Genomic DNA, 45,051 nt, shown 5'->3' with positions numbered 1-45,051 from the left:
ACGTCAGGGTTCATCCCGAGGCCGGGACGGAAGTGAGTACCAGGACTCGCGAAACTTGCGCGGGTCGGAGGAGACCTTGACGGCCCCTCCACTCGCTGACCTTGCCGACCACGATCAGCCTCGCCGGTGACGGTCTTTGTGTTTGTCACTTCCAGCGCGACGTGGACCGCAGTCGTCGGACCCAGCAGGAACTTGCGCAGCACGACGGAGCTGGCGCCGCCCAGGGTGTTCCGGTGGCCCGGGAGCATGACGGAGAAGTCAGCTTGAGCAGGACGGACTTGCCGCCGCCCGTCTCCAGGAAAGCACGCCGGCCGGGGCGGGGCCGGCGCTGCGGACCCTCCGGCTCCTCGCCGAACAGGCCGATCTGCTGCGGCCTGGGCTCGGCCCACCGGCCACCGACGCCGCGCAGGTCGAGCACCGTGGTCGGCGTAGCGGGCGCACGGCCGGTCCGATCGAGTACAGGCGGACCCGGTTGAGGCGTACATGTGCGGCGGTTCTCAGATGACGGGTGGATCAGTGGATCAGAGCTGTGGAACGGCAGGCCGGCGTGCCGCGACCAGTTCCTCGCTGTGGTCGGCGGGGAGCAGGGTGGCGGTGCCGTCGGTGACCGCGACCACGCCGAGGTCGAGCAGCTCGCCCATCGCGGCGCCGCCCGCCAGGTCGCGGACCTGGAGCTGGTTAGCGGGCCGTGGTGCGGTAGGTGCCCGCCGGCGTCCGTCGGGAGGTCTTCTGCAGGAAACCGGAGTCGACCAGGAAGAGCACCGCATTGGAGACGATGCCGATGGTCGAGCCGGAGAGGCGGCGGGCGTCCTTGGTGGCCCGGTCGCGGAGCGCCGGGCCCAGACCCGCCAGGCGGCTTCCAGGCCGGGGGCGTCGGAGGTCGGGTCGGTGTTGTCCCCGGCCGCCTCGGCACGCTCCTCCAGCCGGCGGCAGGCCTGCCGACGAAGGCGTCCACGCCGTTGACCTGATCCGGCCCAGGTACGCGTCGTCGCGCCAGGTCTCCGGCGGGGGAAGGCCATCGCGGCGGTCGCCCAGGTGGGCCAGGCCGTGCAGGAAGCGGTCGGTGGCCTCCCCGGCAGCGCGGCGGGAGTAGTCGCCCATCCGGACCGCGAAGAGCGAGTCCTCGGCGGCGGCCACCGCCATGCCGGCCCGGGGCGAGACCTCCAGCACGACCAGGCCGAGGCCGGCCGCGACGGCGTCCGCGAGGCGGGCGAAGCCCGGGTCCTCACGGTGACGGCGGATCAGCTCGGCGTACTCCGCGTCGCGAGCGGGCAGCAGCTTGGCTGGAGGCCGAAGGAGACCAGGCGGGGCGGCGTCGGCGACGTCGGCCGGCGTGAGGCTCGCCGCGGGCGCCGGCGCCGCGGGCTCGTCCTCGGTCTCCCAGGACTGGTCGGTCATTGGTACTCCTTGCAGGGGCGGATCGCGGCGGCGCCGGGGAGAGTGGTCACCCCAGGGGCGCGGGGAACTGCGCGCGGGGGAACGGCACGGGTCCGTACGCCGCCGATGGTGGGGGCGTTGCCGTTCGGCGGGCGGGGACGGGTCACTGCAGAGGCGGCAACTGACTGTGCGTCGTCCACTGCGGCTCTGATGCCTGCCGCTGCGCGCAGTTCCTCGCGCCCCTGGGGGAACCACCATGCGGGGGTGGATCGCGGCGGCGCCGGGGAAGGTGGTCACACCAGGGGCGCGAGGAACTGCGCGCGGGGGAACGGCACGGGTCCGTACGCCGCCGATGGTGGGGCGTTGCCGTTCGGTGGGCGGGGACAGGTCAGGGCAGAGGCGGCAACTGACTGTGCGTCGTCCACTGCGGCTCTGATGCCTGCCGCTGCGCGCAGTTCCTCGCGCCCCTGGGGTGGCCACTCTCGTCATTGGCGGTCCGCTGCCATGCCGGCGGCGTCGAGGAGGGCGCTGCCGACGATGAGGTCGGCACCGCCGAACTCGGGGTCGTCGAGGGCGGGTGCCGTCGTCGACCGCGAAGAGGAGGCGTTCCTCGCCCTGGCGGTAGGCCGTGCCGACCGGCGGGCTGGCCGCGTGGACGGCGAGCAGGGCGACCAGGTAGGGCAGGTCGGGGTCCTTGAGGCGGGCCTCGGCGAGCAGGCCGGAGAGGCGGCGGGGAGCGTCGGCCGGCAGGTCGAGCAGCTCCAGTGCGGCCTCCAGCTGCTCGTCGGAGAACCGGCTGTCGTCGGGGGTGGCCACCAAGTCCGGGTCGGGCAGCTCCGCGCCGAGGTGCTCGCGCTCGACCGGCGGGGTGAGCAGCAGGTCCACCAGATCGGTCATCCGCACCGAGACGGGCGTGCGCAGGCCGGTGCCGCGGGCGAAGAACGCGTCGGTGGGCCGGGTGGCCTGACTGACCGGCAGCTCCAGCAGCGGGGCGAGCAGCTGCCCGTACAGGTCGATGCCGCTCCGGGCGGAGGGCGCGGCGAAGGCCTGCCGGTCCTGCTCGGCTCGGAACAGCGGGCCGGCCTCCAGCAGACGGGTCTGGAGCTGGGTGTGGCGGCGGATGCAGTCCTTGACGATGTCGACCAGTTCGGCGGCGCGCCGCTTGTGCTCCGGGTCCTCGGCCTCGTCGCGGGCCTTGCGGATGTTGGTGAGGATGGCGTTCTCGTGCCGGTAGCGGTCGGCGATGTGGCCGAGCGCCTCGTCGATCAGGTCCGGGACGGCCTGCATCCAGTCGACCGCGCGGACGTTGCGCCGGGTGGCGTCGAGAGCGCGGCGCAGGGTCTCGGCGTACTGGACGGTGCGGTAGCGGGCCTGCTCGGCGGCGAGCTGGGCGTCGGCCAGGCGGCCGCGGTTGATCAGGACCTCGAGCTTGACCTCGGCAGCGATCTGGGCCGAGGTGACGTCGGTGTCGAGGGCGCCGACCAGGACGTTGACCGCCTCGTCGGTGGTGCGCAGGTAGACCCCGCCGTCCGGGCCGGGGACCTCCTCGATGAGCTTGAAGTCGTAGTCGCGGCGGACGTAGCTGCCGTCGGAGCCGAAGGTGCCGTAGACGGCGCGGAAGCCGCGGTCGACGCTGCCGACGTTGATCAGCGACTCCAGCACCCAGCGGGCCACCCGCTCGTGCTCGGCGGTGGCGCGGGCCGGGTTCTGCGCGGCGACCCGGGGCAGCATGCGGGCCAGCACTATGTCGCGGTCGGCCCCGGTGTCGAAGTCCATGTTGAGCGTGACGAGGTCGATCGCGGCGAGGCCGACCTCGGACATCGCGTAGGAGCCGTACTCGCCCGCCAGGTTGACCTTGCGGTTCTCCAGGTCGTGGAGCGGGGCGGTGCAGGCCAGCGCCTTGAGCCGACGGGCCAGCCCCTCGTCGGCGGCCGGGCCCGGGGCGGGGCGGGCGGCACCGGGGGCGGGCGGCCGGAGCACGGGCTCGGTGGGCTGAACTGCGGTGGTCACGGTGGACAAGGTTAGAGGCTGATGCCGACAAGGTCCGAAACGTCCCTCCCGGGAGGGCCGGGAGCGACCCCCGAAAGTGAGTTGAACATGTTCAGTTATTAGGTCTAGAGTCACTGCTGCGCAGGTCGGGACGGGTTCCCGATCCGCTCTACCCGCTTGGGGGGTTGGCACCATGACCGAGGACCAGTACGCCGCCGAGGCCAGCACTCTCCGGCACGTCCGCCGGTGGATCTGGATCTTCATCGTCTGTCTCGCGGTGAGCGGCCTGACGGCCTTTCCGCTGGAGACCGAGACCCGCTGGCTGGTCTCGCTGGTCGAACGGGCACCGCTGGTGGACCACTTCCCGGGGGTGCTCGAATGGGCCGAGCGGGTCCGCGACGGGGTGGCCGACGCCAACGTCCGGTACCCGTTCCTGGCGTACGGCACCGACTGGCTGGCCTTCGCCCACCTGGTGATCGCCGTCGCGTTCTGGGGGCCGCTCAAGGACCCGGTGCGCAACGTCTGGGTGATCCGCTGGGCGCTCATCGCCTGCGCGGCGATCATCCCGCTGGCGCTGATCTGCGGGCCGCTGCGCGGGATCCCGCTGGCATGGCGATTCATCGACATGTCGTTCGGGGTGTTCGGTGCGGTGCCGCTGCTGGTGGTGCTGCGGGGCATCCGGCGGCTCGAGTGGGCCGAGGCGCTGCGGCGGCGGCCGGCGGCGGTGGCGACCGCGGCCTGACGAGGTCTCACCCGTCCGGCCGACGGCCCTGGGGAGTACGGAGAGGAAACGTTCCTCCATGTGAGGGAGCGCGCACCCGGCGGGTGCGCGCTCCGGCATCGGGTCAGGTGCGTACGCGCCCCTGCGCAGGCCCTACGATCACCCCCAGGAAGCGGGCGGGAGACGGGTGTTGGCATGAGGGTGTTGGCGTGAGCGAAGCGGTGATCGATCTCAATGCGGACCTCGGCGAGGGGTTCGGACGCTGGACCCTGACCGACGACGAGGCCCTGCTCTCCGTGGTGACCAGCGCCAACGTGGCCTGCGGCTTCCACGCCGGCGACCCGTCCACCATGCGCCGGGTCTGCGCGCTCGCCGCCGAACGCGGCGTCCGGATCGGCGCCCAGGTCTCCTACCGCGACCTGGCCGGCTTCGGCCGCCGCGCGATGGAGGTGCCCTCCGAGGAGCTGGCCGACGAGATCGCGTACCAGATCGGCGCCCTCCAGGTCTTCGCCCGCGCGGCCGGCTCCCGGGTCAGCTACGTCAAGCCGCACGGCGCCCTCTACAACCGGGTGGTCGGCGACTCCGAACAGGCCGAGGCGGTGGTGGCCGGAGTGCTGCGGGCCGGGGCGGTCTGCGACGGCCCGCTGCCGGTGCTCGGCCTCCCCGGCTCCCGGCTGCTCGCCGTCGCCGAGGGCGTCGGCCTCCCGGTCGTCACCGAGGCCTTCGCCGACCGGGGCTACACCTGGGCCGGCACCCTCGTCCCCCGGCGCGACCCCGAGGCCGTGCTGCACGACCCGGAGGCGGTCATCGCCCGGGCCGTCGGCATCGCGAAGGACGGTCTGGTCACCGCGGTCGGAGGCGAGCCGGTGGCGGTGGAGGCGCGTTCGCTGTGCGTGCACGGGGACACCCCGGGGGCCGCGCAGCTGGCCTGGCGGGTACGGGGCGCACTGGCCTCGGCGGGGGTGCGGGTGGAGGCCTTCGTCTGATGGGGGCCGACGGGGGGTTGACGTTCCGACAGGTCGGGGACGACGGGGGGTTGACGTTCCGACAGGTCGGGGACGACGGGGGGTTGACGTTCCGACAGGTCGGGGACGACGGGGGGTTGACGTTCCGGCAGGTCGGGGCGGAGGCGCTGTTGGTCGAGGCGCCGGACGGGGCGTCGGTCGAGGCGCTGTACGCGGAGCTGCTGGCCCGGCGCGGGTCCCTGCCGGAGGTGGCGGAGATCGTGCCGGCGGCGCGGACGGTGCTGCTGGACGGGGTGTCGGACGTGGCGGCGCTGCGGCGGGAGCTGGCGGGGTGGCGGCTGACGGAGCGCCGGGCGGCCGAGGGGCCGCTGGTGTCGGTGCGGGTGGTCTACGACGGGGCGGACCTGGAGGAGGTGGCCGGGCTGTGGGGGGTGTCGGTGGCGGAGGCCGTGCGGGTGCACTCGTCGGTGGAGTACCGGGTGGCCTTCTGCGGCTTCGCGCCGGGTTTCGCGTACCTGACGGGGCTTCCGGAGCGGTACCACGTGCCGCGGCGGGCCACTCCGCGGAGCTCCGTCCCGGCGGGGTCGGTGGCGCTGGCGGGGCCGTACACGGGGGTCTATCCGCGGTCCTCGCCCGGGGGGTGGCAGTTGATCGGGCGGACGGCGGCGGTGCTGTGGGACGCGTCCCGGGAGCCGGCGGCGTTGCTGGCGCCGGGGACGCGGGTGCGGTTCGTGCCGGAGGCGGGCTCGTGACGCCCTGCGAACGTGGCTACGCCTCTGGGGGCGCGGGGAACTGCGCGAACCGGAAGGCGGCCCACCGGCAACTGAACCACCGTCAGCCAGGTGCACGTGCTGCCGTACCCCCGCGCGCCGTTCCTCGCGCCCCTGGCGCCGCGTCGTGACGGGGCTGGTGGTGGTGCGGCCCGGGCCGTTGACGACGGTTCAGGACCTGGGGCGGCGGGGGGGTGGCGCACCTGGGGGTGCCCCGGGGCGGGGCGTTGGACGAACCGGCGTTGCGGGCGGCGAACCGCTTGGTGGGGAACCCCGAGGGGGCGGCCGGACTGGAGACCACGCTCGGCGGGGTCGCGCTGCGGGCCGTCGGGCGGGTGGTGGTCGCCGTGACCGGGGCTCCGGCGGCGGTCCGGGTCGGCGGACGGGCGGCGGCCTGGGGTGCGGCGGTGACGGTGCCGGACGGGGCTGTGGTCGAGATCGGGCCGGCCACGTACGGCGTGCGGAGCTACCTCGCGGTGGCGGGCGGGGTGGCGGTGGAGCCCGTCCTGGGCAGCCGTTCGGCGGACCTGCTCTCCGGGCTCGGCCCGGCCCCGCTGACGGGCGGTCAGCTGCTCCCGGTGGGTGCGCCCGTCGCTCCGCCGCCGGGTGACGGGCTCGCGGTCCTGCCCGCGCCCCCGGCCGAGTTGGTGCTCCGCCTGCTGCCGGGGCCGCGCGCCGACTGGTTCGCCCCGTCGGCGTTCACGCTGCTGGCCCGCGCCCGGTACGAGGTCGCCGCCGCGTCCAACCGGATCGCCCTGCGCACCGAAGGCCCTCCCCTCCCCCGCCTGCGGACCGACGAACTCCCCAGCGAGGGCATGGTCCTGGGCGCCGTCCAGGTCCCGCCCGACGGCCGCCCCGTGGTCTTCCTCGCCGACCACCCCACCACCGGCGGCTACCCGGTCATCGGCGTCGTCCCGACCGGCGACCTCCCCTCCGCCGCCCAGGCCCGCCCGGGCACCCCGCTCCGCTTCGTGCTCTGACGCCGGGCCGGAATCCGCTGGCCCCGGAAGCCCCCCTGCGGAATGCTGCCCAGCATGATCGACCGTGAGTACGCCAGGCACCTGGCCCAGGAGGATCTGGACCTCAAGTTCGAGGGCCGATTCGTGGTGTCCGGCGTGGAGGAGCACGAGCTCGTCTGGATCGTCCACTACCAGACACCGGAGTACCTCCGCACCCGAGACCCGATGCAGCGCCTCGGGGGAAACGGCCCCTACCTGGTCGACCGGCTCGACGGCGGCCTCCACGCCATCGGCAGTTCGGTCGGCGACTGGGAGGACGACTACCGCCGGCGCATCCGGCGGATGCCGGTCCGGACGGCGGTCGACGACCTGGAGGACGCGGTCCGTGAGGCCGTGACCGAGCAGGGCCGGGTCGTCGCCATGCGCCTGCTGCGGCGGAACGTACCGGCCCTCACCCATGCCGAAGCCGCCGAGTACGTGACCGCACTCCGGTCCGGCTCCGCACCGGCGCACCTCGCCGCCATCGCCACCGAGACCCTCGCACCGATCGTGCCCGAGGTGGTGACGCTCCGCCGGAGGCAGAGCTCCTGTGCCTCCGATCCTGGTGAACCGAGGCCGCACCCTGAAACTCCTGCTCACTGAAGACCGGTCAATGTCGATCTACGCCACCTGGCTGCTGTTCGCCGTAGACGGCGACGCACCACCACCGCTCGCCTACCGGGGCTCGCACCTCAACCCAGCCGACCACCATCCGCGCGACGGCCGACTGGAGCTCGCCGCGATCCCGGACCACTGCCATCCCCTCGTCCGCGATCCGGCCCTGAGCGCTGGGGCTTCGGAACAGCCGGCACCCCTTCCGGTGGACTTCGTGCGCCTGTCGCTCACCCGGCCCGCCGCGACCAACGAGGAGCACCCTGCCTCTGAGACGACGACCGTGATCCTCGACCGGTCGCAGGTGGAACTGCTGCACCGAACCCTCGGGGAGTGGCTGGAGGCCGACATGCGCTGAGCCTGGAGCCCTTCGACCTGGGCACCCTCCGTTCCGCAGCGATACCGAATCACCGGCAAGATCGTTTGGCACGGGACGCCAGCGTCCCATGTCAGATGATCCTGACCGCTCGTTAGACGATCTTGACGGTTGGCGGTTTCTGCCACTCGATCTTGGTCGACGGCGGGGACGGACCGCCTTGTCGGGGCAAGGGCATACGTTGCCGCCGAAGATGGAGCCGCCGAGAAGAGGATCAAGATGGCGCTGACATTGGATGAAGCCTTGGCGCAGCTCGGCCACCGACTCTCACCCAAGCGGCGTTCTGCCGCATCGCGCCTGCGTCGGCTTGCCGACCCGGCCGCAGGGCCGTCGTTGATGGAGGCCCTCCAGCGGGAGGTTCGTGATGCCCGTACTTGGGAGACGCAGTACCAGGTCGTCATGGCCCTCGGGATGTGCGGCCACCGGCCTGCCCTCGGCCTGCTCCGCGATCTGGCCCAGCGCCCCTTCAAGGCCAACATGGTGTACGTCGCGCTTGGCGACGCCATCGTCCGGCTGAGCGCCGCCGAAGACGCAGCCGATTCACTGCGCTGGTGCCTGGATGGCGGCACTCCGATGCTCGCCGACGGCGCCCTGCGCGCCGTCGCCATGCAGCAGCTCCCCTTGGACTCGGCCACGATCGACCACGTCCTCGACCTCCTCGACCCCCTGGGCCCTCACGACGGCCTCCGATTCTGGGCTGCGGCAGCCGCAGCAGGATGGACGGGCCCTCGCGTCCGAGCGTTCCTCCAGGAGTGCGCGGCCGGCCCCCGGGCCGACGTAGCCAACGCGGCTACCTCATCCCTGCAAGGCAAGTACCAGACCTACTCCATCCTGTAGCACCCGCCCCGAAGTCCACCGATCAAGATCGTGTGGTTCTCCTGGCCGGGGTACGCTGCGCCTGACCCGGGCGGGTCATATGGAGGGGGAAAGCATGGCGGAGATCGTCGTACCCGGGCCGGAGCCCGACTGGCAGCCGGCCACCGTCCCGCCCTACCGAAAGGGCGGGAACCCGGCCATGCAGTTGAGCCTCTGGGGGGCCGCCGCGAGCGGATTCCGGATGATCGCCGGCCTGAAGCCCTCGCTGGACGCCCTGGCCGCGCGGCTGCGCCTGACGGTGGAGCGGAGCTGGGAGGATCTCGGCGAGGTGGACGCCGCGATGTTCAGGGTCGGCCGACGGCACTTCGCGCTCAGCCTCATGACCCACGGGCAGACGGAGACGTGGGTGTGGCTGCACCGCTCCCACACCGGAGACGACGACGGAGCACTGCGGGTGCTGCTGGAGACGCTCGGCCTGGACGACGACGCGGTGGTCTTCACCGGCGGCCCGGACACCGGCTTCGACTACCGCAGCCCCTACCGGCCCGCCAACCCGGTCTGATCTGGCCCGGCCGGTTCATTGCCCTGCCGCGCCACCCGTCGCCGGTCCGGAAGGACGGCGGGGCAGGCCACGAGAGCACCCGGGCCCAAGGCGCCCTGCTGCTGATGACCGGCCTGTTCTCAGGTGTCCTCGGGTGCCCGTCGGCGGCCGCGATCGGCCACCGCATGCTCCCCGGCGTTCCGGTCTGGCCCGGCACCGGACCCTGATCCACTGGGTCCACCGGCCATGCGGCATGGCAACCGGTTCGAACCCTGCCGTCGGAGCTGCGGGTCCTGCGGCACCAAGTAGACCCAGGCCCCGGGGCCGGCCTCCTGACCGAGGTAGCCGGGTGCGCCGAGTACCTCCGAGCCAAGAAAGGCCAGTGCCTCAGCGCCATGGCGCGGATCGGCGAAGCCAGCCAGGTCCACACCCTCCGGTACCAGCTCCGCTACGCCGTGCCCGCAGTGCCGACACCCCCGTCGGTACTGCGCGTCACCGTTCCACGGAAGTGATGCTGTTGGTGATCTTCGACAACTGCCCGTACCTCGGGTCCTGCCTGCGGACCGGTCGACTCCCGCTGCAACCTGAGGCGGCTGGTCTGCCATGATCCTCCGGACCGATGGAGGTAGGACATGGCCCTGGACGACCGAACCGACCCGGTTCAGATCATCGCCAAGGTGGGCAGCTTCAACAATCGAGGGCGCGCTGTCGAGGTATGGATGTACCTTGCGACCAAGGCCGGCTGGCAGGTGAGCCTGGCCGCAGTTACACCGGAGAAGTCCCAGGACGGGGACTGCGGCATCGTCGACGTAGAGGGCCTGCGCTACCGGATACGCCTCACTCCGCGCATTCGCACACAGCTCGCCGAGACCGAGGGCGGCACGCTCACCTGGCGCACGGTGTTCGCGCACGCGGCCTGGGCAGAGCCGGTCCTGGAGCCGGACAACTACCTCCCCTACCTTGGCCGCGGCTGACCCGGTCCGCAGCCACCAGAACCGTCACGGCCCCTCACCGCCCCACGAAGAGGGTGCTATTGGCATCAGCCGGGCAACACCCGGACCAGCCCCGCAATCCGCTTCACACGCCTCTGCCGCCAGACGATCGACCGGACCCAAACTGACAGCTACTGAAGATTGCCAACAGCATCCGGAAGTTTAGCCAGAACCACTTCACGTGAACGAAGCCATCCAGGTGTCCGAGGAGGGCGGCAACGCCGACAATGGCGCATGCTGACCGACCACTGGCCGCTGCTCGGCCTGCGCCTGCGCACACCCCGCCTCGAACTCCGACTGCCCACCGACGACGAGCTGGCCGCCTTGGCCGATTTGGCGGCGGCCGGTGTCCACGCGCCGGACCGGATGCCCTTCCTGGTGCCGTGGACCGACCTGCCGCCCGCGGAGCGGGCCCGTTCGGTGGTGCAGCACCACTGGCTGCGCCGGGGGAACTGGTCCCCGCAGGACTGGGCCCTGAACCTGGCCGTCCTCGAGGACGGCCGGGTCCTCGGCCAACAGACCGTCGCCGCCCGGGAGTTCGCCGTGCTGCGGCAGGTCGGCACCGGTTCCTGGCTGGGGACGGCCCACCAGGGCCGGGGCATCGGCACCGAGATGCGGGCCGCCGTCCTGCACCTGGCGTTCGCCGGGCTGGGGGCGGCCGAGGCGACGTCGGGGGCGTTCGAGGACAACGGCCCCTCGTACGCGGTGTCGCTCAAGCACGGGTACGAACCCGACGGGGTCGACCGGCATGTCGTGAGGGGAGTGCCAGTGACCACCAGGCGGCTGCGGCTGGGCCGGGCCCGCTGGGAGGAGCACCGGAGCGTCCGGGTCACGGTGGAGGGGCTCGCTCCCTGCCTGCCGTTGTTCGGTCTCCCGGACTCCTGACGGACGGTCTCGGACGCGCGGGCCGGGACGCGCGGCGCTCGGCTACGGGCAGATCCAGCAGTACAGACCTTGGCCGCGGGCGACCGCCCGGGTCGCGAGGGCGGCCAGGTCCGTCAGGAAGTCCAGCAGCCAGGGACGTTCGGACGGCCCGAGCGAGGCGTCAGAGCGGGACCAGACCTCGGCCGCCTCGGCGAGTGACTCCGGGGTGGCGGCGGCGAGTGCGTCCCGGAAGGCGGGCGAGAGCCCCACCGTGACCACTTCGCCGTCCTCGATCATGCCGACCAGCCGGCCCCGCGCGCGGTCCGCGGTGACGGCTGCGGCCGGGCCGCCGCGGAGGCGGGCCTCGGCGGGGAGCAGGCAGACGACCGGGTCCAGGTGCTTGACCTCGACCCCGTCGTAGCCCGCGCCGAGCGGACCGTCGTCGTCGCGGTCGATCGCGCCGAGCGCGTGTGCGTCGTCATCGGCGGCGTAGTAGCCGAACAGAACTCCCATGTGGCCGATCATCGTGCCCGGCACTGACAGGGCGCGGCCTCTCTGGGCTTCCCATCCTAGCGGGACGGGTGCCGGAGAACGGGTATTCGAAAGGGGGTGGGCGTGGCGCGCGCGGGCTGGGCTAATCTCCGCCGGTACCCGATTCGACCAGGGAGAACATCCGCCATGACCAGGCCTCCGCTGCCCCACGAATTCCTGCGCCCCGTACCGGCGTTCAGCGTCAGCAGTGACGACGTGAAGGACGGCGGCACGCTGCTGCCGGCCCAGACGCTGGAGGGCGGCAACCTCTCGCCGCAGCTCGCGTGGTCGGGGTTCCCGGCCGGAACCAAGAGCTTCGCGGTGACCTGTTTCGACCCCGACGCGCCCACGGGCAGCGGGTGGTGGCACTGGGTGCTGTTCAACCTTCCGGTGACCACCACGGAGCTGCCCGCCGGGGCGGGGAGCGGGGCGTTCCCGGGGCTGCCGGAGGGGGCGGTGCACGGGCGGAACGACTACGGGACCAAGGAGTTCGGCGGTGCGGCGCCGCCGCCCGGGCACGGGCCGCACCGGTACGTGTTCACCGTGCACGCCCTGCCCGTCGAGGAGTTGGGGCCGGACGCGGACACCTCGGCGGCGGCGATCAGCGGCGCGCTCGGGTTCTTCGCCCTCGGCCGGGCCGTCCTGGTGGCGGAGTACGAGAACCGGTAGCGCCCGGTCCGAGGCATGAGCCCCCGAGGGGCGTCTCACGCCTCGGGGGCCGCCTCGCGCCGGCGTTGGCGATGCTTGCGCATGGAGACCTGAGAGCCGCAGCCGGTGCTGCAGTACAGACCGCCGCCGTTGCGGGTGCGGTCGAAGAAGCCGAAGTGGCACGGGGGGTTCAGGCAGGCCTTGACCCGGCCCCAGTCGCCGCTCTGCGCGGCGGTCGTGACCGCAGCCAGGACGGTGCCGAAGACGCGCGGCACGCCGGTCTGCGGCGAGGCCAGCTCCACTCCGCGGGCCGTGACCACCGGCGCCAGCGGGTAGAGCGAACCCACGCTCCGCAGGTACCGCTCCGCGCGCAGCAGCGGCTCCCCCTGGCTCTCCGGGTCGCCCGAGTGCGCTAGCAGCAGCGTCACCAGGGCGTCGCGCAGTTCGCGCGCGACCGCCGCGTCGGCGTCGGTCGGCTCGGCCACGCCGCCGAAGTCCTCGTCGAAGTCCTCGCGCTCGGCCAGCCAGGCCGCGAACGCGTCCCCGTCCGCGAAGAGTTCTCGGCTCCCCCCACCGTCGGCGCGCGTGTTCACGAACGCGAGGACGGTCTCGACCGTCGGCGTGACGGTGCGTGGGCTGCTGGGTCCGGGGGATGCGGCTGTCACGCCGGCCATCCTCCCACAGAGCGCCAGCGCGATGCGAGCTAATGGCGTTAGAACATAACTCCATGGTGGATCAAGATTGACTCGTTGCGAGCTAAGCCAATACGGTCGCAACATGAACCAGACACGCACATGGCTGATCACCGGCGCGACCTCCGGCATCGGCCGTGAACTGACCCTCCAGGCACTGGAGAACGGCGAATCCGTCGCCGCCCTCGCCCGCGACACCTCCTCGCTGCGGGAACTGACGCACGCTCACACCGACAGGCTGCTCCTCCTCCCGACGGACGTACGCGAGGAGCAGGCCGTCGAGGAGGCGGTAAAGAGCACGCTCGCCCGGTTCGGCCGGATCGACGTCGTGGCCAACAACGCGGGGTACGGGCTGTTCGGAGCCGTCGAGGAGGCCTCCGACGCGCAGGCGCGGGCCGTGTTCGACACCAACGTCTTCGGGGCGCTCAACGTGCTCCGCGCAACACTCCCGGTGCTCCGGGCCCAGCGCTCGGGGCACGTCCTCCAGGGCTCCTCGGTGTACGGGCAGTCCGCCCACCCCGGCGTGGGCCTGCTCGCCGCCACCAAGTACGCGGTCGAGGGGCTGACGGACGCGCTCGCGGCGGAGGTCGCACCGCTCGGCATCAAGGTCACCCTCATCCAGCCCGGGATGACCGCGACCCCGTTCCTCGCCAACCTGGACGTCGCGGCCGGCCTGGACGACTACGACCCGACCGTCCGTCAGGTCCACCAGGCCATCGGGGAGATGCCGGCGTCCGCGTTCTCCGACGCCGCGCGGATCGCCGAAGGCATCCGGGGTGCGGTCGACAGCCCCAACCCGCCGCTGCGCCTGGCCCTCGGCGCCTCCAGCGCGGCGGCCCTGCGCCCGGCCCTGGAGGCACGGCTCGCGGACCTGGAGGCCTGGCTGCACGTGACCGAGGCCGTCGACCGCCGCTAGACGCCGAACGGACAGGGGTCCGGGTCGAAGCCACTGCAGATGGCTTCGACCCGGACCCCTGTCCTACCACGGTGCGGTCCGCCGTCGGGTGCCGGGCGTCAGGCCTCGGCCTGCCAGAGGACGCGGAAGCGCTGGGCGACCACCTCGGTGTCGTCGTCGACGGTGAAGTCGGGGCCGAGTTCGGCGCGGACTTCGGGGCCGTGCCAGAAGGACTCGTGGTTGGTGCGCCACTGGGCCACCGTCTCGTCGCCCTCGCCCTCGTCGACCGCGTGGCGCAGGTCTACGTCGGCGAGGCGCAGGACGCGGACCTCGGTGAGTTCGATGACCGCGACGCGGTGGCCGTCGGAGTCGATGACGGCGGCGCGGTGGCCGGCCCGGGGCAGGGGGTCTCCGGTGGTGGCGTAGTCGACGGCCAGGCCGGTGGTGGTGGTCTTGGCCCCGGAGAGGACCGCGCCGACCAGCTGGTCGCGGAGCGGGCCGGGGAAAGCGAACTCGAAGACGGGGAGGGCGTCGATGTCCATGGTGGGGACGGTAGCCGACGGACCGTCGAGGACGGCGGGCAGCAGGGCGGTGACGGCGCCCGAGCTGGTGCCGAGGACGTACGCGGGCGCGTCCGGGGAGTGGTGGTCGAGCAGGCGGCGGGCGCCACCGGCCCAGACCTCCACCCGCTGGGCGGCGGGCGGGCCGCCGAGCGGACTGAGGGGCCGTCAGGTGGTGCGGGGGCCGCCGAAGCGGGCCAGGTAGTGCCAGACGCGCTTGAGGGCCTGCGGGTCGTGCTCGCCGGAACGGGCCGCCTCCCCGAGGACCAGCGGGTCGAGGTGGCCGTCCCGGGCGAGGGCGATGCCGAGCTCGACGAACTCCGGCCCCCGGTAGTCGGGGTGACGGCGCAGCACCTCGGTGCTCAGCCGCAGGCCCGGGTGGTACTCGACGGGACAGGGCAGCGCGGCTGCGGCCTCCTCGACCTCGGTGCCCAGGTAACAGGGGTCGAGGACGAGGGCCTCCACGTCGCGGGCGAGGTGGACGCCGCCGTGGACATGGGCCTCGACGTAGTCGTCCAGGGCGTCCTGGTCGTCCGCCTCGGCCAGCTCGATCAGGGCCATCCGCTCGGCGGTGCCGAAGTGTTCGGGCTCCAGGAAGCTGTCCGGGTAGCAGAAGGTGGTGCGGTCCAGGGCCCCGGCGGTGAGCCGGAAGAAGGCGGAACCGAAGCGCGGGGCCGCACCGTACGGGCGGTGGCGGAAGTCGAGGGCGCCGTACACCGGGCGCTCGGCGGGCGGGGCCTGGTCGTACGCGCCGCCGAAGATCCGGCTCTCCCAGGCCCAGCGGTCGCCGCCGGGGTGGGCGGTGAGGCCGCCGTTGCTGGTGCCGGTGACGAACTGGGAGTGGTAGCTGCCGTCCTCGGCGAGCGCGGCCAGGACCGTGCGGCCGGCGGTGGTGCGGTCGGGGTGGAAGTTGAGGGTGACCCGGAGGCCGGCCGGGAGGGGTGCCCCGTGGGACAGGGCGGTGACGTGACGGATCGCCAGGTCTGCGGGGGTGGCCGTCACGCCTCGGCCTCCAGAGCGGCGAGCTCGTCCTCGGTCAGGCGGATGGCTCCGGCGGCGACGTTCTGCTCCAGGTGGGCCGGGTTCCCGGTGCCGGGGATGGCCAGCACGTGCGGGCCCTGGGCCAGGCTCCAGGCCAGCCGGATCTGGGCGGGGCTGGCGTCGTGCGCCTCGGCGGCGGCGAGCAGGGCGGGGCCGTCGGTGTGCTCGGCACCGGCCTCGGCGCCCTTGCCGGCGATGGCGAAGAACGGGACGAAGGCGATGCCCTGCTCGCCGCAGGCCTCCAGGACGGCGCGCTGGGCGGGGGTGGCGCCCAGGCCGAAACGGTTCTGCACGCAGACCACGGGGGCGATCCGCCGGGCCTCGGCGAGCTGGGTGGTGTCGGCGTTGGAGAGGCCGAGGTGACGGATCAGGCCGGCCTCGCGGAGCTCGGCGAGGGCGCCGAAGTGCTCGGCGATCGGGGCGCGGCCGTTGGTGCGGTAGTTGACCAGGTCGAGGTGGTCGCGGCCGAGCTGACGGAGGTTCTCCTCGACGTGCCCGCGGAGCTGGTCGGGGCGGGCCCACTCCAGCCACTCGCCTGTGACGTCGCGGACCGGGCCGACCTTGGTCGATATCAGGAGGTCGTCCGGGTACGGGGCGAGGGCGGAGTTGATCAGCTCGTTGGCGGAGCGGAGGGTGGAGAAGTAGATGGCGGCGGTGTCGATGTGGTTGACGCCCAGCTCGACGGCCCGGCGGAGCACCGCGAGGGAGCGCGAGCGGTCGCTGGGGGTGCCGAGGTCGAAGGCGGCGCTGCCGGTGAGGCGCATCGCGCCGAAGCCGAGGCGGTGCACGGGGAAGTCGCCGAGGGTCCAGGTACCGGAGGTGGCTGCAGTGATCACCGAGGGATGATGCCACGGGCTCCGCCGCGGGTACACGGAGTTTCCGGACGGGACCACGATCGGGTTTTCAGCGGCGCGGGGCGGCTCCGCCGCGTGGGCGCGCTGACGCCGGAGGCATCAGGGGCGCGGGGAACTGCGCGAATCGGGAGAAGGAGACCGTGTGCCGGGTACGGGCGCTCACTTGCACGTGGTTCTCCGTACCCGGCAGACGGGAGAGGTCTTCCGCTTCGCGCAGTTCCTCGCGCCCCTGATGCCTTCGGCATCGGCGCGGCGCGGCGTCAGTCCGTGACGCCGGCGAGGAGGCGGTCGAGGAGGCGGGTGAAGGTGGCGTCGGGGTCGGCGGGGGTGGGGGGTTCGGCGAGGGTGGCGGCGAGGTGGGGGTAGGCGCCGGTGGCGGCCATGGTGGTGAGGTAGCGGTACTGGGCGGCGGCGAAGTCCGGGCCGGCGGTCTCCAGGGCGCGGCGCTGGGCGAGTTCGTACCCGACGTGGCTCGCGACAAAGCCGCTGATCAGGGCGAAGACCTCGGCGCGGGCCCCGCCGGAGAGCCCGGAGGGGGCCAGCACGGCCAGCGCGTGCTCCAGGGCCGCCAGGGTGCCGGGCCCGATGGTGCGACGCTGCGGAAGGGCGGCGACCAGCCAGGGGTGACGGTGCATCAGGGTCCGTTGGGCCCGGGCCAGACCACGGACGTCGGCCCGCCAGTCCTCGCTCGGGGGCGGGAACTCCATCCCGGCCGAGACCGCGTCGACCATCAGTTCCAGCAGGGTGTCCTTGTCGGGCACGTAGCTGTACAGCGACATGACGGCCACCCCGAGCCGGGCCGCCACCGCCCGCATGGTGACGGCGGCCAGACCCTCCTCGTCGGCCAGTCCGACCGCCGCCACCGTGATCTGCTCCCGGCTGTACCGGGGCGGCCGGCCCCGGCCGGGCCGGTCCGGCGGCAGCCAGAGCCGTTCGGGGTCGATGCCCTCCGCCACGCTCCGCTCCTCTCCCAGGGGTGGACTCCATCCAAGCATCCGCTATTCTCGTACAACGTACGAAAAAGAGGAGGGGGCCCCGATGCCCGAGACCACCCGCCGCCCGCCCCGGGCCGCCCGGCTGCTCCGCCGCACCCTGCGCGGCCTGCCCCCGAAGCGCTTCGACACCCGCCACCGCCCGGCGCTGGAGGTGCCGGCCGAGGACGGCACCGTGCTGCTGACGGACCACCACCTCCCGGTCGGCCCCGGCCCGTTCCCGACCGTGCTGCTCCGCTCCCCCTACGGCCGGGGGTTCCCGTGGATGCCGCTGTACGGGCTGGCACTGGCCGAGCAGGGGTTCCACGTGGTGATCCAGAGCTGCCGGGGCACCGGCGGCTCCGGCGGGGAGTTCCGGCCGTGGCGGGACGAGCGGGCCGACGGCCTGGCCACCGTGGAGTGGCTGCGCGGGCAGCCGTGGTTCGACGGCCGGCTCGGCACCATCGGCCCCAGCTACCTGGGCTACGTCCAGTGGGCGCTGGCCGCCGACCCGCCGCCGGAGCTGCGCGCCATGGTGGTGCACAACGGCGTCCACGACCTGTACGGCTTCTTCCGCACCGGCGGCGCACCCGGCGCCCCGGGCGTGTTCCAGCTGGAGAACGCGCTGATCGCCTCGGTCGGGCTGCTCCACTTCCAGCACGGCTTCGGCGCGCTGATGCGCGCCGCCGCGCGCCTGCAGCGCCATCTGCGCGCCGCCACCCGGGGCCTGCCGCTCCGTCAGGCGTACACCGCCGGGACGGGCCGGCCGGTCCCGTTCCTGGCGGAGGCCATGGACCACCCGGAGCCGGGCGACCCGTACTGGCACGGCGCCGACCTCGCGGCGGTGGCCCGGCGGACCTCGGTGCCGACGGCTCTGGTCACCGGCTGGTGGGACGTCCAACTCGGGCAGACCCTCGGGCAGTGGGAGCGGCTCGGCGAGGCCGGGGTGCCGCGCTCCCTGCTGGTCGGGCCGTGGACGCACACCTCCACCCTGGGCCCCGGCCTGCCCGAGACCTTCCGGGAGAGCCTGGCCTGGCTCCGCGCCCACCTGGCCGACGACCCGTCAGAGCTGCGGGCCGCACCGGTCCGGGTGCACACCGGCGAGGGCTGGCGCGAGCTCGCCGAGTGGCCGCCGCCGGGCAAGGAGCTGCTACTCCACCTGGACGGGGAGCGGCTCTCACCCGAGGCGCGGCCCGGGGCGGAGCCGCTGCGGCTGCGGGCCGTGCCGGACCGGCCGGTGCCCTCGGTGGGCGGCGCGCTGCTCTCCCAGCAGGCCGGGCCCCGCCGGGTGGACGCACCCGGCCGGCACGAGGCGGTGCTGAGCCTGGACGGCGAGCCGTTCGACGGGCCGGTGCGGCTGCTCGGCCCGGTGAGCCTCGAGCTGCTGGTCGACTCGGGCCACCTGGACCTCTACGCCAGGCTCTGCGAGGTCGACCCGCGCGGGCAGGCGGTCCACCTCACCGACGGGGTGGTCCGGCTCACCCCCGGCACCGACCGGCCGGACCGGGTGACCCTCACCCTGAACCCCGCCGCCCGGCGGATCGCTGCGGGCCACCGGCTACGGCTCCAGCTGGGCCCCGCGCCGCACCCCCGCTACGCCCGCAACCCCGGCACCGGCGAGTCCGACACCACCGCCACCCGGCTGGTCCCGGCCCGGGCCACCGTGCACCCCGGCTCGGTGCTCCGGGTCACGGTGGAGCACCCGGACGGGTCCTGAGACGCCGTCAGTCCGAACGGCGCCCCGAGGGTCCGCCGTCCACCTCGAACCGCTAGCATCGCGCCCGGAACACCCGTCAGCAGAACAGGATCACCAGCAGATGCGCTCCCCCCTCCAGACGACTCGGGCGGGTGCCCGGTGATCAGCTGGTTCGAAGCCACCGTCCTCGGACTGATCCAGGGGCTCACCGAGTTCCTGCCGGTCTCCTCCAGCGCCCACCTCCGGGTGTTCTCCGCCCTGTTCGGCTGGGAGGACCCGGGCGCCGCGTTCACCGCCGTCACCCAGCTGGGCACCGAGTCCGCGGTGCTGATCTACTTCCGCAAGGACATCTGGGCGATCATCACCGCCTGGACCGCCGCGCTCTTCAAGAAGGAGCGGCGGAGCGACCCGAACGCCCGGCTCGGCTGGTTCGTGATCCTCGGCACCCTGCCGATCGGCATCTTCGGCGTGCTGTTCCAGGACACCATCGAGAGCAGCCTGCGCGACCTGCGGGTCATCGGCACCACGCTGATCCTGTTCGGCGTGATCCTGGCCGTGGCCGACCGGACCCGCGCGGTCCGCAACGCCAAGCCGATCTCCGAACTGACCCTGCCGCACGCCCTCGGCTACGGCTTCGCCCAGTCGCTCGCCCTGATCCCCGGCGTCTCCCGCTCCGGCGGCACCATCAGCGCCGGCCTCTTCCTCGGCTACAGCCGGGAGGCGGCGGCCCGGTACTCCTTCCTGCTCGCCATCCCCGCCGTCCTGGCCTCGGGCGTGCTCGAGCTGTTCAAGATCGGCGAGGGGCCGGCCCCGGCCTGGGGGCCGACGCTGCTGGCCACGGGCATCGCCTTCGTGGTCGGGTACGCGGCGGTGGCGTGGTTCCTGAAGTACATCTCGCACCACAGCTTCATGCCGTTCGTGGTGTACCGGATCGCGCTCGGCATCCTGATCATCGCGCTGGTCAGCGCCGGGGTGCTCACCCCGGACGCGGGGACGCCCGCGGCGCACTGACGGTGGCCGCGGTGGCGCCGTCGCTCAGCCCTCGGCGGAGCGGCGGCGCCACCAGACCACGCCACCGGTGACCACCAGCAGCAGGACCACGGCACCGATGATCACCGGGCCGTTGGAGCCGGCGCCCTCGTCGGTGCTCTGCACGGAGACGGGGGTCGCCGACGGGGAGACGGTCGGCGTGGGGGTAGCGGTCGGGGAAGGGGACGGGGTCGGCGTCGGTGTCGGCGAGGGGGACGGCGTCGGGGCGGCGAGCGGGGTGGCACCGGGGGCGGCCTTGGCCAGCTTGAGGACGGGGGCCGGGTTCTTGGGCTCGGAGCCGTTCTGCGGGATCTCGATCCAGCGGTCGACCTGGGTGTCGGAGTACATGACCAGGGTCTTGAAGGCGAGCTGCGGCGCGTCCGGCAGCTGACGGACCTTCACCTGGTACTCGGCGGCCTTGCCCGGCGCGAGCGCGGGCCCGCTCACCGTGAAGCCCTCCGGGCCGGGCTTGAAGGCCCACCCCTGCGGCGCCTTCACCAGACTCACGTCGGCCGGCCCGATCCCCTGCGGGAGCACCACCTGCACCTCGTCGACCCCGGCGGTGTCCGACTCCCCCGCCGCCTTGAACGCCAGTACGGCGTCCACCGCGAGGGCCTGTGCCTGCTGCGAGCTCACGCCGGTGTGGGCGGAGGCCGGGGCGGCGGCGAGGAGCACGGCGGCGAAGGCGGCTATCGGGGCCGCGACGCGGGTGAGGTGACGGTTCATCGGGCCATGATGTCAGCGTTGCTGCGGGGAGGCAGCGAAAGTGGTCACCCCGGGGGCGCGGGGAACTGCGCGAAGGGGAACGAAACGACCCGTGTGCCGGGTACGGATGCCCACGTGCAAGTGGATCTCCGTGCCCGGCACACGGGTCGTTGTCTTCCGGTTCGCGCAGTTCCCCGCGCCCCTGACCGCCCTCCGGGCGGTCCGAGCGCGGTCCGGGCGCGGTGCGGTCAGTGGCCGGTGAGGCGGCTGCGGATGACGGTGTGGACCTCGGCCTCTTCGGCCGGGTCGGCCGCGAGGCGGCGGAGGCGTTCGAGGACGCGGACGTCGCCGGTGGTGGTGACGTGGCGGGCGGCCAGCTCGCGGGTGGCCTCCTCGCAGTCCCAGAGGCACTCGACGGCGATGCCGCGGGCGAAGTACGGGTCGGTGAGGGAGAGGGCTTTCGCGGCCCGGCCGCGCAGCTCGGAGGAGGCGGCCTCGCCGTAGACGTGGCGCAGGGCGGGGACGGCACCGGCGGCGGCCAGCCGCCCCACGCCGTCGACCAAGGTTCCCAGGCCGCTGCCGTCGACCCCGCGCACGGAGATCCAGCGGCGGAGGCCGGCCACCACCAGGGGGCCGTCGGCGGGTTCGCCGGCGTCGGCGAGGAGCTGGACGGCGGCCTCGCCGAGGGCGCTGTCGGCGCCGCCGGTGGCCGGGTCGGCCCAGCGGCGGGCGTGCTCCAGGGCGGCCTCGCCGCGCATCCGGCGCAGCTCGGACAGGGCGGAGGCGACGACCCGCTCGTCGATGTCGGCGGCGGCCAGCTCGATCAGGCCGGCCGCCTCGGGATCCTGCTGGTCCACCAGGTAGCGCAGGGCCGCGGTGCGGGCGCCGGGGGCGCCGTCGCGGGCGGCGGTCAGGACGGCCCGGCGGTCCTCGGGGCGGACCACGGCGGCCAGACAGCGGGCGGCGGCGGCCGCGCGGCGCTCGGGCGAGCCGCCGGGCTCGGGCTGGTCGGCCCAGGCCAGCACGTCGTCGGTGCTCCAGCCGGGGGTGACGCCGGTGCGGTTCATCTGGCGTTGCCAGAGGTCGAAGGGTGACTGCTCGCCGGCGGCGGCGATCCGCGGGTGGTGGGCGGCCCAGAGGCGCCAGGGGCGCGGCTCGTAGGCGGCCCGGACGGCCGCTCTCAGGGCGGCGTCGCCCTCCGGGCCGGCCGGGAAGCGGCCGAGCACCGAGGGGGCCAGCGCGAGCAGCGAGCGCTCGTCGTCGTCGCGCAGCGCCAGCTCGTCCAGGGCCCAGGCCCAGTTGCTGCCGGTGGCGACGTAGCTGCGGAGCAGGGTGAGGGCGTCCCGGCGGCCGTATCCGGCCAGGTGGCCGAGGACGGCCAGGGTGAGGCCGGTGCGGCCCTCGTCCGGGTCGAGGGTGTCCTCGACGGAGTGCAGGTGCAGCTCCAGCCCGGTGAGCGGTGCCTCGAGCTCCATGTAGAGCCGGGCGTAGTAGAGGGAGCGGTTCTCGACCTGCCAGTCGGCACGGGGGTCGGATGTGACGCAGGACTCCAAGGCGGCGACCGCCTCGTGACGGTCGGCCGCGAGCGCATGCAGTTGCCCGTCACCACGGCCTCGCTGGAGGAGGCCGAGGAGGCTGGCACTGGGCGCTATCACTGGCTCGAACATGACGTCAGCATCCGTTGCGGCGGTCTAGGTGGCAACGGGATTTCCGCCGCCGGGGGTCAGGAGGGTCGAACAATGGGCGCCCGGGCGCCGGAACCACCGAAGGTTACCGCCTGACCGCCCCTTACGCACACAGGACCGATCAAGCCACCCCGCGGCCGGACCGTCCGGACGGACACCGACGGGGAACCTCCAAGGGATCCGCACAATTTCCTCGCCCCCCACCGCGCTCCGTGGCAGAGTCTGCCCACCGGCGCGGACGGACCGCCTGCTGACGGTCCGTCCGCTGTCACTCCGTCAGTTCCGACCGGGCCCCGGAGCGGGCTCAGGCCAGCCCCGGCTCGCGGCGCGGGGCGGGCATCGCGGCCTCGATCTCGGAGCGCAGCTCGGCCACGGCCGGCATCGTGCGGTAGCGCCCGGTGAGCCGGTACATGGCCCGGAGCCTGTCCCAGGTACGGGTCGAGGAGGTCTGGCCGATCGAGTTGAGCGCCAGCTTGGCGTGGGTGAGGGCGCCCTCGGGCTCGCCGGAGAGCCAGTGCACCGAGGCCAGGGTGATCTCGTCCAGCAGGCTGGAGCGCTCACGGCCGGTCCGGTGCCGCTGCTCCATCGCCTGGCGGACGTGGTGCTCGGCCCGCCGGGCCCAGCCCGGGTCGTGCTCGGCCAGGGTGCGGTAGACCAGGGCCTGCATGCCGTGCAGCTCGGCCACGTCGAAGGTGGCCATCCAGCTGGGGACCGGCAGGTCGCTGACGCGGGTGAAGAGCTCCTCGGCCTCGCCGAGCAGCCGCCGGGTGGCCTCGGCGCGGCCGAGCGCGGCCTGCGCCCAGGCCTCCACGGTGTGCAGCATCGCCTCGGTCTGCGGGAGCATCCGGCCGTCGCCGTTCGCCCGGGCCATCCGCATCAGTTCGAGGGCGTCGTCGGCCCGGCCGAGGTGGAGCATCTGCCGGGCGGCCCGGGAGACGGCCTCGCCGGCCCGGGGCCGGTCGTCGGCCTCCCGGGCGGCCTGGGCGGCGATCACGAAGTACCGCTGGGCGGTGGGCTCCAGGCCGACGTCGTGCGACATCCAGCCCGCCAGCACCGCCAGGTTGGCGGCCACCAGCCAGAGCCGGCGCTTGGCCTGCGGCCGGATGTCGTGGGTCAACAGGCCGCCCACCTCGTTGAGTTGGCCGACCACCGCCTTGCGCTGGAGGCCGCCGCCCCGGGAGGCGTCCCAGGCCCGGAAGACCTCCACCGAGCGCTCCAGCGCCGCCACCTCGTCGTCGCCGACCGGGCCCGGCTCGTATACGTCGAGCACCGGTCTGCCGTTGGAGCTGGTCACCATCGTCCGGGGGCCCGGACGTTCGGCTGCGTACGCCACGTCGGCGCCGCGCAGCCAGTCGTAGAGGTTGTCGCCGATGACGGCGCCCGCCGTGAGCGCGGTGCCCGCGCCCACCAGTCCGCGTCGGTTGAGCATGAGGTCCATTCCCGTGAACTCGGTGAGGACCTCGGCCGTGCGATCCGGCTCCCAGGCTGGTTCCTTGCTGCTGCTCCCGGTCCTGGAGGGCCGGTGTCGTTCGAGGCCGAGGTCCTCAGTGGTGACGACACGGCCGAGCCGCTCGGTGAACACGGCAGCCAGTACTCTGGGCACCGGGTCGCGGGGGACCTCCCCCTGCTCGATCCAGCGCCGCACCCGCGAGGTGTCGGTGGACAGCTGTTGCTGGCCCATCGCCGCGCCCCGCCGGTTCACCAGCCTCGCCAACTCGCCCTTGGACCAACCGGTCAGGGCGAAGAGGTCGGCGAATCTGGCGTTCGGCCCCTTGCTCACGTGAAGCCCCCAGGATCCTCGGCTGCCACGACAGTAGTGGCGCTGGCATGTGCCGCGCGACCATTCGCCACGCTTCGCCAGGGTCCGCCAGATGGTGCACCAGTGGCCGCCGGGTGTCAGGTAGAGATGCGCCACCCCGACTGCGGGTCGGAGCGCCGAAAACGGCCCAGGGACTGCCCTGACGCACCGTCAACGGCCGTTCCGGGGCCTCATCCGAGGGGGTGGCGCGGCCGGGTGGCGCGCAGGCGCCGGGCATGGCCAGGGCTGGCGAACGGCACGCACTCCCCAGGGTGCGGGCCGACCACCGACCCACCGTTCCGTGCCCGGCGCCTGCGCTCCACCTCCAGCCCCGGCGGCACCCAGCCGCACCGGGGAGTCCGCAGCAGACACCGGCAGAGGCCAGCCGCCGGACCGGAAGGGACCCTCACCAGCCCATGTACTCCTCAGCGACCACCGGCACCCCCACCCAGCCCCGCACCGCGCTGCGCCCCCCCACCGCGGCCGGCGGTCGTCCCGGGCCCGGCCCGGTCCCCCTCCGCGACCCCCGCGCCCTCGCCACCGCCCGCGCCCTGCTGCCGCGCCAGGCCGACCAGTACGGCAACCGCCCCGGCTCCGAGCGGCTGCTCCGCGGCCGCCCGCTGGAGACCGGCACGGACCGCCTCGACCCGGCCGCCCTGCAGACCCCGGCCGTCCGGGCCGTCCTCGCCAACGTCGCGCGGATATGCCCTGGCTTCCTCCCGCGCCAGGTCCTGCGGGAAGGCAGCCGACACATCATCATCGCCGGCACCATCGGCCGCGCCCCCGTGGTCGCCAAGTGCCTGGCGCCGCAGGCGCTCCGCAGCGAGCACTCCGAGCAGCTGATCGAGCGCTTCCACCACGAGATCGCGGTCTACCGGGCCTTCGTCCGGCACCGTCCGCCGGTCCGCCTCCCCCGGCTGGTGGCCGCCGACCACGACCGCTGCGTCCTGGTCATGGAGCGGGTGCCGGGCCGTCAGGCCGCCCGCGAGCGCCACCCGGTGAACGCCCCCACCCCGGGCGAGCTGCGCGCGGTGCTCGGCTCGATCCGCTCGCTCAACCTCTGGCGGCCGCCGACGGACGTCTTCGGCAAGCCGCTCGACTACCAGCTGGAGATCTCCCGCTACCACTCGGTCGGGCAGCTCACCGACCGGGACGCGGGCGACCTGCGGGCCCTGCTGCACGGGCTCTCCTCGGCGCCGCTCCAGCTCTGCCACGGCGACGCGCTGCTCGGGAACGTGCTGCTCGCGCCCTCCGGGCCGGTCCTGGTCGACTGGGAGCAGGCCGGCTGGTACCTCCCGGGATACGACCTGGCGGTCCTGTGGAGCGTCCTCTCCGGGGACACCGCGGCCCGACGGCAGATCAGCCAGCTCGCGCAGTCCGGCGGGACGGTGGCGCGGGACGCGTTCCTGGTGAACCTGGCGCTGGTCCTGATGCGGGAGATCCGCCTGCACGACGTCCCGGGGGCCGGCGAGGAGCAGCGCATCATGATCCGCCGCCTCTACGACGACGCCGCCCTCGCCCGCCGGGCCGTCCGCACCGCGGTGGGCACCCGCTAGGGGCGCGGGGAACTGCGCGAGGCGGAAGAACGAGACCCGTGTGCCGGGTACGGACGCTCACTTGCAAGTGGAACTCCGTACCCGGCACACGGGTCGTTCCGTTCCCCTTCGCGCAGTTCCTCGCGCCCCTAGTGCAGCTCCGCTGCCAAGGCCTCCAGGGTGGCGTCCTCGGAGGGGAGGTGGGTGCGGCCGGTGAGGAGGTCGCGGAGGTAGCGCTCCAGGGGGTGGCGGCGGCTGAGGCCGGGGTTGCCGGTGAGGGTGACGGCCTGTTGGACGGCGGCGGTGGCGGCGCGGTTGATCAGGAGCTGGGCCGCCCCGGTGCGCTGGGCGGCGGTGCGCTCGCCCCGGTCGACGCGGGCGGCCAGCCCGTGCAGCAGCTCCTCGGCCCCGATCAGCGAGGCCTCGATCTCGGCCACCGCCGCGCGGTACCGCGGCAGGGTGGAGAGCGGCTCCGTCAGGTTGGCCGGGGTACGGCGGCCCAGGAAGGTGACCAGCCACTGCTGGGCGGCCCGGGCGACGCCCAGGTGCACGGCGGAGAGGGCGAGTTCGCGCCAGGCGCGGGAGACCTGGTCGGCGGCCTCCGCCGCCGGGTCGGCCCTGCGGGCGGGTGCCAGGCCCACCACCGCGTCGGCGGCCACCGCGACCTCGCTGAGCTGCACCTCCTGGCCGGCCGCCGCCCGCAGGCCCAACTGGTCCCAGACCGGGTCGAGTTCGATGCCGGGGCTGTCCCCGCGGACCAGGAACCAGCCGGTCCGCGGCGGCTCCTCCTCGGTCCGGGCCCGGACCGCCATCCAGGCCAGCGCCTCGGCCCCGGCGCACCAGCCCTTGCGGCCGTTCAGCCGCCAGCCCTGGCCGTCCCGGCGGGCCACCGTGTCGGGGCGTTGGCCGGGCTCGGCGGGCAGGGTGTTGAGCAGGGCCGGGCCGCGGCGGGATTCGGTCAGCAGGCGGCGGTAGAGCGCGGCGGGCCAGCCACCGGTGCGGGCCTGCTCCGCGTGGACCAGCAGGGTGTCGGCGGCGAGCAGGGCCACCGAGGCGTCGCCCCGGCCGAGTTGGGCCAGCAGCTGGACGGTCTCGGCCAGCCCGGCACCGGGGCCGCCGTAGCGGCGGCCGACGGTGAGGGTGAGCAGGCCGGCCTCGTGCACGGCCTCGATGCCCTGGTAGGGGAAGGTGGCGTCCCGGTCGTGCTCCTCCGCGCGGGCCGCCAGCAGGTCGACCACGCGGGGCAGGCGGGCGAGGGCGTCCGGGACGGACGGGGTGCCGTCGGTGACGGTCATGGCGGGGTGCCTCCGGGGCGGCTGCGTGGTGCGCTGCGGACTGCGGACGACGCGCCGTCACCCGCTCGGGGGGCGCGCTCGGTGCCGGGACGCGGCGGTCCGGAGATTGGCTGCTTTTCAGCCCCGGAGCACGCCGCCGGAGGAGTGACTCCTCCTCAGCCGGCCGGACAGACCGCGCTCGCGGTGCGCCGCAGGTCGAGGTAGCTGCGGCGGGTCAGCAGCGGGCGGTGCGGCATGCCGGTGACTGTACGAAGCATTGATCACGAGCGTCAAGCAAGGCCTGGAAGGTGGACCTCCGGGGCCGTCAGCCCTGCTGGAACATCTCCGCCGGGAGCGGCTTGAGCAGCTGGTACAGGTCGTCCGCGATCGGACGGTCCCAGGAGGCGATGGTCACCTGGACGCCGTCGCTGCGGCCGAACTGGGCGCAGAACACGCGCTCCTCACTGACCTTCACCTTCCGGACGATCAGCAGGTCGTCGCCGAGCATCACCGGGAAGTCCTCGGCCGAGACGAAGTCGACCGGCTCCTCGTTCTCCAGCGCGGTGAGCAGCTGACGGATCTCGAACGGGACTCCGTCGGCCGCGTCGCGGGCCGGCGAGCCCTCCGGGAGGTTGCCGATGAACATCGCGGGGCCGCGGCCGCCGAACAGGTCGTACCGGAGGAAGATCCCCTGACACGAACCGTCCGGGCCGCTCATGATCATGGCGCCGAAGTCACCGGGCCAGTCGCCCGGGTCCATCGCGAGCACGTCGAAGTCCGGGCCCGCGGGGGTGCCGGAGCGGCGGCGGAGAAATGACATGACGCCATCGTACGGTGCGGTCACGCCCTGCTCACGGGGCGGGTGGGTGCTCGGGCCGAGATCCACGCTCAGAGACCAATGTTGACTCTGAGCAACCGTCCGGGCTACGTTCGGTTCAGCACGACAGCCGCTGTGGGCATCGGTCCACCGGGGGGCGGCTTGTCGCAGCGCGCCCGCGTGCGCGTTCCCTCACTGCACATAGTCGTGCGACACACCGAACCATCTGCCCAAGCGTTTTCCGCTGTCCGTCGACCGTCGAGTAGCGTCAAGCAGAGCAGGAACGACCACAGACCGCACTTCGTTTTTTCACACACAAGCCAGGTTCGCGGGGCCCCGCCCGTCGCAGCTCGCGAACCTGCCCGGTAGACCGCCGCGTGGGGGCGTGCGGATACCGGGCACCGGCACCGGACGTCGAGTCGCTCTCGATCCCGGGGCCATCCCTCCCGGCGACGCGTACCGAGGTACGTCAGGGGTTCACACGGGAGGGGGCCCGGCACTCGTGCCGGACCGCACAGCAGGCGCCGTGCCTGGACGCGTGGGGGCGTTGGGCACGGCGTCTGTCTGGTCATACTGTGAGCTGTTACTTGTCGAACAGTCAACGACTATCCGACCATCAGATTTCTTTCCGGTGTTCCGGGGCCTGCGGCCGCTCCTCCGATCTGACGGAGAACCTCCAAGGCCGGGCCCCACGGGACCTGACGGAGTGTCCGCTCAGACCGGGTCGAACTCCCCGTCCCGCGCACCCAGGACGAAGGCCCGCCACTCGGCCGGCGTGAAGACCAGGACCGGGCCCTCCGGCTCCCGCCCGTCCCGCATCGCGATGAAGCCGTCCACGAAGGCGATCTGCACGTCCCCCGGCCCCTGGCTGCTGGAGAGCCACTCGGCCCCGGTCAGGTCCAGATCCGGCTTCTTCTGCTCGGTCACTGACATGTCCCCTCTCCCTCTGTCGGACGAAGGCCCAGCGTAGCCAGCCCTCCCCGCCCGGGCGCCGCTTGGCACCAACCGCCGTCTCCCCAGGGGCAGATGAGCCGTTCGGGTGCGGTGAGCGGGCGCGCTGTGCTAGGAGCGGCCGTCCGAATCGTGCTGCGCGCGGCGGGCGGCTGCGAGAGGGTTGGTCCAACGACCCGTCAGACCGCGCACCGCGCAGGCCCCGAGGAGCAGCCATGGACCGCCGGGAGGACCCCCGGGCCGATGTGATCCCCATCTCACAGGCCCCCTCCGCCCCGCACCCGGCCCCCGCGGCGGCGCCCCCTCCCCCGCCGCGGCCGGGCGGGCCCGGGCAGGTCGGCCGGGTGGGCGTGGTGCTGGTCTCGCACAGCCAGCGGCTGGCCGAGGCGGTGGCCTCGCTGGCCACCGGACTGACCAGGGCGACCGACCCGGCGCCGGTGGCCGCCACCGGCGGGAGCCTGGCCGACGGCCTGGGCACCAGCGCAGTGCTGGTCGCGGCGGCGGCCCGGCGGGTGGACCAGGGGCACGGGGTGGCGGTGCTGGCCGACCTCGGCAGCGCGGTCGGCACCGTGCGGGCGCTGCTGGCCGAGGCGGACGAGCACGGACTGCCCTTCCCCGTCCGGCTGGCCGACGCCCCTTTCGTCGAGGGCGCGGTGGCGGCCGTGGCCACCGCCTCGGCCGGCGGGGACCTGGCCGCCGTGCTGGACGCGGCCGAGGAGATGTACCGCCAGCGCAAACTCTGAGCCCCGGAGGGCCACCCGCGCACGGCGGATCGGAAAGGCGCCCCCGGGGGAGGTTGGTGGTCACACCGGGGGCGCGAGGCTCTGCTGATCTGCGGCTCCGCCGCGCGGGCGCGAATCGGGAGGCGGCCCACCGGCAACTGAACCAGCGTCAGCCAGTTGCACGTGCTGCCTTTCCACAGCGCGCAGTTCCCCGCGCCCCCGGTGTGACCACTTTCGATCGTGCGTGCTGCCATCCCCTCTGGCCCCGGGGTGGCCGCTCTGCCCCGTTTGCGGCACGTCGGGCCTGGTGCGTCGATACGATGCGGCGCAGTGCGCCCGGGGCGGGAGACCCCGGGCCGACAGGTGGGGGGAGTACGACAGATGCGGGTGGTCGTGACCGGCGGAGCCGGTTTCATCGGGGCCAACCTGGTCCGCGCGCTGCTGGACCGGCCCGAGGTGGCCGAGGTCGCGGTGGTGGACAACCTGAGCACCGGGAGCAAGGCCAACCTGGACGGTGTCGACGTGACACTGTACGAGGGAACCATCCTGGACCCGGCACTGCTGGACGAGGCCTTCGCCGGGGCCGAAGCGGTGGTGCACCTGGCCGCGCTGCCCTCGGTGCCGCGCTCGGTGGCCGATCCGCTGGCCAGCCACCACGCCAACGCGACCGGCACCCTGGAGGTGCTGGAGGCCGCCCGCCGGGCCGGCGTCGGCCACGTGACGGCGGCCTCCTCGTCCTCGGTCTACGGGGCGAACCGGGAGCTGCCCAAGCGGGAGACCATGCGGACGGCGCCGATGAGCCCGTACGCGGTCAGCAAGCTGGCCACCGAGGCGTACCTGGCGGCCTATCACCACTGCTACGGGCTGGGCGTGCTGCCGCTGCGCTTCTTCAACGTCTTCGGCCCGCTCCAGCCGGCCGGGCACGCCTACGCCGCCGTGGTCCCGGCCTTCCTGGACGCCGCGCTGGCCGGGCGGCCGCTGAGCGTGCACGGGGACGGCGGCCAGAGCCGGGACTTCACCTACGTCGGCACCGTCACCCAGGTGATCAGCGAGGCCGTGGTCCGTAAGGTGGTGCACGCCGACCCGGTCAACCTGGCCTTCGGCACCCGCACCTCGCTGCTCGAACTGATCGGCCTGCTGGGCGAGGTGCTCGGCGAGACCCCGCAGGTCGAGCACACCGACCCGCGGCCCGGCGACGTCCGCGACTCCCAGGCGGACAACGCCAGGTTGCGCGAGCTGTTCCCCGAGGTCGTGCCGGTGCCGCTGCGGGAGGGCCTGGAGCGCACGGCGGCCTGGTTCCGCACGCTCTGACCGCGCCCGTGAGGGGGTGTCAGGCCGGGTCGCCGGTGCCGGGGGTGAAGCTGAAGGCGGCCTCGGCCTTCCCTGCCAGCGCCAGTTCGAGCCGGTAGCGGACGTACTCGTCCAGCTCCAGCTCCGCCAGCTCGGCCAGGGTGAACCAGCGGACCTCCAGGGACTCGTCGTCGTTCACCCTGGCCTCGCCGGAGACGGCGCGGCAGCGGAAGGTCAGGTCCAGGTACTGGGCCTGGTCCCCGTTGGGGTAGCTCATCATCGGGGAGACCGTGACGGCGCTGAGCATCTCGGGCTCGGCCACCACGCCGGTCTCCTCGAACACCTCGCGGACCAGCCCCTCGGCGGGCTGCTCCCCCGGGTCGAGGATGCCGCCGACGATCCCCCAACGGCCGGAGTCGCTGCGGCGGTTGAGCAGCACCCGGCCCTCCTCGTCGCGGACCACGGCGCCGACGCCGGTGAGCCAGAGCGGACGGGTGCCGACGAGGGAGCGCAGTTCCGCCAGGAAGGAAGGAATAGCCATGGTCCGAGACTATGCCGTCCGGAGGTGCGCATGGACTCCCACCCGTCCCCGGAGGGCGTGCGGAACCTGATCGACGGTCAGGCCTCGATCGGGACGGTGATCCAGTCCGGCACGATCGGGCAGGTCAACCTGGCGGCCCGGGCCGAGGTGCGGACCGCGCTGGACGGGCTGCGCTCACGCGGGCGGGTGTTCGTCGGGCGGCAGCCGGAGCTCGACCGGCTGCTGGAGCTGCTCCGTCCGGAACCGTCCGCCCCGGCGGACCCCGGGGAGCCGCAGCCCGGGTCCGCAGCGGGCTCCCCCACCGCACCGGCCCGCTCACCTTCGGGCTCCGGCTCGGATCAGGGCTCCGGCTCCAGCTCCGGCTCGCTGGAGGAGCTCGCCGCCCGGCACGGGCTGTCGACCTGGGCCCCGCCGGCCCCGGGGCCGGACGGTCCCCGGACCGAGTGGCGGATGACCCGGGCCGACGGCACCTTCGGCCCGCTCCCGGAGAACCTGCGGCTGCTCGCGCGCCGGAGCCCCTCCGGACAGATGCTGCCGCTGCCCTACGCCTATCTGGAGGAGCCACCGAGCCCCGAGGAGCCGGTGCCGGCGGTGCCCGAGGCGGAACCGGGTCCGGCCGCCGTGGTGGTGATCAGCGGTCCGGGCGGGGTGGGCACCACCGAACTCGCCCTGCAGGCCGCCCACCTGGCCCGGGAGCGGGGTGACTTCCCCGGCGGTGTGCTCTTCCTCGACCTCCGGGGCCACCGGCCGGACGGCCGGGTGGAGCCCGGCGCGGCGCTCGGCACGCTGCTGGAGGCGCTCGGCGTCCCCGCCGCCGAACAGCCCGCCGGGCAGCCGGAGCGCGAGCAGCTCTACCGCTCGCTGCTGGCCGCGCGGGAGGGTGCGGTGCTCGTGGTGCTCGACGACGCGGCCGCCGTGCCGCAGGTGCTCCCGCTGCTGCCGGGCGATCCGCGCACCCGGGTGCTGGTCACCTCCCGGCACTCGCTCGGTCTGCCCGGCGCCGAGGTGGTCGAGCTGGCCGCCCTCGGCCGCGCCGACGCGCTGGAGGCGCTGCGGCTGCACGTCCGGGCCTCCGGTCCGCACGAGGGCCACCGGCAGCGGGGCCGTCGGGACGGCCGCTTCGGGCGGGAACCGGAGGCGGCCGAGGCGCTCGCCGTCCAGTGCGGGCGGCTGCCGCTGGCCCTGCGGATGGTGGCGGCACTGCTCGCCGAGGACCCGGAGCTGACCCTCGCCGAGTTGGCCGGGGAGCTGGCGGACCGGCGGACGGCGCTGGACGGCATCGCCGACCGGGAGCGGACCCTGCGGGCGGTCATCGACGTGTCGTACCGTCACCTGCCGGCGGACCAGGCCCGACTGCTGCGGCTGATGGCACTGGCGCCCTTCCCCCTCACCACCGACACCGCCACCGCACTGGGCGGCGGATCCGAGCGGACCACCCGCCGCCTGCTGCGCGGCCTGGTCCGGTCCCATCTGGTGACCGGCAGCGGCGGAGGGCAGGGGCGCTGGGAACTGCCCGACCTGATCCGGCTCTTCCTGGAGGGGCTGCCCACCGAGCCCACCGAGCCCCCGGAGGCAGCAGAGTCCGCGGAGCCCGCGGACGAGGAGGCCGCCCAGGCCCGGATCCGGCTGCTGCTGGTGTACGAGGGCCGCACCCGGGCGGCCGCCGAGGACCTGTTCGCGACCGCTCCCCGAGGTGGCCGGTCGGTGGCGGTCCGGCAGGCCCAGGCGCTGAACTGGCTGGACGAGGTGCTCGCGGAGGCGGTGCTGCTGGCCACCGGCGAGGGCCCGGCGGACCTGCGGATGCTGCTCTGCCACAACCTGGAGCGGTACCTGGAGCGCCGTCACCTGCCGGACACCGGGCTGCTGGTGGCCGAGACCCTGCTGGCGCTGACCCTCGAACTGGCCGAGACCCGGCTCCGGCCGGAGTTGGCGCGGGGACTGCCCCGGATGGTCCGGGACGCGCACTGCTCGCTGGGCTCGGCCCTGCTGGCGGTCCGTCAGCCCCGGGCCGCGGCGGCCTGCTTCGAGGAGGCCGTGGAGCGGGCCCGCGCCGACGGGGATCTCCGGGACGAGGCGCTGGCGCTCTCCGGGGTGAGCCGGGCCCTGGCCGGGCAGGACCGCGGGGAGGAGGCGGTGACCGTGCTGCGTCGGGCCCTCGCCCTGCTGGACGGCCCGCCGGAGCTGAGCCCGGAGCGGGACCCGGAGCTGGGCCCGGAGCGGGACGCCCTCCGGCTGGCGCTCGGTCGGGCCCTGCTGCGGGAGGGCGACGCCGAGGGCGCACTCGCCGAGTGGCGGCGGATCGCGGAGCCCGGGGCCTCGGACGAGGTGGACCGGGAGGTGGCGCGGGCGCTGCTCGCGCTCGACCGGGCGCCCGAGGCGGTCGCGCTCCTGCGCGGGGTGCTCCGGCGGGCCACCGAGGCGGAGCAGGTGTTCCGAGCCACCTCCACCCGGCTCGCGCTGGGCGAGGCCCTGGTGGCGGCGGGCGAGGCGGCCGAGGCCGCCGAGGTGCTGCGGGTCGTCGAACTGGCGGGCGCCATGAACGAGGACCACTGGCTGGTGGCCCGTTCCTGGCGGTGGCTGGCCACGGCCCACCGGGAGCTCGGCGAGCCGGACCGGGCCGGTGAACTCCTCCGGCACGCCGTCGCGCTGGCCCGGCGGACCGACGACGCCGAGCTGCTGGTGGAGATCGGCAACGCCCGGCAGGTGGCCGAGGAGCCGGCGGAGGCGGCGCAGGCCTGGGGGCTCGCGGTGGAGTGCCTGGTGCGCACCGGCGACCTGCCCGGGGCCCGCTCGGTGCTCGGCCAGGCGGCCGACGCGCTGGAGCGGCTGGACGGCCGGCCCGAGCTGCGGGAGCTGGTGCCGGAGCTGCGGGCCCGGGCGGCGGCGTTGGCCGAGCTGGAGCGCGGGCTCGCCGCGGAGACCGGGGCGGGCTGACCGTCCGTCAGGCGGGCGGTGCCATGGGCCGGGCCGGGGAGCCGATCACCGTGGTGCCGTCCGGGACGTCCCGGGTGACCACGGCGGCGGCACCGACGAAGGCCAGCCGGCCGAGCTTGCGGCCCTGGAGCACGACGGCGTTGCTGCCGACGGTGGCGCCGGGCTCGGCGTGCACGGAGCCGGAGACGTTGCCGCCCGGATAGACCGTCACCAGCTCGGTCAGCACGGTGTCGTGACCGACCGTCGCGTTGTAGTGCACCTGGCTGTGCGGCCCGATCCGGACGTTGCTGGAGACGTACGCCCCGCCCATCACCAGGCAGCCCGGCCCGAGCGTGGTCTCCGGGCCGACGATCGCCCGGGGGTGCACCAGCGTGGCGGCCCGGCCGCCGAGGCCGTCCAGGAGCGCGGCCAGCCGCTCCCGCACCCCGGGGTCGGCGATCCCGATCAGGTACGGCGCGCCGGCGGGCAGCTCGGCCGGCGCCAGCACCGGCAGCCCGCGCACCGTGCCGCCCTGCGCCCGGTCGTCGAGGAAGCCGGCCACCGGCACTCCGGCGGCGAGGGCGGTGTCCAGCGCCTCGCGGCCGACGCCGCCGGCTCCGGCGATCCACAGGGACTCGGTCATGAATGGTGTCCTCTCGGGCAAACGTGGCTACGCCCTCGGGGGCGCGGGGAACTGCGCGGGTCGGAAGGCGGCTCACCGGCAACTGAACCACCATCGGCCAGTTGCCGGTGCTGCCTTTCCACCGCGCGCAGTTCCCCGCGCCCCCGGTGTGGCCACTGTCAGGAGGCCTCCTCGACCGGGATGCGCGGGGCCGTGGCCTGACGGGGAAGGACGATGCGGGTCGTGGTGGTGGCGACCGGGACGGGGAAGCCCGGGTTGACGCCGCCGGCGGCGGTGATGCCGGTGGGGCGCAGGAGCATGCGGGCGGTCATGGCGAGGATCCGGAGATCCAGGCCGAGGGAGCGCCTGGCGATGTACTCCAGGTCCAGCTCGATCCGCTCGGGCCAGGTGATGGAGTTGCGGCCCTTGACCTGGGCCCAGCCGGTGAGGCCGGGCCGGACGGCGAGACGGCCGCGCTGCCGCTCGGAGTAGTGGACGACCTGCTCGGGCAGGGTGGGCCGGGGGCCGATCACGCCCATGTCGCCGCGCACCACGTTCCACAGCTGCGGCAGCTCGTCGAGACTGGTCTTGCGGAGCAGGGCGCCGAGCCGGGTGATCCGGGGAGCGTCCGGCTCGTCGGGGTGGCGCTTGTCCCGCATGGTGCGGAACTTGAGGATGCTGAACTCCTGACCGGCCCGGCCGGTCCGGGTCTGTCGGAAGATCACCGGGCCGCCCATGGTGCAGCGGATCAGGATCGCGATCACCAGTCCCAGCGGGAGCGCGATGCTCCCGGCCAGCACGGTGACCACGAGGTCCCCCCCTCGCTTCATCTTCTTCTCCCCCAGCGGGTGTGGTGGTGAGGTGGCGTCAGCCGACCGGCCAGGCCAACCGCTTGGCTCTGGCCACCGCGGCGTAGGTCTCCAGCGAGACCCGCGCGACGGCGCGTTGGTCGAACGTGGCCAGGGCGCGGCGACGGGCGGCCGCGCCCAGCTGCTCACGCAGGTCCGGCTCGGTGAGGAGCCGGTCCAGCGCGGTGGTGAGGGCCCGGGCGTCGCCGGGCGGGGTGAGCAGCAGGTGCTCGCCGTGGGTGCCGATCTCGCGGCACCCGCGGATGTCGCTCAGCACCATCGGCAGACCGCTGGCGGCGGCCTCCATGGCGGAGCGGGAGAACCCCTCCCGGTAGGAGGGGAGAACGAAGACGTCGAGCGCGGCGTAGACCTGCGGCATGTCGGAGCGGCTGCCGAGGTACTCGACGCCCCGCTCCTCCTCGGCCAGCGCGTCCGGCTTGTCCGCGTCCTGCGGGCCGACCCAGACGAACCGGGCCTTCCCGGCCAGGGCGCGGGCCGCCTCGGCGTACTCGACGATGCCCTTCTCGGCGACCCGGCGGCCGACCCCGCCGACCAGCAACTCGTCGTCCGCGACGCCCAGTCCGGCCCTGATCCGGGCCCGGGCCTCGGGGTCGGCGCCGAAGCGGGAGAGGTCCACGCCGTTGCCCACCACCCTGGAGCGGCGGGCCGGGACGGCGCGCGAGAGGGTCTTGCGGTCCTCGCCGTTCTGGTAGAGCTCGGCGTGCGAGAAGCGGGCCGCGAAGGCCTCGGCGCCCAGCACGAAGGCCCGTTTGGCGATCGGGTCGTGGGCCTGGGCCCAGAGGCCGTGGCAGGTGTTGACCACCACCGGCACCCCGGCCAGCCGGCCGAGGATCCGGCCCATCACGCCGGTCTTGGGGTTGTGGGTGTGCAGCACGTCGGGCTCGATCCGGCGCAGCACCGCGAGCAGTTCGCGGGCGGCGGCCAGGTCGGCCTTCGGCTCCCAGGCGCGGGTCAGCGCGTGGAGCGGCTCGTGCCGGACCCCGATCGCGGTGAGCTGCTCGACGTAGGGGCCGGGGGCGCTGATGCCGTAGGTCTCGAAGCCGGCCTCCAGGTCCACCTTGAGCTCGGTGGCCAGCAGCAGCTGGAGGCTCATGTCGACGGTGGTGAGGTGGGCGACCCTGAGCGGGCGGCCGTGCGGGCCGCGCAGGCGGGGTGACGGGGCACCGGGTGACAGGGCGTCAGGCACGGGCGCCGACCGCCTTCGCGGTGGCCACGATCCGGGCATAGGCCCGTTCGGGTATCAGGCGGCCGTAGAGCTTGGCCCGGTAGAAGTCGATCGGGTCGGTGCGCCGGACCGGCACCCGGGCGAACCGGGCCGGGTCGAAGCCGGGCAGGTTGCGGCCGACCTGGCCGGTGGCCGAGGTGCGGAAGCGGGCCCGCAGGGCGGCGTCCAGGTGCGGGACGGGGACGCCCCAGGTGTAGGCGAAGTGCTGGGGCCGCACCCCGAGGCGCTCCTCGATGTCGTCGTTGCACCCGTCCAGCTCGTCGGTGGAGAGCAGTTCGGGACGGACGTGGGTGCGGGTGTGGTTGGCCACCGTGCACAGGCCGGAGTCGACGAGCTCGCGCAGCTGCTCCCAGCTGAGGCCGGGCGCACCGGTGTCCTTGGCGGTGGCGCCCTCCCAGCGCATCGGGCCGCCGACCTGACCGCTGGCCAGGTAGATGGTGAAGGGCAGGCCGCGTTCCTTGAGCAGCGGCCAGGCGTTCTCGTAGACGTCGGCGAAGCCGTCGTCGAAGGTGATCACGGTGCTGGGGGTGCGGCGGCCGGCCGCGAGGCGGTCGGCGGCCTCGTCGAGACCGGTCACCCGGCCGGGCGGCAGCTCGGCGAGCAGGTCCATCTGGGCGGTGAAGTCGGCCGTGGTGACGTCGAGTTCGTCGCTGGATCCGCCGCCCACCCGGTGGTAGATGAGCACCGTGGCACCCTCGCCGGGGACGGCCCCGGCAGCCCGTGCCAACTGCTGTTTCACCCTGCCCCGGATGCCTCCGGACGCAGCACTGCCCGCCATCGTTCCCCCCTCGGCGCCACCCTCCCCGGCGGCGCAAGTGGCCTTGCGCCCGGCAGCGGTCGGCGGCCGGGCGAGCCCAGACTAGGGGGATGCGTGGGGCTGGTGCCGGGAACTTGTGAAAGAAAAGCGCAGATAGGCCGAAAATCGGCCGGTCCGATCAGAACGCGGCACCGCGCGGTGCCGGAGGTGTCACGCAGCGCTGCCCTTCGGCGCGCCGGGGCCCGTCAGCACACTCGGAGCCCGTCAGGAGGCGCCTGAGCCCGTCAGAGCGCCGATCCGCCGTTCGGGCGGAGGCGGGCGAACGCGACCCGGGCCAGCAGCAGCACCCCGGCCGCCAGGCAGCCGGCGACCGCCATCACCCAGGCTGCGGGGCCGTCGCTCTCCGGGACCAGCACGGCGGTGAGGATGCCCATCGCGATGCAGGCCGCACCGACGGCGGCCAGCGCGAGCTGGTGACGGTGCAGAGCGGCACCGCCGAACAGCCGGGCCACCGTGCCGCCATGATCACGTTCTGTCTCGCTCATGCCACCCAAGGTATACCCGCGGGAGCGCGGACGGGAGCCGGTGAACACGCTCCCGGCGCACTCCCGCACGCCCCCGCAGGCCTCCCGCACGCTGCCGCGAAATCTTGCCGAAGGCCGTACAACCATCGGTGGCCGTCGGCTGTCTCCACTACATTGAACGATCCAGATCCAGGCCCGCTCCGACGGTCCGCCGGGTGCCCACACACCCGGAGGCCGTAGGTGCGGGCCGAGCAGCACGCCGGGCAGTCCGGCACCCGGCGGGGCGCGAGCAGGAGCAGCGTCCGAGGCGTTCCCGCCGGTTGCAGGTCCGTCCGGTCAGCGATGCAGGCCTTCCGTGGCACGGGTTGGGAGTCCCCACCACGGTCGGCCGGGCCGAGGGCGGCGCCGCCGCGCCACGGCAGCCGGGGCACGGCCAGGTCGCCCCGGTGGTACCGCCACGCCGCACCGGCGACCGAGGGGGGCCCAGTGCCGCAGTCCGACAGCACCGTCACCACCATGACCAGCCGTCCCACCGACCGCACACCGTCCGTGACCGTCCCTGCCGTTCCCGCCACCACCACCGGCGCCGACGGCACCGAGGGCCCCGCCGACCGCGACCGCGGCGGCTGGCTGCGCTTCTCGCCCGCCCAACCGCTCTTCCGCGCCCGGGCCGCCCAGCGGCTCGCGGTGCTCGCCTACCACGGCGTGACCGACCCCGGCTCCTTCGGCGCCCAGCTCGACCGGCTGCGCCGCCTCGCCACCCCGGTCTCGCTCCAGGACGTCGAGCGCTCGATCGCCGAGGGACGCCCGCTGCCGCCGCGCTCGGTGCTCATCACCTTCGACGACGCCGACCGCACCGTCCTCACCCACGCCCTGCCCGAGCTGAAGGCCCGTCGGATCCCGGCGGCCGCATTCGTGATCGCCGAGCTGATCGGCACCGAGCGCCCGTTCTGGTGGCACGAGGCCGCCTTCCTCGCCCGCAACGGCGGCCAGGCCCGCTCGCTGCGCAGCCTGGCCCGGCCGGACCAGCTGCTGGCCCGCCTGAAGACCCTGCCCGACCCGGACCGGCGGCGCAGCCTCGCCGAGCTGCGGGTCAGTGCGCACCGGCGGCCGCCGGGGCAGCAGCAGCTCTCCCCCGCGGACCTGCGGGAGCTGAGGGACGGTCAGGTGGCGATCGGCAACCACACCCTGGGGCACCCCTGCCTCAGCCAGTGCGACGACGCCACCGTGGAGGCCGAGATCACCGGTGCCCACCGGGCCCTCAGCGGCTGGCTGGGCGAGGCGCCCACCGCCTTCGCCTACCCCAACGGCGGCTACGACCCGCGGGCCGACACCCTGCTCCGCCAGCTCGGCTACCACCTCGGCTTCCTCTCCGACCACCGCCTGGGGCCCCGGCTGCCCGAGCACCCGCTGCGGATCAGCCGCCTCCAGGTCGACTGCACCACCAGCGCCCGCCGCTTCGACACCATCCTCTCGGGGCTGGAGCCGGCGGTGCAGCGCCTCTGCGGCAGACCTGCGGTCGCCGACTGAGGTAGCCGCCCGGGGGGGTGGGGGCACTTGGTCACACCGGGGGCGCGGGGAACTGCGCGCGGGGGAACGGCAGCACGTGCAACTGGCTGACGTGCCCCGATCCCACGCTGGGCCGCCTTCCGTACTCGCGCAGTTCCTCGCGCCCCTGCGGGGCGCAGCCTCGTGCGTCGGACCGCGTACATTGGGGCGGTTGTCCGTCCTAGTTTTCCGGGAGCACGTCCGTGGTGGCCGAGGGTCTTGAGCTGGTGTCCGACTGTGCGAACTGCTTCGGGCTGTGCTGCGTGGCCCTGCCGTTCGCGAAGTCGGCGGACTTCGCGGTGAACAAGACCGCCGGGACGCCGTGCCGGAACCTCCAGGAGGACTTCCGGTGCGGGATCCACACCAAGCTCCGCACCTCGGGCTTCACCGGCTGCACCGTCTTCGACTGCCTGGGCGCCGGCCAGAAGGTCTCCCAGCTGACCTACGGCGGCCGCAGCTGGCGGGAGGACCCGTCCAGCGCCGCCGAGATGTTCGAGGTCTTCCCGGTGGTGCGGCAGCTGCACGAGCTGCTGCGCTACCTGACCGAGGCCGCCGCCCTCCCCCACCTGGGCTCCGTACGGGCCGAGCTGGAGGCGGAGCTGGCGGAGGTCGGCGGGCTGACCCGCGGCGCCCCGGCCGAGCTGCTGGCGGTGGACGTGCCGACGGTGCGTCAGCGGGTGAGCGAGACGCTGCTGCGCGCCAGTGAGCTGTACCGGGCCGCCGTCCCCGGCAAGAAGCGCAACCACCGCGGCGCCGACCTGATCGGGGCCCGCCTGGCGGGGGCCAAGCTGCGCGGGGCCAACCTGCGCGGCGCCTACCTGATCGCCGCCGACCTGCGGAAGGCGGACCTGCGGGAGGCCGACCTGATCGGCGCCGACCTGCGGGACGCCAACCTGGCGGGGGCGGACCTGACGGGTGCCCTGTTCCTCCTCCAGGCCCAGCTGAACGCGGCCCGCGGCGACGCCGCCACCGTCCTCCCGGCCGGCCTGGAGCGCCCGGCCCACTGGGCCTGATCCCCCCGACCCGCGCGGGCCGGGGGGACGGGTACGTCAGGGGGCCAGCCGGTGCGGCCCGCGGAAGAGGAAGACCGCCTCGCGGATCGACTCCAGCCCCAGCATCACCATCAGCAGCCGGGCCAGCCCGGCGCCGAAGCCGCCGTGCGGCGGGCACCCGAAGCGGAACACGTCCAGGTACTCCCGCATGGGGCCGGTCTCCATCCCCTTCTCAGCCGCCTGCGCCAGCAGCACCTCGGAGCGGTGCTCGCGCTGGGCACCGGTGGTGACCTCCAGCCCCTTCCAGAGCAGGTCGAAGCTGAGCGTGAGGTCGGGCCGGCCTTCGGGCCGCCGGTGGTAGAAGGGCCGGATCGCCGCCGGGTAGTGGGTGACGAAGAGGAACTCGTGGCCGAAGCGCTCCCGCGCGTACGCGGCGATCCGCCGCTCGCCCTCGGGGTCGAGGTCCTGCTTCTCCCCCTCCGGGCCCCAGCCGCCGGCCCGCAGCACCTCCTGGGCCTCGGCCATGGTCAGCCGGGGGAACGGGACCTGAGGGACCACCACCTCCACGCCGAGGACCTCGCGGACCGCCTCGCCGTGCGCCTCGGCGACCCTGCCGACCGCGTGGGCCAGCATGGCCTCCTCGAAGGCCATCACGTCCTCGACCCCGTCGGTCCAGGACAGCTCGACGTCCAGGCCGGTGAACTCGGTGGCGTGCCGGGAGGTGTGCGAGGGCTCGGCCCGGAAGACCGGCCCGATCTCCAGCACCCGGTCGATCCCGGCGGCCACCGCCATCTGCTTGTAGAACTGCGGCGACTGCGCCAGGTACGCGGAGCGGTCGAAGTAGCCGACCCGGAACACCTCGGCCCCGGACTCGGAGGCCGAGCCCATCAGCTTGGGGGTGTGCATCTCGGTGCAGCCCTCGGCCACCGCGTACTCGCGCACGGCCTGTTCGAAGGTGGTCTGCACGGCGAACAGCAGCTGGGCGGCGGCCCGGCGGCGGACGTCCAGGAAGCGGTGGTCGAGCCGCTGCTCGGGGCCGGTCCGGTCGTCGATCGGCAGCGGGGTCTCGGCGAGGCCGAGCACCTCGACCCGCTCGGGGACGATCTCCAGGCCGCCCAGCTTCACCTGAGGGGCCGTCACCAGCCGGCCGGTGATCCGGACGGCGGACTCGGGAGTGAGGGAGTCGAGCACGGCCTCCAGCTCACCACCGTCGCGGCGGTGGGTGACCTGGACCTGGCCGGTGTGGTCGCGCAGCACCAGGAACTGCATGGCGCGTTGGAGCCGTAGGGCGTGCACCCAGCCGGCGACCGTGACCGTGTCGTCGAGGCGGGTGGGGAGGCCGGAGCAGAGGGTCCGGCTCGTCGGGTGGATCATCGCAGCCTCCGTGGCTGTCGTCATGATCCCTTGGGAGTGCGGGCGAGAAGGGTGCTCGCGGTACCACCGCACTTTCGCCGCCCCGCGCGGGGGCGGCCTCGGGTCGCCCGGTGACGGGGGCGGGCCGGCGGGGCATGGGGCCCGGACGGGCCGTTCCTCCCCGCACTCGGGAGGGTCTTCACCTCGGACGCGAGTCCGCCTTCACAGCTTCCGGCGGCTCTCTCGGCTCGCGTGGGTCCTCGGCTACTCGTCTCCTTCGACGCGTTGCGACGAGAGTAGGCACCGCCCCGGCCCCCGGCAAGGGACTTTCCGGGGCGGCCGGCCCCGGGGTCAGCGGGCCTGGGCGAGGGCCGTCAGCAGCCGGCCCTCGGGGTAGGTCAGGGCGGCGGCGGGCAGCGCGGCGGTGCGGCCGGTGTGCAGCACCGTCAGGGTGCCGGAGCCCTCCGGGGTCCCGTCGGCGATCCGGCGCAGCGCCTGGGCGGCGACCGCGTCGGCCGAGCCGTGGAAGACCGGCCGGGAGCCCCGGGCGTCCACGGCGTCCCGGATCTGATCCACCACCAGCTCGTAGTGGGTGCAGCCGAGCACCAGCACGTCCGTCCCCGCCGGGGTGCGGGAGGCCGCGTCGGCCACGGCGGCGGCGATGTCCGCCGCGTCGGCCCGTTCGACCGCGTCGGCCAGGCCCGGGCAGGCCACCTCGGTGATCTCGGCCGAGCCGCCGAACTCCCGGATCAGGCCGCGCTGGTAGGGGCTTCCGGTGGTCGCGGGGGTGGCCCAGATCGCCACCCGGCCGCCCCGGGCGGCGGCCGGCTTGATCGCCGGGACGGTGCCGATCACCGGCAGCCGCGGCTCCAGCTCGGCCCGGATCGCGTCCAGTGCGTGCACCGAGGCGGTGTTGCAGGCCACCACCAGGGCGTCCGGCTCCAGCTCGGCGGCGGCCCGCGCGCAGGCCAGCGCGTGCTCGCTGAGGTCCTCGGGCGTCCGGGGGCCCCAGGGCATCCCGTCCGGGTCGGAGGAGAGCACCAGGTCGGCGTCGGGGCGCAGCCGCCGCAGGGCCGCGGCGGCGGCGAGCAGGCCGATTCCGGAGTCCATCAGTGCGATCTTCACAGCTCACGACTCTACTGGACCGGCCCCGCCGCCCGGCCGCCGGTGACTGCTCCGGGGCGGGCCTTCCAAGGACCGGACGGGCGTTGGCACGGGGTGGGCGCGCTGTGTGAGGGTGCCTGCCATGCCTACCTTCAGCTCCTACGACGGGACCGCGCTCCACTACGAACTCCTCGGCGAGGGGCCGCCCTTGCTGGTGCTCCCGGGCGGCCCCGGGATGGACCTGCGCTACCTGGGCGGGCTCGGCGGCCTGACGGACCGTCGGCGGCTGGTTCTGCTCGACCCCCGGGCCACCGGCCGTTCGGCGGTACCGGCCGACCGGGGCACGGTGGCCTTCACCGAGCAGGCCCGGGACGTCGAGGCGCTGCGCGCGCACCTCGGCCTGCCGGCGGTCGACCTGCTCGGGCACTCGGCCGGCTGCCTGATCGCCCAGGAGTACGCGGCCGCCCACCCCGGTCGGTTGCGGCGGCTGGTCCTGGTCACCCCGGTGGGGCGGGCCGCCCGGGAGCCGGACGAGGCGGAGCTCGCGGAGCTGCGGGCCGCCCGCTCCGGCGAGCCCTGGTACCCGGACGCCGCCGAGGCCCACCGGCTGCTCACCGGGGGCGGGCTCACCGGGGAGGCGGCGGCCGAGTCGGGGCGGCGGACGCACCCCTTCTCCTGGCACCACTGGGACGACGCCCGGCAGGCCGAGCACCGCCCCGAGCACGGCTCCCCGCACGCCTGGCTGCGCGCCGCCTACTACGCGGGCGCGGCCACCCCTGCCGACGAGGAGCGGCGGCTGGCACGGCTGGCGGCGGTACGGGCGCCGGTGCTGGTGCTGGCCGGGGCCTCCGACGGCCTGATCGGCACCGCCCCGGCCCGGGCGGCGGCCGCGCTCTACCCGCACGCCCGGCTGGAACTGATGGACCGTTCGGGCCACCGGCCCTGGGTGGAGGAGCCCGGCCGGTTCGTGGAGCTGGTCGCGGGCTTCCTCGACTTGCCCGATCCGGCAGACTTGAACACGTTCAATTAATCTGCCACGCTGGCGGACGACGACGGTGCCGACCGTCGCGGACCGGGGGGTGGGCACGGTGGGGCTGATCGCTGGCGTGATTCTGTTCGTGGTGATCCCGGGGGTGTACTTCCTGGCCCCCGCCTACATGGCGGGCCTGCTCGCGGTCGTGCTCACCCGTCGACTGCCCTGGTACCTGCGGGTCCTGGCGATGCTGGTGCTCCCCGCCCTGAGCGCGCTGCTGTGCCGGACCCTGGTCGAGGGCTTCGGAGTCGCCCGCACGATGACCGGCACCGTGATCGCCGGCCTGCTGGTCTCCCTGGCCGCCCTCCAGTGGGAGGACCGGCGAAGGGCACGGCACCCGGCAGCGGTCGCCCGTCCGGCGGTGCGGTGACGCTCGGCGGGCAGGGGCCGGTGGCAGACTGGCGAGGGTGACGGTGCTGCTGTGGGTCTCGGTGGTGTCCCTGGCCTCCTGGGTGTGGCTGACGGTGGGTCAGGGGTTCTTCTGGCGGACCGACCAGCGGCTGCCCCGGCGGGTGGAGCCGGAGCGGTGGCCCTCGGTGGTGGTGCTGGTGCCGGCCCGGGACGAGGCCGAGGTGCTCCCGGAGTCACTGCCGAGCGTGCTGGCGCAGCGGTACCCGGGGTCCGCCCGGGTGGTGCTGATCGACGATCACAGCACGGACGGCACGGGCGAGCTGGCGCACCGGCTGGGCGCGGCGGGCGGGCTGCCGCTGACCGTCACCACCCCTCCCCCGCTGCCGGCCGGCTGGACGGGCAAGCTCTGGGCCCTGCGGCACGGGGTCGAACTGGCCGACGGGGCCGATTACCTGCTGCTGACGGACGCGGACATCGCGCACGGCCCGGACTCGCTGGCCGCAC

The 45,051-nt window shown here is 74.3% G+C and carries 42 protein-coding genes and 4 pseudogenes; 23 read left to right on the top strand and 23 right to left on the bottom strand.

Going from position 1 to position 45,051, the window contains the following annotated elements; genetic code table 11:
* From ABD946_RS02065 to ABD946_RS02055, 3 pseudogenes are all read right to left on the bottom strand, one after another.
* A pseudogene (locus tag ABD946_RS02065) lies at positions 1-501 on the bottom strand (hypothetical protein); the annotation flags it as partial.
* Positions 502-526: 25 nt separating this feature from the next.
* A pseudogene (locus ABD946_RS02060) lies at positions 527-1,398 on the bottom strand (hypothetical protein); the annotation flags it as partial.
* Positions 1,399-1,862: 464 nt separating this feature from the next.
* Positions 1,863-3,357: pseudogene (locus tag ABD946_RS02055) on the bottom strand (hypothetical protein).
* A 202-nt stretch (positions 3,358-3,559) separates the two neighbouring features.
* Between ABD946_RS02055 and ABD946_RS02050 the strand changes: the two are divergent.
* The 10 genes and pseudogenes from ABD946_RS02050 to ABD946_RS02005 all read left to right on the top strand — a co-directional run bounded on the left by ABD946_RS02050 (position 3,560) and on the right by ABD946_RS02005 (position 11,042).
* Positions 3,560-4,108: a hypothetical protein gene (locus tag ABD946_RS02050; protein ID WP_345279450.1), complete on the top strand. Its 549-nt coding sequence runs from the start codon at positions 3,560-3,562 to the stop codon at positions 4,106-4,108.
* 200 nt (positions 4,109-4,308) lie between these two features.
* Entirely contained in the window at positions 4,309-5,073 is a 765-nt protein-coding gene (locus tag ABD946_RS02045; RefSeq protein ID WP_345279449.1) for a LamB/YcsF family protein, read from the top strand.
* 116 nt (positions 5,074-5,189) lie between these two features.
* Positions 5,190-5,804 (top strand): 5-oxoprolinase subunit PxpB, encoded by a 615-nt coding sequence (gene pxpB / locus ABD946_RS02040; RefSeq protein ID WP_345279447.1) that lies wholly within the window; start codon positions 5,190-5,192, stop codon positions 5,802-5,804.
* 145 nt (positions 5,805-5,949) lie between these two features.
* Positions 5,950-6,802 (top strand): annotated as a pseudogene (locus ABD946_RS02035) (5-oxoprolinase subunit C family protein).
* A 54-nt stretch (positions 6,803-6,856) separates the two neighbouring features.
* Positions 6,857-7,423: a YrhB domain-containing protein gene (locus ABD946_RS02030; protein WP_345279445.1), complete on the top strand. Its 567-nt coding sequence runs from the start codon at positions 6,857-6,859 to the stop codon at positions 7,421-7,423.
* Positions 7,371-7,790 (top strand): hypothetical protein, encoded by a 420-nt coding sequence (locus ABD946_RS02025; RefSeq protein WP_345279454.1) that lies wholly within the window; start codon positions 7,371-7,373, stop codon positions 7,788-7,790. Before ABD946_RS02030 ends, ABD946_RS02025 begins: the two co-directional genes overlap by 53 nt.
* 237 nt (positions 7,791-8,027) lie before the next feature.
* Complete coding sequence (locus ABD946_RS02020; RefSeq protein ID WP_345279443.1) at positions 8,028-8,645, top strand: HEAT repeat domain-containing protein; 618 nt, start codon at positions 8,028-8,030, stop codon at positions 8,643-8,645.
* 94 nt (positions 8,646-8,739) lie between these two features.
* Positions 8,740-9,186 carry a hypothetical protein gene (locus ABD946_RS02015; protein WP_345279441.1) on the top strand — a complete coding sequence of 149 codons (447 nt, stop codon included), beginning with the start codon at positions 8,740-8,742 and terminating at the stop codon, positions 9,184-9,186.
* Positions 9,187-9,797: 611 nt separating this feature from the next.
* A complete protein-coding gene (locus tag ABD946_RS02010) occupies positions 9,798-10,139 on the top strand; it encodes a hypothetical protein (RefSeq protein ID WP_345279439.1) in 342 nt (113 codons plus the stop codon).
* Positions 10,140-10,391: 252 nt separating this feature from the next.
* The gene (locus ABD946_RS02005; RefSeq protein ID WP_345279437.1) at positions 10,392-11,042 is read left to right on the top strand and encodes a GNAT family N-acetyltransferase; all 651 of its coding nucleotides are present in this window, start codon (positions 10,392-10,394) and stop codon (positions 11,040-11,042) included.
* A 42-nt stretch (positions 11,043-11,084) separates the two neighbouring features.
* Here ABD946_RS02005 and ABD946_RS02000 read toward each other — a convergent pair whose 3' ends face one another.
* Positions 11,085-11,534 (bottom strand): hypothetical protein, encoded by a 450-nt coding sequence (locus ABD946_RS02000; RefSeq protein ID WP_345279435.1) that lies wholly within the window; start codon positions 11,532-11,534, stop codon positions 11,085-11,087.
* Between the two features lie 165 nt (positions 11,535-11,699).
* Here ABD946_RS02000 and ABD946_RS01995 point away from each other — a divergent pair, with 165 nt between their 5' ends.
* Positions 11,700-12,221, top strand: a complete 522-nt coding sequence (locus ABD946_RS01995; RefSeq protein ID WP_345279433.1) for a YbhB/YbcL family Raf kinase inhibitor-like protein — start codon at positions 11,700-11,702, stop codon at positions 12,219-12,221.
* Between the two features lie 35 nt (positions 12,222-12,256).
* Here the strand turns inward: ABD946_RS01995 and ABD946_RS01990 are convergent, their stop codons facing one another.
* The gene (locus ABD946_RS01990; protein ID WP_345279431.1) at positions 12,257-12,874 is read right to left on the bottom strand and encodes a CGNR zinc finger domain-containing protein; all 618 of its coding nucleotides are present in this window, start codon (positions 12,872-12,874) and stop codon (positions 12,257-12,259) included.
* A 103-nt stretch (positions 12,875-12,977) separates the two neighbouring features.
* On the opposite strand from ABD946_RS01990, the gene ABD946_RS01985 reads away from it, so the two are divergent.
* Entirely contained in the window at positions 12,978-13,808 is an 831-nt protein-coding gene (locus ABD946_RS01985) for an SDR family NAD(P)-dependent oxidoreductase (protein WP_345279429.1), read from the top strand.
* Between the two features lie 98 nt (positions 13,809-13,906).
* On the opposite strand, the gene ABD946_RS01980 is transcribed toward ABD946_RS01985, so the two are convergent.
* The 4 genes from ABD946_RS01980 to ABD946_RS01965 form a co-directional block, all read right to left on the bottom strand.
* Positions 13,907-14,473, bottom strand: coding sequence for an ASCH domain-containing protein (locus ABD946_RS01980; protein ID WP_345279427.1), 567 nt, complete (start codon positions 14,471-14,473; stop codon positions 13,907-13,909).
* Positions 14,474-14,515: 42 nt separating this feature from the next.
* On the bottom strand, positions 14,516-15,349 hold the full coding sequence (locus tag ABD946_RS01975; protein ID WP_345279425.1) for a DUF3626 domain-containing protein: 834 nt from the start codon (positions 15,347-15,349) through the stop codon (positions 14,516-14,518).
* Entirely contained in the window at positions 15,346-16,224 is an 879-nt protein-coding gene (locus ABD946_RS01970; protein WP_345279423.1) for an aldo/keto reductase, read from the bottom strand. The genes ABD946_RS01975 and ABD946_RS01970 overlap by 4 nt, the downstream gene beginning before the upstream one ends.
* 278 nt (positions 16,225-16,502) lie before the next feature.
* On the bottom strand, positions 16,503-17,198 hold the full coding sequence (locus ABD946_RS01965; protein WP_345279421.1) for a TetR/AcrR family transcriptional regulator: 696 nt from the start codon (positions 17,196-17,198) through the stop codon (positions 16,503-16,505).
* 82 nt (positions 17,199-17,280) lie between these two features.
* On the opposite strand from ABD946_RS01965, the gene ABD946_RS01960 reads away from it, so the two are divergent.
* Together ABD946_RS01960 and ABD946_RS01955 are read left to right on the top strand one after the other, a co-directional pair.
* Positions 17,281-18,930: a CocE/NonD family hydrolase gene (locus tag ABD946_RS01960; protein WP_345279419.1), complete on the top strand. Its 1,650-nt coding sequence runs from the start codon at positions 17,281-17,283 to the stop codon at positions 18,928-18,930.
* A gap of 141 nt (positions 18,931-19,071) precedes the next feature.
* Positions 19,072-19,920, top strand: a complete 849-nt coding sequence (locus tag ABD946_RS01955) for an undecaprenyl-diphosphate phosphatase (protein WP_345279452.1) — start codon at positions 19,072-19,074, stop codon at positions 19,918-19,920.
* Positions 19,921-19,944: 24 nt separating this feature from the next.
* Here ABD946_RS01955 and ABD946_RS01950 read toward each other — a convergent pair whose 3' ends face one another.
* From ABD946_RS01950 to ABD946_RS01940, 3 genes are all read right to left on the bottom strand, one after another.
* Positions 19,945-20,664: a DUF1775 domain-containing protein gene (locus ABD946_RS01950; RefSeq protein WP_345279417.1), complete on the bottom strand. Its 720-nt coding sequence runs from the start codon at positions 20,662-20,664 to the stop codon at positions 19,945-19,947.
* Between the two features lie 227 nt (positions 20,665-20,891).
* On the bottom strand, positions 20,892-22,310 hold the full coding sequence (locus tag ABD946_RS01945; protein ID WP_345279415.1) for a HEAT repeat domain-containing protein: 1,419 nt from the start codon (positions 22,308-22,310) through the stop codon (positions 20,892-20,894).
* 322 nt (positions 22,311-22,632) lie between these two features.
* Positions 22,633-24,108 carry a DNA-binding protein NsdB gene (locus ABD946_RS01940; RefSeq protein ID WP_345279413.1) on the bottom strand — a complete coding sequence of 492 codons (1,476 nt, stop codon included), beginning with the start codon at positions 24,106-24,108 and terminating at the stop codon, positions 22,633-22,635.
* A 434-nt stretch (positions 24,109-24,542) separates the two neighbouring features.
* On the opposite strand from ABD946_RS01940, the gene ABD946_RS01935 reads away from it, so the two are divergent.
* On the top strand, positions 24,543-25,682 hold the full coding sequence (locus tag ABD946_RS01935) for an aminoglycoside phosphotransferase family protein (protein ID WP_345279411.1): 1,140 nt from the start codon (positions 24,543-24,545) through the stop codon (positions 25,680-25,682).
* Between the two features lie 128 nt (positions 25,683-25,810).
* On the opposite strand, the gene ABD946_RS01930 is transcribed toward ABD946_RS01935, so the two are convergent.
* From ABD946_RS01930 to ABD946_RS01920, 3 genes are all read right to left on the bottom strand, one after another.
* On the bottom strand, positions 25,811-26,956 hold the full coding sequence (locus ABD946_RS01930) for an acyl-CoA dehydrogenase family protein (protein WP_345279409.1): 1,146 nt from the start codon (positions 26,954-26,956) through the stop codon (positions 25,811-25,813).
* Between the two features lie 304 nt (positions 26,957-27,260).
* Positions 27,261-27,755, bottom strand: coding sequence for a hypothetical protein (locus ABD946_RS01925; RefSeq protein ID WP_345279407.1), 495 nt, complete (start codon positions 27,753-27,755; stop codon positions 27,261-27,263).
* 711 nt (positions 27,756-28,466) lie between these two features.
* Complete coding sequence (locus ABD946_RS01920; RefSeq protein ID WP_345279405.1) at positions 28,467-28,685, bottom strand: DUF397 domain-containing protein; 219 nt, start codon at positions 28,683-28,685, stop codon at positions 28,467-28,469.
* Positions 28,686-29,047: 362 nt separating this feature from the next.
* On the opposite strand from ABD946_RS01920, the gene ABD946_RS01915 reads away from it, so the two are divergent.
* Both ABD946_RS01915 and ABD946_RS01910 read left to right on the top strand, forming a co-directional pair.
* Positions 29,048-29,446: a PTS-dependent dihydroxyacetone kinase phosphotransferase subunit DhaM gene (locus ABD946_RS01915; protein ID WP_345279451.1), complete on the top strand. Its 399-nt coding sequence runs from the start codon at positions 29,048-29,050 to the stop codon at positions 29,444-29,446.
* Positions 29,447-29,806: 360 nt separating this feature from the next.
* Positions 29,807-30,736 carry an NAD-dependent epimerase/dehydratase family protein gene (locus ABD946_RS01910; RefSeq protein ID WP_345279403.1) on the top strand — a complete coding sequence of 310 codons (930 nt, stop codon included), beginning with the start codon at positions 29,807-29,809 and terminating at the stop codon, positions 30,734-30,736.
* Positions 30,737-30,755: 19 nt separating this feature from the next.
* Here ABD946_RS01910 and ABD946_RS01905 read toward each other — a convergent pair whose 3' ends face one another.
* Positions 30,756-31,256, bottom strand: coding sequence for an NUDIX hydrolase (locus ABD946_RS01905; protein WP_345279401.1), 501 nt, complete (start codon positions 31,254-31,256; stop codon positions 30,756-30,758).
* Between the two features lie 30 nt (positions 31,257-31,286).
* On the opposite strand from ABD946_RS01905, the gene ABD946_RS01900 reads away from it, so the two are divergent.
* Positions 31,287-34,190 carry an ATP-binding protein gene (locus tag ABD946_RS01900; RefSeq protein ID WP_345279399.1) on the top strand — a complete coding sequence of 968 codons (2,904 nt, stop codon included), beginning with the start codon at positions 31,287-31,289 and terminating at the stop codon, positions 34,188-34,190.
* Positions 34,191-34,197: 7 nt separating this feature from the next.
* Here ABD946_RS01900 and ABD946_RS01895 read toward each other — a convergent pair whose 3' ends face one another.
* The 5 genes from ABD946_RS01895 to ABD946_RS01875 all read right to left on the bottom strand — a co-directional run bounded on the left by ABD946_RS01895 (position 34,198) and on the right by ABD946_RS01875 (position 38,187).
* Positions 34,198-34,812, bottom strand: a complete 615-nt coding sequence (locus tag ABD946_RS01895) for an acetyltransferase (RefSeq protein ID WP_345279397.1) — start codon at positions 34,810-34,812, stop codon at positions 34,198-34,200.
* A gap of 158 nt (positions 34,813-34,970) precedes the next feature.
* On the bottom strand, positions 34,971-35,621 hold the full coding sequence (locus ABD946_RS01890; protein WP_345279395.1) for a sugar transferase: 651 nt from the start codon (positions 35,619-35,621) through the stop codon (positions 34,971-34,973).
* A 37-nt stretch (positions 35,622-35,658) separates the two neighbouring features.
* Positions 35,659-36,846, bottom strand: a complete 1,188-nt coding sequence (locus tag ABD946_RS01885; protein WP_345279393.1) for a glycosyltransferase family 4 protein — start codon at positions 36,844-36,846, stop codon at positions 35,659-35,661.
* The gene (locus ABD946_RS01880) at positions 36,839-37,624 is read right to left on the bottom strand and encodes a polysaccharide deacetylase family protein (protein WP_345279391.1); all 786 of its coding nucleotides are present in this window, start codon (positions 37,622-37,624) and stop codon (positions 36,839-36,841) included. Before ABD946_RS01880 ends, ABD946_RS01885 begins: the two co-directional genes overlap by 8 nt.
* A gap of 302 nt (positions 37,625-37,926) precedes the next feature.
* Positions 37,927-38,187: a hypothetical protein gene (locus ABD946_RS01875; protein WP_345279389.1), complete on the bottom strand. Its 261-nt coding sequence runs from the start codon at positions 38,185-38,187 to the stop codon at positions 37,927-37,929.
* A 495-nt stretch (positions 38,188-38,682) separates the two neighbouring features.
* Between ABD946_RS01875 and ABD946_RS01870 the strand changes: the two genes are divergently transcribed.
* Together ABD946_RS01870 and ABD946_RS01865 are read left to right on the top strand one after the other, a co-directional pair.
* Positions 38,683-39,696: a polysaccharide deacetylase family protein gene (locus tag ABD946_RS01870; protein ID WP_345279387.1), complete on the top strand. Its 1,014-nt coding sequence runs from the start codon at positions 38,683-38,685 to the stop codon at positions 39,694-39,696.
* A 221-nt stretch (positions 39,697-39,917) separates the two neighbouring features.
* Positions 39,918-40,727, top strand: a complete 810-nt coding sequence (locus tag ABD946_RS01865; protein ID WP_345279385.1) for a pentapeptide repeat-containing protein — start codon at positions 39,918-39,920, stop codon at positions 40,725-40,727.
* Between the two features lie 36 nt (positions 40,728-40,763).
* Here the strand turns inward: ABD946_RS01865 and aspS are convergent, their stop codons facing one another.
* Complete coding sequence (gene aspS, locus ABD946_RS01860; RefSeq protein WP_345279383.1) at positions 40,764-42,080, bottom strand: aspartate--tRNA(Asn) ligase; 1,317 nt, start codon at positions 42,078-42,080, stop codon at positions 40,764-40,766.
* A gap of 330 nt (positions 42,081-42,410) precedes the next feature.
* Complete coding sequence (locus tag ABD946_RS01855; protein ID WP_345279381.1) at positions 42,411-43,184, bottom strand: glutamate racemase; 774 nt, start codon at positions 43,182-43,184, stop codon at positions 42,411-42,413.
* A 121-nt stretch (positions 43,185-43,305) separates the two neighbouring features.
* On the opposite strand from ABD946_RS01855, the gene ABD946_RS01850 reads away from it, so the two are divergent.
* From ABD946_RS01850 to ABD946_RS01840, 3 genes are all read left to right on the top strand, one after another.
* Positions 43,306-44,193 (top strand): alpha/beta fold hydrolase, encoded by an 888-nt coding sequence (locus tag ABD946_RS01850; protein ID WP_345279379.1) that lies wholly within the window; start codon positions 43,306-43,308, stop codon positions 44,191-44,193.
* A 76-nt stretch (positions 44,194-44,269) separates the two neighbouring features.
* Positions 44,270-44,566 carry a hypothetical protein gene (locus ABD946_RS01845; RefSeq protein ID WP_345279377.1) on the top strand — a complete coding sequence of 99 codons (297 nt, stop codon included), beginning with the start codon at positions 44,270-44,272 and terminating at the stop codon, positions 44,564-44,566.
* Positions 44,567-44,603: 37 nt separating this feature from the next.
* Positions 44,604-45,051 (top strand): glycosyltransferase (locus ABD946_RS01840; RefSeq protein ID WP_345279375.1); only part of this gene is annotated, 448 nt, incomplete at its 3' end.

Origin of the sequence: Kitasatospora albolonga (assembly GCF_039535905.1) — a bacterium.
In the GTDB taxonomy this organism is placed as follows: domain Bacteria; phylum Actinomycetota; class Actinomycetes; order Streptomycetales; family Streptomycetaceae; genus Kitasatospora; species Kitasatospora albolonga.
The sequence above is the reverse complement of the archived record's forward strand: the minus strand, read 5'-3'. Positions and strand labels throughout refer to the sequence as shown.

Coding starts and splice junctions, on each gene's coding strand:
- ABD946_RS01945 (WP_345279415.1), bottom strand. CDS start 22,310: ATGTTCGAGCCAGTGATAGCGCCCAGTGCCAGCCTCCTCGGCCTCCTC.
- ABD946_RS02030 (WP_345279445.1), top strand. CDS start 6,857: ATGATCGACCGTGAGTACGCCAGGCACCTGGCCCAGGAGGATCTGGAC.
- ABD946_RS01895 (WP_345279397.1), bottom strand. CDS start 34,812: ATGACCGAGTCCCTGTGGATCGCCGGAGCCGGCGGCGTCGGCCGCGAG.
- ABD946_RS01910 (WP_345279403.1), top strand. CDS start 29,807: ATGCGGGTGGTCGTGACCGGCGGAGCCGGTTTCATCGGGGCCAACCTG.
- ABD946_RS02015 (WP_345279441.1), top strand. CDS start 8,740: ATGGCGGAGATCGTCGTACCCGGGCCGGAGCCCGACTGGCAGCCGGCC.
- ABD946_RS01990 (WP_345279431.1), bottom strand. CDS start 12,874: ATGGCCGGCGTGACAGCCGCATCCCCCGGACCCAGCAGCCCACGCACC.
- ABD946_RS02020 (WP_345279443.1), top strand. CDS start 8,028: ATGGCGCTGACATTGGATGAAGCCTTGGCGCAGCTCGGCCACCGACTC.
- ABD946_RS01870 (WP_345279387.1), top strand. CDS start 38,683: ATGACCAGCCGTCCCACCGACCGCACACCGTCCGTGACCGTCCCTGCC.
- ABD946_RS01930 (WP_345279409.1), bottom strand. CDS start 26,956: ATGACCGTCACCGACGGCACCCCGTCCGTCCCGGACGCCCTCGCCCGC.
- ABD946_RS02050 (WP_345279450.1), top strand. CDS start 3,560: ATGACCGAGGACCAGTACGCCGCCGAGGCCAGCACTCTCCGGCACGTC.
- ABD946_RS02005 (WP_345279437.1), top strand. CDS start 10,392: ATGCTGACCGACCACTGGCCGCTGCTCGGCCTGCGCCTGCGCACACCC.
- ABD946_RS02010 (WP_345279439.1), top strand. CDS start 9,798: ATGGCCCTGGACGACCGAACCGACCCGGTTCAGATCATCGCCAAGGTG.
- ABD946_RS01905 (WP_345279401.1), bottom strand. CDS start 31,256: ATGGCTATTCCTTCCTTCCTGGCGGAACTGCGCTCCCTCGTCGGCACC.
- ABD946_RS02000 (WP_345279435.1), bottom strand. CDS start 11,534: ATGGGAGTTCTGTTCGGCTACTACGCCGCCGATGACGACGCACACGCG.
- ABD946_RS01900 (WP_345279399.1), top strand. CDS start 31,287: ATGGACTCCCACCCGTCCCCGGAGGGCGTGCGGAACCTGATCGACGGT.
- ABD946_RS01925 (WP_345279407.1), bottom strand. CDS start 27,755: ATGTCATTTCTCCGCCGCCGCTCCGGCACCCCCGCGGGCCCGGACTTC.
- ABD946_RS01920 (WP_345279405.1), bottom strand. CDS start 28,685: ATGTCAGTGACCGAGCAGAAGAAGCCGGATCTGGACCTGACCGGGGCC.
- ABD946_RS01875 (WP_345279389.1), bottom strand. CDS start 38,187: ATGAGCGAGACAGAACGTGATCATGGCGGCACGGTGGCCCGGCTGTTC.
- ABD946_RS01935 (WP_345279411.1), top strand. CDS start 24,543: ATGTACTCCTCAGCGACCACCGGCACCCCCACCCAGCCCCGCACCGCG.
- ABD946_RS01950 (WP_345279417.1), bottom strand. CDS start 20,664: ATGAACCGTCACCTCACCCGCGTCGCGGCCCCGATAGCCGCCTTCGCC.
- ABD946_RS01850 (WP_345279379.1), top strand. CDS start 43,306: ATGCCTACCTTCAGCTCCTACGACGGGACCGCGCTCCACTACGAACTC.
- ABD946_RS01890 (WP_345279395.1), bottom strand. CDS start 35,621: ATGAAGCGAGGGGGGGACCTCGTGGTCACCGTGCTGGCCGGGAGCATC.
- ABD946_RS01960 (WP_345279419.1), top strand. CDS start 17,281: ATGCCCGAGACCACCCGCCGCCCGCCCCGGGCCGCCCGGCTGCTCCGC.
- ABD946_RS01985 (WP_345279429.1), top strand. CDS start 12,978: ATGAACCAGACACGCACATGGCTGATCACCGGCGCGACCTCCGGCATC.
- aspS (WP_345279383.1), bottom strand. CDS start 42,080: ATGATCCACCCGACGAGCCGGACCCTCTGCTCCGGCCTCCCCACCCGC.
- ABD946_RS01995 (WP_345279433.1), top strand. CDS start 11,700: ATGACCAGGCCTCCGCTGCCCCACGAATTCCTGCGCCCCGTACCGGCG.